This is a genomic window from Proteus sp. G2300 (assembly GCF_009915965.1).
GTDB lineage: Bacteria > Pseudomonadota > Gammaproteobacteria > Enterobacterales > Enterobacteriaceae > Proteus > Proteus vulgaris.
On record NZ_JAABNK010000020.1, the window covers coordinates 1 to 57,671 of the forward strand.

Annotated in this window: 48 protein-coding genes and 1 pseudogene (1 of these 49 running past the window's edge); 29 read left to right on the forward strand and 20 right to left on the reverse strand. The window is 37.5% G+C overall.

Features of this window, described 5'->3' with window-relative positions; all coding sequences use genetic code 11:
• The 7 genes and pseudogenes from GWI97_RS09605 to GWI97_RS09635 all read right to left on the reverse strand — a co-directional run.
• A partial coding sequence (locus GWI97_RS09605; protein WP_161751932.1) for a DUF6531 domain-containing protein occupies positions 1 to 3,464 on the reverse strand: 3,464 nt, incomplete at its 3' end.
• Positions 3,465 to 3,478: 14 nt separating this feature from the next.
• Complete coding sequence (locus GWI97_RS09610) at positions 3,479 to 4,483, reverse strand: DUF2169 family type VI secretion system accessory protein (protein WP_161751933.1); 1,005 nt, start codon at positions 4,481 to 4,483, stop codon at positions 3,479 to 3,481.
• Between the two features lie 9 nt (positions 4,484 to 4,492).
• Positions 4,493 to 6,613: a type VI secretion system Vgr family protein gene (locus GWI97_RS09615; protein WP_161751942.1), complete on the reverse strand. Its 2,121-nt coding sequence runs from the start codon at positions 6,611 to 6,613 to the stop codon at positions 4,493 to 4,495.
• Between the two features lie 101 nt (positions 6,614 to 6,714).
• Positions 6,715 to 7,233 (reverse strand): Hcp family type VI secretion system effector, encoded by a 519-nt coding sequence (locus tag GWI97_RS09620; RefSeq protein ID WP_036939804.1) that lies wholly within the window; start codon positions 7,231 to 7,233, stop codon positions 6,715 to 6,717.
• A gap of 609 nt (positions 7,234 to 7,842) precedes the next feature.
• Positions 7,843 to 8,974 (reverse strand): annotated as a pseudogene (locus GWI97_RS09625) (IS3 family transposase).
• 234 nt (positions 8,975 to 9,208) lie between these two features.
• On the reverse strand, positions 9,209 to 9,955 hold the full coding sequence (locus GWI97_RS09630; RefSeq protein ID WP_036939802.1) for an SAM-dependent methyltransferase: 747 nt from the start codon (positions 9,953 to 9,955) through the stop codon (positions 9,209 to 9,211).
• Positions 9,956 to 9,965: 10 nt separating this feature from the next.
• Positions 9,966 to 10,223 carry a YjhX family toxin gene (locus GWI97_RS09635; protein WP_087803828.1) on the reverse strand — a complete coding sequence of 86 codons (258 nt, stop codon included), beginning with the start codon at positions 10,221 to 10,223 and terminating at the stop codon, positions 9,966 to 9,968.
• A 1,127-nt stretch (positions 10,224 to 11,350) separates the two neighbouring features.
• Here GWI97_RS09635 and GWI97_RS09640 point away from each other — a divergent pair.
• Genes GWI97_RS09640 through GWI97_RS09675 form a run of 8 tightly spaced genes read left to right on the forward strand, consistent with a single transcriptional unit; the run spans position 11,351 to position 18,572 of the window.
• Entirely contained in the window at positions 11,351 to 11,905 is a 555-nt protein-coding gene (locus tag GWI97_RS09640; RefSeq protein ID WP_087803827.1) for a fimbrial protein, read from the forward strand.
• Between the two features lie 58 nt (positions 11,906 to 11,963).
• On the forward strand, positions 11,964 to 12,548 hold the full coding sequence (locus tag GWI97_RS09645; protein ID WP_052038572.1) for a fimbrial protein: 585 nt from the start codon (positions 11,964 to 11,966) through the stop codon (positions 12,546 to 12,548).
• A 38-nt stretch (positions 12,549 to 12,586) separates the two neighbouring features.
• On the forward strand, positions 12,587 to 15,091 hold the full coding sequence (locus tag GWI97_RS09650) for a fimbria/pilus outer membrane usher protein (protein WP_036939791.1): 2,505 nt from the start codon (positions 12,587 to 12,589) through the stop codon (positions 15,089 to 15,091).
• 21 nt (positions 15,092 to 15,112) lie between these two features.
• Positions 15,113 to 15,847 (forward strand): fimbrial biogenesis chaperone, encoded by a 735-nt coding sequence (locus tag GWI97_RS09655; RefSeq protein WP_052038571.1) that lies wholly within the window; start codon positions 15,113 to 15,115, stop codon positions 15,845 to 15,847.
• 15 nt (positions 15,848 to 15,862) lie between these two features.
• Entirely contained in the window at positions 15,863 to 16,351 is a 489-nt protein-coding gene (locus GWI97_RS09660; RefSeq protein ID WP_161751934.1) for a hypothetical protein, read from the forward strand.
• Positions 16,344 to 16,871, forward strand: coding sequence for a fimbrial protein (locus GWI97_RS09665; RefSeq protein ID WP_036939786.1), 528 nt, complete (start codon positions 16,344 to 16,346; stop codon positions 16,869 to 16,871). Before GWI97_RS09660 ends, GWI97_RS09665 begins: the two co-directional genes overlap by 8 nt.
• Positions 16,872 to 16,881: 10 nt before the next feature.
• Positions 16,882 to 17,397 carry a fimbrial protein gene (locus GWI97_RS09670; RefSeq protein WP_036939783.1) on the forward strand — a complete coding sequence of 172 codons (516 nt, stop codon included), beginning with the start codon at positions 16,882 to 16,884 and terminating at the stop codon, positions 17,395 to 17,397.
• Between the two features lie 8 nt (positions 17,398 to 17,405).
• Positions 17,406 to 18,572 carry a hypothetical protein gene (locus GWI97_RS09675; protein ID WP_036939780.1) on the forward strand — a complete coding sequence of 389 codons (1,167 nt, stop codon included), beginning with the start codon at positions 17,406 to 17,408 and terminating at the stop codon, positions 18,570 to 18,572.
• Between the two features lie 114 nt (positions 18,573 to 18,686).
• Here the strand turns inward: GWI97_RS09675 and GWI97_RS09680 are convergent, their stop codons facing one another.
• From GWI97_RS09680 to GWI97_RS09700, 5 genes are all read right to left on the reverse strand, one after another.
• Entirely contained in the window at positions 18,687 to 19,745 is a 1,059-nt protein-coding gene (locus GWI97_RS09680) for a fimbrial protein (protein WP_161751935.1), read from the reverse strand.
• A 9-nt stretch (positions 19,746 to 19,754) separates the two neighbouring features.
• On the reverse strand, positions 19,755 to 22,256 hold the full coding sequence (locus tag GWI97_RS09685) for a fimbria/pilus outer membrane usher protein (RefSeq protein WP_087803825.1): 2,502 nt from the start codon (positions 22,254 to 22,256) through the stop codon (positions 19,755 to 19,757).
• 19 nt (positions 22,257 to 22,275) lie between these two features.
• Entirely contained in the window at positions 22,276 to 22,956 is a 681-nt protein-coding gene (locus GWI97_RS09690) for a fimbrial biogenesis chaperone (RefSeq protein WP_036939774.1), read from the reverse strand.
• A 57-nt stretch (positions 22,957 to 23,013) separates the two neighbouring features.
• The gene (locus tag GWI97_RS09695; protein WP_036939772.1) at positions 23,014 to 23,592 is read right to left on the reverse strand and encodes a fimbrial protein; all 579 of its coding nucleotides are present in this window, start codon (positions 23,590 to 23,592) and stop codon (positions 23,014 to 23,016) included.
• Between the two features lie 631 nt (positions 23,593 to 24,223).
• The gene (locus GWI97_RS09700) at positions 24,224 to 26,026 is read right to left on the reverse strand and encodes a sigma-54 interaction domain-containing protein (protein ID WP_036939770.1); all 1,803 of its coding nucleotides are present in this window, start codon (positions 26,024 to 26,026) and stop codon (positions 24,224 to 24,226) included.
• A 366-nt stretch (positions 26,027 to 26,392) separates the two neighbouring features.
• On the opposite strand from GWI97_RS09700, the gene dpaL reads away from it, so the two are divergent.
• The 4 genes from dpaL to GWI97_RS09720 all read left to right on the forward strand — a co-directional run bounded on the left by dpaL (position 26,393) and on the right by GWI97_RS09720 (position 31,855).
• The gene (gene dpaL / locus GWI97_RS09705; protein WP_036939765.1) at positions 26,393 to 27,610 is read left to right on the forward strand and encodes a diaminopropionate ammonia-lyase; all 1,218 of its coding nucleotides are present in this window, start codon (positions 26,393 to 26,395) and stop codon (positions 27,608 to 27,610) included.
• A 31-nt stretch (positions 27,611 to 27,641) separates the two neighbouring features.
• Positions 27,642 to 28,826 (forward strand): YgeY family selenium metabolism-linked hydrolase, encoded by a 1,185-nt coding sequence (locus GWI97_RS09710; protein WP_036939762.1) that lies wholly within the window; start codon positions 27,642 to 27,644, stop codon positions 28,824 to 28,826.
• A gap of 72 nt (positions 28,827 to 28,898) precedes the next feature.
• Positions 28,899 to 30,485, forward strand: coding sequence for an N-acyl-D-amino-acid deacylase family protein (locus GWI97_RS09715; RefSeq protein WP_036939759.1), 1,587 nt, complete (start codon positions 28,899 to 28,901; stop codon positions 30,483 to 30,485).
• Between the two features lie 95 nt (positions 30,486 to 30,580).
• Positions 30,581 to 31,855, forward strand: coding sequence for an MFS transporter (locus GWI97_RS09720; protein ID WP_036939756.1), 1,275 nt, complete (start codon positions 30,581 to 30,583; stop codon positions 31,853 to 31,855).
• A 221-nt stretch (positions 31,856 to 32,076) separates the two neighbouring features.
• On the opposite strand, the gene prfH is transcribed toward GWI97_RS09720, so the two are convergent.
• From prfH to deoC, 4 genes are all read right to left on the reverse strand, one after another.
• On the reverse strand, positions 32,077 to 32,688 hold the full coding sequence (gene prfH / locus GWI97_RS09725) for a peptide chain release factor H (RefSeq protein WP_161751936.1): 612 nt from the start codon (positions 32,686 to 32,688) through the stop codon (positions 32,077 to 32,079).
• Complete coding sequence (locus tag GWI97_RS09730) at positions 32,688 to 33,824, reverse strand: RNA ligase RtcB family protein (RefSeq protein ID WP_036939751.1); 1,137 nt, start codon at positions 33,822 to 33,824, stop codon at positions 32,688 to 32,690. The genes prfH and GWI97_RS09730 overlap by 1 nt, the downstream gene beginning before the upstream one ends.
• Positions 33,825 to 34,138: 314 nt before the next feature.
• Positions 34,139 to 34,915 (reverse strand): DeoR family transcriptional regulator, encoded by a 777-nt coding sequence (locus GWI97_RS09735; protein WP_036939748.1) that lies wholly within the window; start codon positions 34,913 to 34,915, stop codon positions 34,139 to 34,141.
• 54 nt (positions 34,916 to 34,969) lie between these two features.
• On the reverse strand, positions 34,970 to 35,638 hold the full coding sequence (deoC, locus tag GWI97_RS09740; protein WP_161751937.1) for a deoxyribose-phosphate aldolase: 669 nt from the start codon (positions 35,636 to 35,638) through the stop codon (positions 34,970 to 34,972).
• A gap of 179 nt (positions 35,639 to 35,817) precedes the next feature.
• Here deoC and rbsK point away from each other — a divergent pair, with 179 nt between their 5' ends.
• The 9 genes from rbsK (at position 35,818) to GWI97_RS09785 (ending at position 45,062) form a co-directional block, all read left to right on the forward strand.
• The gene (gene rbsK, locus GWI97_RS09745) at positions 35,818 to 36,738 is read left to right on the forward strand and encodes a ribokinase (RefSeq protein ID WP_036939742.1); all 921 of its coding nucleotides are present in this window, start codon (positions 35,818 to 35,820) and stop codon (positions 36,736 to 36,738) included.
• A gap of 235 nt (positions 36,739 to 36,973) precedes the next feature.
• Entirely contained in the window at positions 36,974 to 37,885 is a 912-nt protein-coding gene (gene murQ, locus GWI97_RS09750) for an N-acetylmuramic acid 6-phosphate etherase (RefSeq protein ID WP_036939739.1), read from the forward strand.
• 42 nt (positions 37,886 to 37,927) lie between these two features.
• Positions 37,928 to 39,292 carry a PTS transporter subunit EIIC gene (locus tag GWI97_RS09755; RefSeq protein ID WP_087803823.1) on the forward strand — a complete coding sequence of 455 codons (1,365 nt, stop codon included), beginning with the start codon at positions 37,928 to 37,930 and terminating at the stop codon, positions 39,290 to 39,292.
• A gap of 24 nt (positions 39,293 to 39,316) precedes the next feature.
• The gene (locus GWI97_RS09760; protein WP_036939733.1) at positions 39,317 to 40,168 is read left to right on the forward strand and encodes a MurR/RpiR family transcriptional regulator; all 852 of its coding nucleotides are present in this window, start codon (positions 39,317 to 39,319) and stop codon (positions 40,166 to 40,168) included.
• Positions 40,168 to 40,956, forward strand: coding sequence for a sulfite exporter TauE/SafE family protein (locus GWI97_RS09765; protein ID WP_036939730.1), 789 nt, complete (start codon positions 40,168 to 40,170; stop codon positions 40,954 to 40,956). The genes GWI97_RS09760 and GWI97_RS09765 overlap by 1 nt, the downstream gene beginning before the upstream one ends.
• 298 nt (positions 40,957 to 41,254) lie before the next feature.
• Positions 41,255 to 41,356 (forward strand): leader peptide SpeFL, encoded by a 102-nt coding sequence (speFL, locus tag GWI97_RS18605; protein WP_109372621.1) that lies wholly within the window; start codon positions 41,255 to 41,257, stop codon positions 41,354 to 41,356.
• Positions 41,357 to 41,490: 134 nt separating this feature from the next.
• Positions 41,491 to 42,483 (forward strand): ornithine carbamoyltransferase, encoded by a 993-nt coding sequence (gene argF, locus GWI97_RS09775; RefSeq protein WP_036939729.1) that lies wholly within the window; start codon positions 41,491 to 41,493, stop codon positions 42,481 to 42,483.
• A 15-nt stretch (positions 42,484 to 42,498) separates the two neighbouring features.
• Positions 42,499 to 43,446: a carbamate kinase gene (gene arcC / locus GWI97_RS09780; RefSeq protein ID WP_036939726.1), complete on the forward strand. Its 948-nt coding sequence runs from the start codon at positions 42,499 to 42,501 to the stop codon at positions 43,444 to 43,446.
• Between the two features lie 104 nt (positions 43,447 to 43,550).
• Entirely contained in the window at positions 43,551 to 45,062 is a 1,512-nt protein-coding gene (locus GWI97_RS09785; protein ID WP_036939723.1) for a YfcC family protein, read from the forward strand.
• A 190-nt stretch (positions 45,063 to 45,252) separates the two neighbouring features.
• On the opposite strand, the gene GWI97_RS18610 is transcribed toward GWI97_RS09785, so the two are convergent.
• Positions 45,253 to 45,420: a hypothetical protein gene (locus tag GWI97_RS18610; protein WP_432652721.1), complete on the reverse strand. Its 168-nt coding sequence runs from the start codon at positions 45,418 to 45,420 to the stop codon at positions 45,253 to 45,255.
• A gap of 91 nt (positions 45,421 to 45,511) precedes the next feature.
• On the opposite strand from GWI97_RS18610, the gene ilvB reads away from it, so the two are divergent.
• Complete coding sequence (ilvB, locus tag GWI97_RS09795; protein WP_161751938.1) at positions 45,512 to 47,209, forward strand: acetolactate synthase large subunit; 1,698 nt, start codon at positions 45,512 to 45,514, stop codon at positions 47,207 to 47,209.
• 3 nt (positions 47,210 to 47,212) lie between these two features.
• Positions 47,213 to 47,497 (forward strand): acetolactate synthase small subunit, encoded by a 285-nt coding sequence (gene ilvN, locus GWI97_RS09800; RefSeq protein ID WP_006535577.1) that lies wholly within the window; start codon positions 47,213 to 47,215, stop codon positions 47,495 to 47,497.
• A 69-nt stretch (positions 47,498 to 47,566) separates the two neighbouring features.
• On the opposite strand, the gene GWI97_RS09805 is transcribed toward ilvN, so the two are convergent.
• Both GWI97_RS09805 and GWI97_RS09810 read right to left on the reverse strand, forming a co-directional pair.
• On the reverse strand, positions 47,567 to 48,463 hold the full coding sequence (locus GWI97_RS09805; protein ID WP_036939715.1) for a cation diffusion facilitator family transporter: 897 nt from the start codon (positions 48,461 to 48,463) through the stop codon (positions 47,567 to 47,569).
• Positions 48,464 to 48,666: 203 nt separating this feature from the next.
• Positions 48,667 to 49,245, reverse strand: a complete 579-nt coding sequence (locus GWI97_RS09810) for a helix-turn-helix domain-containing protein (RefSeq protein WP_036939712.1) — start codon at positions 49,243 to 49,245, stop codon at positions 48,667 to 48,669.
• Between the two features lie 184 nt (positions 49,246 to 49,429).
• On the opposite strand from GWI97_RS09810, the gene GWI97_RS09815 reads away from it, so the two are divergent.
• The 6 genes from GWI97_RS09815 (at position 49,430) to GWI97_RS09840 (ending at position 57,198) form a co-directional block, all read left to right on the forward strand.
• On the forward strand, positions 49,430 to 50,176 hold the full coding sequence (locus GWI97_RS09815; protein ID WP_087803819.1) for a sulfite exporter TauE/SafE family protein: 747 nt from the start codon (positions 49,430 to 49,432) through the stop codon (positions 50,174 to 50,176).
• Between the two features lie 199 nt (positions 50,177 to 50,375).
• Entirely contained in the window at positions 50,376 to 51,563 is a 1,188-nt protein-coding gene (locus GWI97_RS09820) for an MFS transporter (protein ID WP_036939707.1), read from the forward strand.
• Positions 51,564 to 52,303: 740 nt separating this feature from the next.
• Entirely contained in the window at positions 52,304 to 53,650 is a 1,347-nt protein-coding gene (locus tag GWI97_RS09825) for an NCS2 family permease (RefSeq protein WP_161751939.1), read from the forward strand.
• A gap of 127 nt (positions 53,651 to 53,777) precedes the next feature.
• Complete coding sequence (locus GWI97_RS09830; RefSeq protein WP_036939701.1) at positions 53,778 to 54,281, forward strand: GNAT family N-acetyltransferase; 504 nt, start codon at positions 53,778 to 53,780, stop codon at positions 54,279 to 54,281.
• Between the two features lie 392 nt (positions 54,282 to 54,673).
• Positions 54,674 to 56,323: a Na+/H+ antiporter gene (locus GWI97_RS09835; protein ID WP_036939699.1), complete on the forward strand. Its 1,650-nt coding sequence runs from the start codon at positions 54,674 to 54,676 to the stop codon at positions 56,321 to 56,323.
• Between the two features lie 2 nt (positions 56,324 to 56,325).
• Complete coding sequence (locus GWI97_RS09840) at positions 56,326 to 57,198, forward strand: carboxylate/amino acid/amine transporter (RefSeq protein ID WP_036939696.1); 873 nt, start codon at positions 56,326 to 56,328, stop codon at positions 57,196 to 57,198.
• Here GWI97_RS09840 and metR read toward each other — a convergent pair.
• Positions 57,113 to 57,671: the 3' portion of an HTH-type transcriptional regulator MetR gene (metR, locus tag GWI97_RS09845; RefSeq protein WP_036939693.1), read on the reverse strand. The gene runs 395 nt beyond the window's last position; 559 of the gene's 954 nt are visible here — the last part of the coding sequence; its start codon lies beyond the right edge, outside the window; the stop codon is at positions 57,113 to 57,115. The two genes, GWI97_RS09840 and metR, sit on opposite strands and share 86 nt — an antisense overlap.

A 57,671-nucleotide genomic window follows, 5' to 3' on the forward strand; every position in this document is an offset into this window, starting at 1 on the left:
TAGTCTTGATAACCTTTGGCGGTGATACGGCGAGTGACACGGCCTTTTTGTTGCTGCTGCGCCAGTTGTAAAAACGCACCATGCGCATCAGATGGAATAAACTGATGCTCTGTGATATTGAGATTGTTATCGTACTGAAACTTCTCGCTTTGGCGTTCAAACTGGTTGCTGTATTGGGTTTCAACAATTTGGTCGTTGGCGTTATAGCGATATTGTGTGCGGTTCCAGCGAGCATCATCGATATTGACCAGATTAAAGGCTTTATCGTATTGATAACCTCGATGAACATCGGTCGAAATAGGTGGTTGAAGTGGATTATCGTGTAATGACTGTAAAAAGGACTCCGTTCCCCGTCCTGCACGTTGATGGGCCAATAATCCGGTGGCGGTGTAATGGCTAGAATTAGCAAAACCCGCTTTGCTTTGGCGTAAAAACTCTTGTCCTAAGGCGTTGTAGCTAAATTGCAAAGGGGCATGTTGATTGACTTGCAGGGAAGTCAGTTCATGAAGTTGACCAAAGGCATAATTAAGCTCACGCTCACCAAAGCGGGTTTGAGTGAGAATATCGTGCTTCTCATCCCATTGATGCGTAATCTCTTGTCCATTAATACGCTCGCAACATAAATGTCCTTGGTCGTTATACTCAAATTCCACCACCGAATCAGGATTGGTGGCACGAATAAGTTGCAAACGTTCATTGTATTGATACGTGGTTGTAGAAAGGCATTTATGCTCAATATCATCAGCAAGCCAAATGCTTTGTTCGGTGACTAATCCTGTCTCATCATAATGATAACGTAGCTCATGATTATCCGGATAACGAGTCGCAATACGTCGCCCTAAGCGGTCGTAGCGATATTGAATTTCACGTCCAGCAAAATCCACTTCACGAATAATTTGACCGGCTTTATCGCGCTTATAAGAATAGACATCACCGGTGGCGTTGATGACGTTTTTGAGTCGTGTAAGTGAGTCATATTCAAAGCGAATTTCCGTCCCATCAGGGCGTATGGTGGCGAGTAATAAATCAAAGGGACCATAGCGATAGCGCGTAGTTTTGCCTTCGCCATCGGTGACAGCAACAACTCGGCGTTCGCTGTCATATTCAATATGTTGATGGATATCATCAGGCAATAAAATATCGCTGAGACTGCCGTTAACACCATCATGCTCTTTACTGTATTGATAGCGAGTGGTGTGGTTTAGTGCATTGGTGACTTGCAGTAATCGACCTAGCTCATCACTTTGGTATTCCGAGCTATGTTGATAAGGGTTGGTGCTTTTTATTAATTGATTCGCTTGGTTATATTCATAGTGCCACTGCGCACCATTCGGCTGAATAGCTTTAAGTAGTTCACCATGTTGACTGTATTCATAGGCTTGTTGGCGACCTTGTGGATCGGTAACTGTGGTTAAATTACCTTTATCGTCGTAGGTGAGTTGCCATTTATCACCAAAGGGGGAGACATATTCTATCAACTGACCTTGAGTATTATATTGATACTCAATGGATCGCTCATCAGGAAAGGTAATTTGCGCAATATTGCCATCATAATGATAGAGATAAGACGTCGTTTGCCCTAATGCATTGGTTTCACTTATTTTTTGATTATTATGCCACTGTGTTTTGGTTTCACGCCCTAATGCATCAATCGCATGTGTAACGAGACCGGCATCATTATAATAATAGTAAGCTTGCTCACCTTCATTGTTGAAATAGGTGGTCATCTTATGAATATCATCATAAATAAAACCACCACACCAATAGCCGGAGGGTGAGCTGTTTTTTATCGCTCTGCCGTATTTGTCATATTCGAGGTAATAATCCGTTTGATCTGTATCATGCCAACGAGACATAAAACCTTCGGCAGTATATTCATGCCATAAGTGATTTTGCTGGTAGGCATTACATTCACTTAAATAACCTTGTTTATCATACTGACAAGTCACTAAAGGCTGAGAGATAACCTTATTAGCTAAGGTGATATGGTTTAATTGATGAGAATGGTAATTCAAATAAAGCGCAGTAATACCATTACGCGATACAGAGATTAATTGGTGTTGTTCGTTGTAAATAAAATCAATGCGTTGATGATTATTATCTGTAATGGCAGAGAGACGTCGATAAGAACCATCGATATGGTTGAAATGATGCGTCAACTGGGTGCGATTATCGAATAAACCAATGTTAGCTTCTATCTCACCAGAGAGTAGAACATGGGGATAATAAACATTACGGATATTGAGGTGATTATCCGTATAAGGATAGGTGATTTGTGCCCCTTCCTCATTGTGATAAATAATATTCTCTGATTGAATTTCTAAGAATATCGACCAGTTATCTGTCCATTTGGGGCCAAATAATCCAGAGGAGGAGCCTGTGGAACGATAGGTTCGTTGTAATGAAATGGGTAAAAGCCCTGAAAGGGAGAGCACATCCCAAACTTGAATAAAATCACCTGTGGCAACGTTCACAGGATCGGATTCACAGACCGCTTTATTGTTGCAGGATTTATTGGGTTTTATATTGGCACTGTTTTCGCCTTGCGGTTTTGTTATTACCGTGACTTCTTTCGGCGGAGGTGGATCTTTTCTAATGAGTCGAGGTAATGCTTTAATGCCATTTTGTAGTAAGCCAGCTGCCGCTTTAGTGAGAAAAACGTATTCACCCACTTCTTCTATTAAGGCGCCTGATTCTTGTGCTTGGTTGTCGTACTTTAGCCGTTCAAATTGGGGTAAGTTTTCCTCTTTGCGCATTTCATGAGCAAGTGACGTCATTGTCTCTGCGTATTGTTGTTTTCCTTCTTCTGACATAAACCATGTTGCTGGACCATAGGCTTGCGATTCCATTTGATAGGAGGCACTGACGGCATTGGCTTTGGCAACGGTTTCAGCCAAACCAATTAAACCATTTAAAAAGCCTTTTCCTGCACCTATGGTGGTATCTGGTAAGTTTTCTCCGCCAATTAATTCCGCTTCATGGTATGTATCGTCCATCAAGCGCTTCAGTTCTTGATAGGTCATCTCCTCTGGACGTTTTTTTTTAGGCGGTGCTTCAGCAGAAATCTCGGTAGCTTCATTGGCTTTTTGTCGGGCTTTTTCTTCAGAATAGAGGCGACCTGGTACATTATTATTGTTCATCAAGACGTCAGAGCCATGAAAAGCCGCCGATTGTCCACAAAAACGCACGGTTGGTGAGCCACTAGTAATAACGCAGTTCCCACGCCCTAAACTGGTGCCCGAAATAATGCCAGAGCCCGTATTTCCTTGTGTTCCTTTAATCACACTTCCCACGGTTAATGTCGGTACACCATTCACGCGTACCGTGGAAACATAGGTTTTTTCTGCACTGAGTTGCTGAAAGCTGTCAAAAGGAACAACAACATTGCCGACTTGGCAAACATCAGGACCTGTGGCGATAACGCAGTAATCGGCATTTTTATTCCCGACGATTTTTTTTGTCATGAGTAATATCCTTATTACAACTTATAAGCTTGAAGTTGCAGCGTGCTTTCCATCGTCGAGATCAATTGGCGATAACGCCATGTGAGGTATAGCTTTTGTTCATCAAGCGACACACATATTGTGTCTAGCGCTAATAACTCATAGGGCGTTTTTGAATGAGAAAAATGAGGAATGGCGACAAAACCAATATTAGGCAAAGCAAGATCTACACGAGGCGTTTGTGCAAAGAAACCACTCAGTGAGAGGCGTTCATTGCCTACAAAAAAGCCTTGTTGATGTTGGTCAACGGGCGTACTCATAAAGAAATCAGACTTAAAATCATCAGGATAATAAGGTTTTATGTGATTGAGCCATTTGTCTTTATAGGTACCCGCAAATTGTGATCGTTGTTGCCACCAACGACTATATTGCCCATAGCCTGCAACCTCCCACGGTTTATTCAGCTGAAATACTTGCTCTGAAAAGGGATAGTGAATTTGAGGCGCTGGGTATTGAAGCGCTTTATCAAGATAGCGATTTTCATACCAACCTAAACCAACAGGGTTTTTCTCATAAGCTTTTTGATGGCTATTCTTGCCACCATAAGTATTTTCATAAATAAGCGGTAAGGCAGAAATGGGCTGTGGAGAGCTTAATTGCCAATCATGGTGATGCTCCCAATAACGAGGGCCACTGATAGTCAACTTCTTGTGTATTTGACCTATTGAGAACTCGGTTTCCCACTGAGCCAAAGGCGTTTCATCTAATGTTCGAGCAGTACCCACAAGATAAATTTCAGCATTGGGCTTATAAGACACAAGATCTGTTTCGTGCAATAAACTGCTATTTTCAGGCGTTGTTCGGTAAACATCCGCCATAATGAGCGACTTTTGCTCATCCGCAATGTCACACATGCCCGTGAGAGGATCAAAATCACAAGTAACTTTTACCGCAATAGTTTGCCAATGCTCATCTTTATACCCCAGTTTTTCAAAGGAAAAATGAGGAAAAGGAGTCTGGTTAATAATGTGAGCTAACATCCAAAACCCCTAGTTGATATCGACATCTTTGCCTGTGATCTGCACCGGACCTGAGGCTTCAAAACTAAATTCCGTCCCATTAATGGTGATATGGCCTGCACTATCCATTCTTAACACGCTGGCACCGCAACGCAGTTCAAGGGCATCGCCTGCATCGATGGCTAATGTATTACCCACACTGATTTTTTTATGTTGACCGACGGTTTCGGTGTTATTTTCCTTGATGGTCTCTGTGCGATTACCTTTTACCTGCATCTCTTGATTTTTATCTATGATCTCAGCGTGGCTATTAAGTACATGTGTGGTGCGATTGTTGAGCACCACCGTATTCATATCCTTCTGTGCATGAATAAAAATCTCTTGCTTGCCACCGGCATCTTCAAAGCGCAGTTCGTTAAAACCATCGCCTTTATGAGTTTTAGTTTTGATTGTTGTGCGAGTCATATTTTCAGGAAATTTCAGCGGGGGGGCGTTGCGACCGTTATAGGTGCACCCTGTGATAATCGGTCTATCAATATCGCCATTAAGATAAGAGACAATCACCTCTTGCCCGATACGGGGTACAGCAGAAAAACCATAGCCATTGCCACTCCAACCCATTGCCACACGCACCCAGCACGAGGCACTGTGATCGGGCTTGCCATAGCGATCCCAATGAAAATAGACTTTTACGGCACCCACTTCGTTGACGTAAATTTCTTCACCGGGAGGGCCTACCACCGTGGCAACTTCATCACCATCCGCCGTCGGTTTGTAATGATGTGGCGGTCGCCATTCTTGTGTGCCGGGAATAAATTCGACGCTATTAGAAAGCTGTGTACCTTCGCCACCGCTGTTATCCGCTAACGGCTGCACGCCATGATGCGAAACTTGAATAACTTGCCAGTTATCATTCATCATTAAACTAGGGTGATTGCTCAGCGAGAAAATCTTGCCCGGCATTAAGGCAAAACAGTTGGTGCTGGCACGTCCAACACGACTGCCGTTGCGCAGTTGTTCAAAACGAATGGCAGTTAAAGGGGCAGCTTGCGCATCTTCTTGAAAGCGTCCATAGCTTTCGAACACGCTATGTTGACCGCCTTTTTCTAGTTTGGCTTGATGCGCTAATGGGTAAGAAGGGCGAATAAAATTATTATCTTTTTGAATGGTTTCATCCACACAGAGATATTCACCGTATTGCCATGTGGTCGCTGTGCTATCTGTAATATCGCTTTCAGCTTGCGGGTTATAGGTCAGGTGAATCCCCGCCGTCATGCCCATATGTTCATCGCTGTAAAACAGTTGGTTCTCTTCAAACCAAAAATTAATTCCTTCTTCAAAGGCTAAACGACACCAAAATGTATAGGCAGATTCCCGTTTTTGCGTGGTATAGGGGCGTTTTTGGTGTAAATCATCACGGTAAAATTTGCTGTCTGCTTTGATATGGGCTTCTTCCAACAGCGTTTTTAAAATCTCAGGCACTTTTTTATGCTGGAAAATACGGCTGTCTTGATTAAGCGTCATCACCCACATTTCAGGGCGAATATCGAAGTGATACCACGTTTTTACGCCGTCGGTATTGCCTTGTACGGCACCGGCTAAGATCCCTCGTACAGTACGAACTTCTTTGCCATTACGCTTAACCGTTAACGATGAAGCCACACCCAATAGCGATTGAAAATCGATAAAAGGCAAAGTCGTGACTGCGCTAATTGACAGCGAAAACAAACGTGATAACCCTTCGTTTAAATTAAATTCTGTAACTTGAAAGGTGCTTTCCGGTAAGCCAGCAATTTGGCAGGTGAAAACCAAACCAGAAGGCGATACCGCGCCTAATAGCGAATCTAACAGTTGCGCATAGGCTTTATTTTTAGCCAATCCTTCAGAGAAGGTAAGCCCCGGTACATCGTCGTTATTTATTCCACCGGCAAAACCGCTGCCGGGAATAAGCGATGAGGCTTGAGAGGCCATTGATGAGGCTTGAGAAAGCCCTTGTTGTGCCGTTTGAGCTGTAGCGAGCGTTTGCTGAGTAGAGGCCGAAAGTGTCGATGTTGCTTTAGCAATAGCTAGATCCTGCGCTTTATTGAGTGCCTTCTTTTTTAATCCACCAAGCTGAGAGGTGAGATTATTTTTTTTATCTTTCGCAAACATCATTCGCTCCAATATCCACTGAGCAAGCTACCGCTTGTTTTATCCATTAAGAAAATACAAAGAAACACCCACACACCTTGGTGTGCAGGTGAAAAGAAGGATTAACCTTCGAGAGGGGCGCGCCAGTCGTCAGAGCCAGACGTGCCTGCAACCGTGTGTTCCCAGTCAATTTTGCGATAAGAAAGAGAGACTTCGATCAGTTGTGTGAAGTCTGATTTGGCTGGATCTTGGCAGTGTGGCATTTGGCAATCGATGTTGACGATAGTCGCATCGGTTAATGTGGTGGTGAAGAAATGCTCTTGTTTCCCTTCAACCGAAGTGCGATACCATTTTAAGGTCGTTTTTGGCAACATTTCGCCTGAGGCTAATGCGTTATACAGCAGAGGAACCGCTTTATTTAATGCCACCGTAAAACGGAAAGGTTTATGGGCACGTTGACCTGAAGGTTGACCCGATTGTGGATCAGTCGGCACGGTAACTACGTGAGAGAATGCTTGCACCAGCATTTCATCTTCGTGGCCTTGAACATAAATATTACCGACGGATTCTGCGGTAAATGCACCCGCAGTGATGTTACCTTGGGTTTTCCCTTCGATAGAGATATAGCATGGCGTTGGCATGGCAAGTCCTTAATTTACAGAGAGTAATCGTTTCTCAACAAAATCATTTTGTTGAAGTCCTTTCGATAAAAATCAGCCAGTGCGCACTGCGATTTGATAAGAGTAGCTTAAGTAATTTTGAAAGGAAGTAAAGAAAGGGGCAGAAGAGAAAGGGCGTTGTATCCTCGTAGGATAAGTGACTTAGCGTAAAATAATTGTTCACAGGATATTTACTGCTTTCGTTTCTTATAATAGATGTATTTATTTACACAATTCACTTTCGTAAATGTCCGAAATCTCGCTAAAGCCAGTCCGTTCTAATGTACATGGATTTTTAATATGTAACAAAATATGTATTTTGTTTCAAATTGTAACAGCGTTGATTTATAAGGAAAAATTAAGTCAAATTACCTATTTTTATTAGTTAACCGTATTTTTATAAAGGTACACGAAAAATGAGTATCTCCTATTGTTAGATTTACAGTGAATAATATCAATAATGATCTCTAATTTTTATTAGAGGGATATTCAATACCTTTTTGTTTCAAATTTAATCATGAGAGACTCATAAAAATGAATCTCTCATGTATGTAGAACGTTTTAATGGATGACATGTTCTGCACAAGTAAATCAGGACACTTTTCTTAAGGAATTTTGTTCATACTCAATGGGTGGCAGATCACCGTTGGCAGTATGAAGCCTTTCTTGGTTGTAATAGCGCATATACGCGGTAACATCTTCTTTCATCTGTTTCCGAGTCAGCTGTGGGATTTTTAGTACCCAATCGTGCTTTAAGCTACCCAAAAAACGTTCAACAACGGCGTTATTCCAACAGGCTCCGACATCGCCCATACTTGCTCGAATACCATAACTTGTCAGTAAGTGACGATAGCGCTTACTCGTATATTGTGATCCCCTATCACTATGAAAGACTAAGCCTTTTTCGGGCTGGCGTAAGTTATACGCTTTCATCAAGGCTTTACTGACTAAATCTGCCATCATTCGTTTATCGATGTGCCAACCCACAGTACGGCGAGAATATAAGTCCATCACGATGGCTAAATACATCCAGCCTTCCCCTGTTTTTGAATAAGTCACATCACCCGCCCAAACTTCGTTAGGCGCATGAGGATTAAAATTTTGATTTAGCAAATTATCGGCTACCGCATCACTGTGTTTGCGTTTTGTGGTGATTTTGTAGGCGATACGCTGAGTGACGACTAGACCACGCTAAGCCATGCACTCATACTAAAGCCCTCTTTGCATAACCGTTTACGTAACGTTCTATAACCTAAGCTATTGTGACTCTGTTCAAAGATAACTTTAGCTCTGCGGTACAGGCTAAGTTGTTTTGCGGTGATCAGTTTTGCAGGATGTTTGAGCCAAGCGTAATAGGCAGAACGGCTTGTTTTCATTAACTTGCAGAGCTTCAGCACGGGAAACTGTGAAGATAATTGCTTAATCGTTTTAAACGCTACTTGGTTTTCTTTAGCAGGAGGGCGCTGGCTTTTTTTAGGATCTCTTTCTCCATCCTAAGTTCTTTATTTTCCTTTCGTAGCCTTAATAGCTCATCTCTCTCATCTGAATTCAAGCTGCTACTGGATTGCTCAGCGTCGAATTTTGCTTTCCAGTTATAAAGTAATTTATCGGTGATCCTTAAAGACGCTGCCGCTTTTGACACGCTATAACCTTGCTCGGTGACTAATGCGACCGCCTCTTGCTTAAACTCCGTGGTATAAAATCTATTTGTTCGTTTTTTCATTTAACACCTCAACAATTGGATTATATTCCATTATTAAAGTGTCCTGTTTGATTAAAGCAGATCGGTGCAATTAAACGAGCTCTAATAATACAGCCTCATCCTGTTCTATGTAAAAATATCTTATAGTTATCTATCTCTATTCACTATTTAACTTAAGTCAAATATTATTCGTACAGAAGAAACTTTTATAAATAAAAAGCGATATAGTTATTTAACTATATCGCCTAGCTCAATTTATCTGGACATGAGTGCAAAAACTCCCCAGCCAATGTATTCTCGCGTATAAGTTACGTGGCGTTTAGGGGCAATAGTCAATTCCTGTCGAATTTCTAGTGCAAAGTCATCATCGGGGTTTTCCTCTAACCAATGGCGCATAGTCAGCCATTTCGCAGCTTCATACCTATCCCAACCTTCCTGATCTGCCAGTACCATTTCTACTATATCGTAGCCGAGTTCATCGAATGCGCTGATAAGTCTAGGAAGCGTAAGAAAATCAGCCAGCGAGCTGACACCACAGGACTGAGCTATCTCGTCTGATACGGGTAGCTGACGCCAATAGGGTTCGCCGATGAGTAAGAGCCCGCCTGGTTTAAGGCTCTGAGCCAGTAGTTCAATCGTCCCGGCAAATCCGCCTGCAATCCATGTCGCACCGATGCAAGCCGCTACATCACACTTTTCGCTCATGACGTAACCTGCTGCATCATTATGAATAAAATGAACTTGTTTATTAACGCCAAGTTCTTTGGCGCGTAGCTTTGCTTGTGTAGTAAAAAGCGGGCTCATATCGATGCCAGTACCCGTAATGCCGTAATCACGCGCCCAGGTACAGAGCATTTCTCCAGAGCCACTGCCGAGATCAAGAATATGTGAGTCTGGCTTCATGCGTAACACGCGACCTAGTGTGTCGTATTTTTCAGGTGTGAATGGGTTATGAATACGATGTTCACTTTCGCTAATAGTAAAAATACGTGGGATATCCATCATCCTTTCCTTAACGGTTATCTAATTGGGCGCGAACGTTTTTCAGTCCGATAGTATTAATGCGATAGGGTTGACCATTAATGGATTTGATCAACTTTTTAGCCTTGAGTTTTTTGAATACGGCGAGTGTACAGTTGCTAAGTAATAGACCTTCGTGGCTGTAGCATTCAACTGCGGTGATGTGGCCAGAGGTATTACGAACGTAAATAATATGTCCACCTTTGGCGAGAACGTGTAAGGTTCGCTGTTCTTGACGGGATAAATTCATACGGGAAAACCTGTTTAATCATCATGTACAAAACCTACAAACACACAGTGGTGTTTGCATTCGATTTCTGTGCATTGATAACCAGTCCGGCCTGAAAAGGTCGGGACGCTGATTATCAGATGATTACATTTTCCAGCATCAAAGCCTCAGATTGAGTTGAAAGGTATTAACAAAACAAATAATAACACCTGATTTTTCTAAGTGAATATCTAAGAATGAAAAATGTGATCTTGATGAATAAATTCAATCCACATTAAACAGACCTCATTTTACGATTTTTTGTGAAGGAGATGCGATAGAGTCCTAATATGCTTAGTCACTGACTGAAAGTAAAGCATTATTGTGTTCTTGTATTATTATTTTTATGACATATCAATTTAATTTAAATATTATTTTTTTATTACATTTATTTGACGTCGATTGAGTGATTATCTAAAAAAGAAACTATTAATAATTACGTAAAAGTGCTTGTTTTTATATGTGTGAAAATAAAATTATATTGATATTCTAATTTTGATAGATAAATAAAGACTTAATAGTGAATTTTATTTTTTGATTTTAGCGATTATCTCGTTTTTTCATATTGAACGTTATTTTTGATTTGCAATTATTCGTTATTTTGTTTGTTATTATTTTGTTTATAAAATTAAATAGGTGTTTATTTTACGTATTTTACGTGTAACTTTGCTGTTTATTATTGAATATCAAAGGACAAGAATAATCTTAATTTATGGTTTATAATTCTATTTTTAATCATAATGCGAGTATTGATAAAATAATATTCCAATCTAATGCGGATTGTCTTAATTCGGTTTTTGGTTTATTTCGCTTCTTATAGATCTTTTTTTGATAGTGTTAAATTTTTTAATCCTCTATTTTTTCTTAAATCATTACTATTTTTTATTTATCCCTAAGTTTTTTACAAATTGAAAAGAAATATTTCAAGTTATAGTATGTGCGTAACAAAATTTGGTGGGTAATTAAAAAATAAAAATTAATTACTCCATTAATAATAGCTAGGTTCTTGGGTTAAACGTTTTAAATATCTTAATTTAATTAGGATAAGCTCTACTATTTTAAAAAAAATGACGATAGTCAGATATTAACTTACTTTTGAGGTATACATAATGACATTTAAGAAATTAAGCATCGTTGGCGCTGCAGTGGCATTATCTTTAGCATCTTTCGGTTCTATTGCTGATAATAATGGCGTCGTTAACTTCGTTGGTTCTGTTGTTGATTCGCCATGTAATATTGCTGACGAAAGTTTAAATCAAACCGTTAAATTTGGTGAGATTTCTCGTGTGTTCTTAGAACAAGGTAATGAAAGAGAAAGAGCATTCACTATTAAATTAGAACAATGTAATTTCGACAAATTCAAAAAAGACGAAAATGGTGATTGGTTGCCTGTTAAAACAATGAAAATCCAATTTGATGGACGCTCATATGCAGATGCAACTAATACTCTGTTAGCAACTGACAGAACTAAAGCTAACAATGTTGGTATCGCGATCGACTCTTACAAATTTGGCGAAGCTACTGATATCTTGACTAAAATGCGTAATAAACAAGGTACTAACGTACTTGAGTTTACTGCTTTAGCTAAAGCAGTTGATGCATCTAAAGAAGTTAAAGAAGGCGAATTCTCTGCTATCGCTGACTTCCGTATTTCATACGAATAATGCATCAATATATGTATAGGGGATCTTCCCCTATACATATTTAAATAATGGTAATGAGATGATGAAATTTAATAAAAATAAGTATCTGACTATTTTAAATATGATGGGAGTACTATTTTTTGTATCATCAGTCTCTTTTGCTTTTGATGGCATAAAACCAAAAGTCTTCAAAGGTAATGCATCATTAGTTGGGTCAATTATAGCATCCCCTTGCTCTATTGAAATGGAAGATCGTTACCAATATATCCAATTTGGAGATATATCATTATCTTCCATTGATAATAAGATAAAGAGAGAAAATTTAAGAAAGAAGTTTTATATAAGATTATCGAGTTGTGTTAGCCAATATAGTGATATAGATAAGAAAGTATTAAATATTCAATTTAATGGATTAGAAGCAAATAATGATGCTCTATTTTCGATGTCTGGAAGTTCTAACGGATTAGGATTTTATATTTTAGATGAAGATGAAAATGTTATTTCTCCTAATAAGCCTTATTATATCGATCATCTTATATATCATGCTAAAGATGCAAAAAGAGAACCTATATTAAATTATCAAATTGAACTTGCTTTTACTAATAAAATAGTAGAAGTGGGAAAACACTCTGCATTTGTGTATTTTTCAATCGATTATAAATAGATAATAATTTATTTTTTTTGATCACATTATCACGGTGAATGAATATGCTAATTTCAAAAAATATGGCAAAAGTAGTTTTTTTACTGACAATGTCACCGTGTTTCTATGCTTATTCTGTCGAATTTAATACAGATATTCTTGATGCTTCTGATGCTGCAAATATTGATATTAGCCAATTTAACAGTGCTGGTTATATTATGCCTGGAGATTATCATCTTACTATTTTTAGTAATGGTGAAAGGATCGGTCCTAGTCAAAAAATTTCCGTTTACCCAGTTGAAAAAACAGCATCTTCAGAAAATATATTTAATACAGTCTGTGTGCCTAGTAATAACCTTGATAAATTGGGATTAACAGAAGAAGCTGAAAAGAAAGTTTTAACACACCATGATGGTCAGTGTTTAGATTTATCTCCTTTAACAGGGACAAATTTAACGTTTGATTTGCCTTCACTTGCGCTTAAATTAACGGTTCCACAAACGTGGTTGCAATATTCTGATCCTTCATGGGTACCTCCTTCACGTTGGGAAGAGGGGATTGTAGGTGCATTCATTGATTATACGTTATCACTTAGCGGAGCTAAATATAATTCAGGATCTAAATCTGTTTATACATCGATGAATGGCACTAGTGGCTTTAACATGGGGGTTTGGCGTTTTCGTAGTGACTACAGTATGAGTTACCAGAAAGAAAACGGCGGAAATAGCGGTGATAATCATGAATCACATAATTTTGATTTTAATCGTTTCTATGCATATCGTTCTATTAAAGCGCTGGCTGCAACATTAACTATTGGGGAAAATTATTTTTATTCCCAATTATTTGATGCTTGGCAATATACCGGTATTACATTAGAAAGTGATGATCGTATGCTTCCACCTAAATTGGTGGGTTATGCTCCGGAAATTGTCGGAGTGGCAAAAACCAATGCAACCATTATTGTTAAAAGCCAAGATCGTATTATTTTAGAAACAACTGTACCACCAGGGCCATTTAGAATTCAGACTTTGGATAGTTCTATTCAAGGGCAATTAGATGTCACTATTCGTGAAGATAATGGTGAAGAACGTAAGTTTACTATTTCTACCGCAACATTGCCTTATTTAACTCGCCCAGGACAAATTCGTTATAAATTAGTGGGGGGTAAAACACGTTATGCAGATCACCGATTAACGGGTGATAGCGCAATTGGCGGTGAAATTTCCTATGGGGTGAGTAATGCATGGAGCTTATATGGTGGTAGCCAATTATCTCAACACTACCAATCAGTTGCTATTGGTGTGGGGCGTGACCTTTCCATGTTTGGTGCTCTCTCTTTTGATATCAACCAATCATTTGCCAAATTATCAGAGCGTGATAAACAAGGTCGTTCATATCGTGTGAACTACTCGAAATCATTTGATGAAGTAAAAACCAATATTACCTTCGCAGGTTATCGTTTTACGGATGAAGACTATCGTACTTTAAGTCAAACCATGGAAGAACGAAGAACTGGGCAGGATGCTTATTCTCCAAAAGAAAGTTATCAGATTTATTTAAATAAATATTTTGATAATTTCTCATTATCACTTAATTATCAACACAATACTTTCTGGAATAGCCGTTCTCAGACTCAATATGGTATTTATGCCAATACGCGATTCTCTTTATCTAAAGTAAAAATTCGCGATATTAACTTAACATTGTCTGCTTTCCGATCTCAGCGTGAAGGAGTGAATGATGACACGTTGAGTTTATATATGTCAGTACCTTTTGATCAAGGTGGAAACCTTACTTTCTCTGAACAATATACAAAAACAGATGGGAAAGGTCGTTATAGCCACAATGTGGGCTACAGTGGATATGATGAAGGTTTGAGTTACAGCATGAATGCAGGCTTAACACACGGAAAAGACGTTGATTCAGAGTCTTCATTTAGTGGTTATGTCAGTAAAGATATGAGCCTGGCAAACCTAGCGGCAAGCGCAAGTTATGTGCCTAGTCAGTATAAGAGTTTAAGCGGGACAGTTTCAGGGGGGGTAACAGGAACATCTCATGGTTTGGTTCTTCATCAACCGGCTTATGGTGATACTCGCTTAATTATTGAAACACCAGGGATATCAGATGTGCCGATTGAAGGTGAATCAGTAAAAACAAATACATTTGGGTTAGCGGTTATACCAAGTGTGACCAGTTTCCGTAGTTCATCAGCTGCGATTGATGTAAGTGCATTACCTGATAATTATGATGCCATTGATACGATGACCGATGTCACCTTAACAAGAGGGGCAATTGGGTATCGTCAAATGAAAGTAATTAAAGGTTATAAATTATTTGCCACAGTCAATATGAGTGATGGTAAACACCCACCATTTGGAGCAAGTATTCGTAATAAAGATAATGTGGAGTTAGGTATTGTCGGAGATGAAGGTATCGCTTGGGTAGTTGGTGTCGCTGAAAATGAAGAATTGGGTGTCTTCTGGGGAAATGAAAAGCGTTGCGCCATTAATATACCTGAAACTATTGATCCTAAAACTCAAATGCTATTAATGCCATGTAAGTAATGCTAATAAGGTTAACCGTAAATGAAAAAAGAATTTAATAAAACTGTTATTTCCACTCTTTTCATCTCATTAATGGGGATCTCTAGTGTTGCTCAAAGCGCAGTAACACTAGATAGAACAAGAGTGATTTTTCCTGGGACAGAAAAGTCGATTAACATTACTATTCGTAATGATAATCCAACGCTTCCTTATTTAGCACAAACATGGATTGATGATGCTAATGAGAAAAAATTAACAACAGGACCATTAATTGCGACACCACCGATCCAGCGTCTAGATCCTAAATCATCAAGTATCGTACAAATTAGTACGACACCTTCTATCACATCATTACCAAAAGATAGAGAGACTGTTTTTTACTATAACTTACGCGAAGTTCCACCTAAATCTGAAGAAGCGAACGTTTTACAAATTGCATTACAAAGTAGAGTAAAACTGTTCTATCGTCCGGCAGAAATTCTGTCTCAAGCAGATAGCATGTGGTTTCATAGTGTGACATTAACGCCGTCAGCGAAAGGGTATACTGTAAATAACGTGACGCCTTTTTATTTAACAGTAATTGGGCTAGCTTCAACACAAAAAGCATCTGAAACAGGCGCTTTTAGTGTTGTGATGATCCCGCCTAAATCAGATCATGAATTCGCTGTGCCTAAAACAAATATTCCCTATATGACCATTATTAATGATTATGGCGGAAAACCAACACTGCAATTTAAGTGTGAACAAGCTAAATGCACTGTAGCAAAAGAAATGTAATATAAGGAATAGAATATGAATTCCCAGAAATTTTGTTATCTAAAAAATAGCTGTTTATCTATGATAATTTTATTATCTGGGAGTTATGCCTATGCCAAAGTGATTACTATTGAAACAAAGCCTTTATTAAATTCGGCTGAGACAATAGAAAGTGCATATAACAATAAAAGCAGTGGCTATATTTATGTCACCGCTAATCTTATCAGCTCACCCTGTAAATTAATTGATTACAAAATAAAAAGCCATCGTCCTAAAAATAAATTTTTAATTTATGATACTTTTCTAATTACAGCGAATTTCTCTGAATGTGGTATAGGTAATTCATTTTCTCCACAGACTGTTAAAAATATGTCGGCACCGACACCCATTAATTTATCTTTTATTGAGTATGATCGTGTTTTATCAAAGCAAAAATTTTCATTACAAAATGGTAGAAATGCATTGCAATTTGAAGCGCGAGAATTAGATGCTCATAGCTATCTGATGGAGATATATTATGAATAAGTTGATTTATCTATTATTGCCACTATGTAGCCTATCCATTTATAGCTATGCAGGTGGTTCATTAGATATTTCTTTTATGGGAAATCTAGTTTCTACAGGATGTAAGCTCCCTGAATCGCCTTATAACTTAGAAGTTCAGCTTAATAAGATTAGTAGCAAATATCTTTATGAATATGGTCGTTCTCAACCTATTAATTTTTCTATCCCTATCGTTGATTGTTATATAAGTGATTTAAATAAAACGATTTCAATAAAATTAAATAGCAATACTCTTGTGACAGATAAAGGTATTAGTTATTTAAAAACAGAAGGTAGCTCTAATGTTTTATTAGGCCTACTTGATAACAATGATGCAGTTATTAAGTTTAATGAAAAAATTGATATGGCGCGTGTTTTAGCGGCAGGTCAAAACGAACAAAACTTATTAAATTTTAAAGTATATGCGCGCCCACCTGTTACAGGGGATTTAAAAGAGGGGGCATTTTCATCTACCATTACATTTAATATTGATTATCAATAGGAGGCGGGTAATGAAGAAAATAATACTAGCGCTAACTATTGGCTTATTCTATGTACCTATTTCATTTGCTGAAATTCAGATTACAGTTAATGCGATGCTAGTGGATCCTGCATGTACCGTAACCGATGGTAAAGGGGCAAAAGAGCTATTTGTTAATTTTCAAAATGTAGATGTTAATGCAATAGTAAAAACACCACCAAAAACCTTTGATGTATTAATTAAAGATTGTAACTTAAATAAAATGATGAATTTATATCTTTCCCCTAAAGATAATGGTTACTTTTCTTATAATGGTACTGATGTATTAGCCACAACAACGGCGCAATTAGGGATTGAATTTTCTGATATTACCAGTGGCAAACGTAAAATTAATGTTCAGCGTTATGAACGTATTACGCCAATTCTTAGTAGTAGTAATTCAGGAAAAATATCACTAAGTACTCAATTGGTATCAAATCGTTCTGGCACACAGCTTAAAATGGGACCTTTTACAGCTAATGTTTCGTTATTAGTTGATTATAATTAGAGGCTAGTATGAAAAATTGTTTATCATTAATAAATAAAAAGATATTAATTTATTTAGGGGCTACGATTAGCATCAGTTTATTCTCTCCGTTAAATTATGCAGCTAATTATCCATCTGTTTATATTGATACAATTCAGAATCCCTCAGATGGATATACAATTAACCTTTCGGCTAGTAATGTTCAAATTTCTAAAACACCCACAATTGCATCAAATGGTGACTTTTTTTATCAAGTAGGGCCAACATTCAAAGTAAATAAAGGTGTCAAAGGGCAAGTACAGTCCAGCGGGATGGTTAACTGTATGGGGAGTTATGTAAAACAATTTCCAGAGGGAACTAGAATAAGAGGAGATAATCATCTTCATCGTATATTTGTTTATTCTCCTCAAATGCCTTATACACTAAATGGATTACCTGTTTTCCAGCTTAGTTATAATACGTTTGTTACAATTGTTCCACCTGATGATATTTTAAATAAATGGAACACAATAAGAAAAAATGCACGGTTTTGTAATCCAACATCAGCCATGCTTAGAGACTATTTTACAAAAGGGAAAAATAAAAATTACTCTATTGATAAGTTTTATTATCAATTTCCTTTCGAAATTTCAGTTTTTATAAGAAAAAGAAATATCGATGGGATAACTATTATTCCAAGTTCAGATTTTGCAGGATATGCGAGGGCATGGACGAATATAGCCGATACATCATTGGCATTTAGTTCATTACCTCAATCCATGCCAATTAGCAGTACAACAGCACCAATGAGGTTGATTGGGGCTACCTTGATATCACCTGCAGAATGTCGAACTGATGTGGGTTATAACTTGGTTATTAATCACGGTGTATTAAATGCTGAAAAGTATGAAAGCCGAGTTGTTAGACCGATTAATTTCTCTTGTGATCACGTTGTTCCAACCCCTGTTGAATTTGAGCTACTTTATACAAAAGATGGCGATCCACAACAGCGATTACCTTTGAAAGTGGATGGCACAAATAAAACTATTTATAGCAAAATTCAAATGATTGATGCGGAGACAGGTAATCGAGGGCAGAGATTCACTTCTCGGGTGGGGCAATATAAACAGATCCAAATAGAAAGTATATTAAAAGGAACAAATGCCAGTGGAGGTAATTATAGTGGTACTGCTGTGTTAATTGCCGCGTATCCTTAATAATTTTTATTAATCTAAATAAGAAAAATAAAAGCGTTATTTATTTTTTAATAACGCTTTTTTATTGAATATTACGACGTATTTATGACTAATAGTAACTAATTGTTATCTCTATTAATTAAATTCAAGTACAAAGTTGGCTGACGCATTTACTTTACCTGGTTTTACATCATCGCCATAACGAAAATACTCTGCTTTCAATGGTACGCTAGTGGAGCCATTGGCTAAATCTGCCAGTTTAACAAATTGATTATTCACTAAACGTGTATCATTACTTAATGGTGATGAGACAACAAAACCAATGCCTTCAGCATTATCACGACCACCTTCATTATCTGCTTTAATTACGGATCCTTGTCCTTCATAACTTGCAATATTATTTGCCATAAGTTTTATTTTGGCAGAAACGTTACCAGTGCAATTGATTTTTAGATGATCTTCAGCATAAGCCTGTTCAGTGGGAAAACCTATTTTAGGAAATGCAGAAGTTGATATTCTAGGAAGGTTCATAACAAGATTGGTATTTTCTGCACTGCATGAGGTTGGAGCGCTATTTATTTTAACAGATAAACGATAACTAAAGCCAACAGCTGTCGTCCCTCCACCAGAATTAAAACGGTTAACTAATATTGAACCGAGGTATTGGGTTCTAAAGTCAGCCTCTTTGGGATTCTCTTTAGTTGAGTAGACAATCACCGTTGCATCGATAGGATAAAGATGATCGTCATCGACAGGGATCTCTTGTCCTGGCTGGCTTCTAAATGGTAATCCCGTTTTATTGTCATATAAAACATAAACATAATCATCCCTTTTTACTGCAGGGCCATTAGGGACGATGTAATAAGCAGGTTTACCATCGATATCCATATAATAGGTCGCTTTAATACCACTACCTTCACTATAAGTGGCATAAGCATAAACTTCGGAATTTGGAGAGCAGTCTGCAACGGGTATATTTCCACCATCACGAACAAAAGTAAATCGACCTATTTCTTGATTAACCTTAATGACACCACTGAGGTTAATAATATTTCCTCGAGAATCCATTGTGCCATGTTTAATTCCCCCGTTATTTACACAGCCATCAGCATGGCTATAAAAAGAAACAGAAGATAAGCCAAGTATAAAAGTAAGAAATAATAAATTATTGGTTCTCTTTTTTGCATTAGTCATTTTATTTCCTTATTTACACTCAGCAGTTAAAATATATAACCCATTGTTTGAAATCTCATTATTTGTATTATACATGGCATGGCAATGATATATTTTGCCTTCAGATTTCCACGAAACTTGAATATCGCCTTGTGGTTTATCTGCGACAAAATAGAGTTGATTAAAGTTAGACACCCATTGTTTTTCAGTTTGTCCAATATCAGCTTGCGCTCCCATAGGAATAACGCTGTTATTGGGGGTTTCTAATGTGAGTAAGAACTTAAATCCCTTTTTAGCATCAAAATCAGCAAGAATTAATGCGCCTTTTGTTGGGATCATATTACTAATAATATTGTTGCTAATTTCAGTATCAGCAGGGATAGATTTCGTATCAATGCTAATATTATTTTTCTGATAAGGTGACATTCCTGAAATAATCGCTAAACCACGACTATTTGTTTTCACAGACTGGCCATTAATGACTTCAATATTAGCAGTATCTTTAGTGAGAATTAAAGCATTGGTCTGTTGTAATGATGGTGTAAGTACTGCGCCATATTGTGTTGCAACTAAAGCACCACTAAGACCGTAATTAAGATTTTGTCTATTTTTTGAGTATGAGTACCCCGCATTTACAATCGCTGATGAGGTTTTATAAGAACCGTTTAATCCGCCACTATAGTTGATATCTTTATTACCATAACCTTGATAAATATCCCAGCTAGCTTGGTTTTTCTCACCATAAGTTCCACTTAAACGTGCTGTATGTAAGGTTTGATCGTTATTATTAGTTGAGACAGCATAATTTGCCCACACATAGTTTTCATTCCACGTTAATGGAATACTGATATTCATACTTAAATCGTAAGTGTTTTTATCATTGTTATTGTATCTATAGCCATCGTAATAAGTATAATAAATGCTGTAATTAATCTTATTTATCGAGCTATTAAATCCAACGTTATAAGAGCTAATATTTTTTCCATCAGCATATTTATAAATGATCGAATTTAAATTTATTGAGGAGGTATTTGAAAATAGAGGTTGGCTAATTGACATCGTATATTCATTTTTTAATCCCTCATTTGTTTTATATTCTTGATCCTTGTATTCCATCGCATCATTGAAGTTAAGAAAGTTAGCATCAAAATGGCGATAACCTACTACAGAGACATTAGTATTAGTTAATTCAATATTTTTTGAATAATTAACTCTAAAAGCATTACCATTTAAAGAGTTATCATGATTAACTGTTGATTTTGCATAAAGCCAATCCGCTGTAATAGCGCCATAACTTCCAAAGTTAATCCCACTTCCTAAACCAAAAGATTGATATTTTTCAGCAACAAGTAAACCACTATAAAGGGTGACATAATCGGTTAAACCGTAATAAGCTTCGGCCTGAGTTAAATAGGTACCATCACCGCTATTATGGCTATCGTATTTCCCTGTTGAAAAACTATATCTCATTTCACCTTTTCGTTCTAAGCTAGCAATAGAAGAAAAAGGTACAATGAAATTTTTTTCTGAACCATCAGACTCTTTTACATTAATATATAGATTTCCTCCGCTACTCATTGGAGAATAATCAATAATATTAAAAGGTCCTGCTGGTACACTCTTTTTGTAGATAACTTGCCCATTTTGTGTAATGGTAATGATAGATTCAGAGTTGGCAATACCGACAACACTAGGGGCATAGGTTCTATTTTGGTAAGGTGTCATTAGGCGATCTGTCATTAACTTCAATCCGCGATATTTAACAGAGTCAAATAATTGGGATGAACTATAAAGATCACCTATTTGTAATTCACTTTTTAGGGAATAAATATCTCTAGAAAGGACGTTACTTAATGTATTCCATTTATTCTTACCATTTTCATTTCTCGTCCATGTTGAATAATTATAAAAACGCCATGCATCAAAGTTAATTTGACTTTGGATATTACCATAATAACTATCGTTGGTTTCACCATTACTGCGATGATTGAATGATGAAAATGAATAGTTAACTAAAGTCGCAGGAATACCGGGGTCCCAGTTATTAACTTCGTTTAGTTGACGTCTATTTTCGTTAATATATTTTTGCGGTAAAGTTAGTACATACTGGTTTCTATTTAAATCTAGCGTGCTAACAGTGTGTTCAATAAGGCTAATATTAATAAATTTTTCATCTTTTTTAATTAATTCACTAGGAATATCAACACCAGCTTGATACCACTCATCAGCTGTTAGTAAAGGTACTAGGTTTTTTTTATTTTCTGCGTTATCCATTAACGAAAATTCAACTTCACGATTAAAAATACGATTTTTATTAATAAAAAAATCAATATGGTAATAACCTGGTGCAATAGAAGATTCTCTAAATACACTAAGGTCTTCATTTGTTACCTGTTGTGAATGACCTTCAATATTCAATAGATTAGGTGGGTAATAATCATCTGCTGAAGTATTAAATGAGAAAAATAAACCTCCAAATATTAATAAATGGAGTGGAGATTTATTTAAATAATGATCCTTTTCTATTTTCATGTTGAAATAAATCTCTTAGTTATAATTTAAAATCAACTGGAACACCCTTACCAAAGTCATCAATATAAATAAGCTGAATTTTATTTTGATTACTTTGTATTTTATTGACTTTTATAATTGTTTCGGACTTTGGAGATAAATAACCTGGATTATCTTCAACTTCACTATGATTAAGAAATATCTTTCCAATATTGATGAAAAAAGGCGTATTGTTAGTAATCACTATATTGCCATTCTTTAATGACCATTTAAGTGTTTTTACTTCGTTTTCAATATTAATATGACTAAGTGATTGCGGACGATAAATTAATTTTATTTTATTTGTCATGGAATAACGTAGAACATTTTCTAAGTTCTCATTGCTGGGGGCCACAAACTTAACATTAATCCAATACATTGATTCGACATCATTAGGAAGCGTAATATTTTTAGTGACTTGTAATGTATTTTTTTGCTGTGCAACAAGTTTTAATAAAGGAGGGGTAATAACAAAATTTTGGGTCACTTTACCGTTAAGATCTTCAATCCAAGATTGTAATAAATAATTTGTGTCTTTATCGGTATTAAATGCGACAAAGCCTTCGTTATTGCTTTGTTCATTATAAATGACTCGTGTCGTTTCTAGGCCAAAACCAGCAAAGCTTGGTGCTATGGTACCTAATAGTAGTCCTAACCCTAAAAATACATTTTTGAAAGACATAACGATAACAACCTTAATGTAAGCGCGCAGACTAAAGTATTAACCTGCGCTTAATTATTATTGATAAGTAATGGTATAGTTTAGTGTCGCGTCTGCTTGACCAGGGCTAACGGTGTCTGCCGTGCTGATATATTTAGCGACAAACTCTGCATTCCAAGTTGTATCAGCACCTTCAACGTCAATGGATTCCGTTTTGCTTCCATTAATAACCAATGCCTTACTCATATCTTTGGTGTTATAAATACGAATACCTACGTTTTTAGCGGTCTCTGAACTGGTTGGGTTATCTAATGCTAAAATTTGATCGGAGCTACTATCGGCTTTGCCATCGAGTTTTAGTGTTACTTTTCCTACTGGTGGGCATTGTTCTAAAGTAATTTCAATTTTGCCATTCCCATTTTCACCACCCACTTCAGAATCTTTTCCATCAAATGCACTAGTCGGATAACGGCCCATTAATACGTTTGCATTCGGCGAATTAGTGTCGTTAATATCGATAATGCAAGAAGAAGAATAAATTAAGCCTTTAAAACTTAAAGTTCCTGTTTGTGTTTCAACTGCTAATACACTAGCGCTTGCCATCATTGTTGAAATAAGCAAAGTGATTGGAAAAAGTTTTTTTGTTGAAATAGTCATTTTATGACCTCTATAGATTTATATAAATAGTAGTTGTTTTCTCAATGAAAACAGATTAAATGCTATTTAATTTAGAGATTAACTTACTATTACCAATTATAAATCTAGTAAAAGCATCTGAATATAAAAGTGCTTTAAACAGATAAATAAAATAACAAGATATAATCTTTTATAAAATAGCTTGTTAGTATTAATTAATTATATAAATTTCATATTTAGGGGAATTTATCATTTTTAATTAATGCTGAGTTCTTTATGACATTCAAGTTGGTTTTGAGTGAAAGGAGTTTAGTGATTTAACTGAAGTATGTCTTATTGACAATGTTAAAAAATTTTCTTATGAAAAATAAAAATATCGTTAATATTATAATAAATAAAAATAAAAAATTGAATATTTTCAATTTGTTATTTTAAGCTTTGATAAGCATATGACGATAAAGTAGTTTAAGTTTACTTTATTGACATTATATTTAGTTACAAATTTTGAGTGATTTAACGTAGTAAAATAAAATAATTAATATATATAAATTTAATTGTCATACATATATAAGCAGAAAATTATAAAAATAGATAGTCTAAAAATGATGGCTTGATATTGGCAAATTAAAATAAAGATAGGTAATTATAACTATTATGCTTTATTTATTCTGCGGTATAGCGTAGCAATACTTATTCCTAACATTTTGGCTGCTTTTTTCTTTCCATCTAGAGTATATCCTGTTTTATCTAATACCTGTATGATTGTTTGGTATTCTAAACGGTGTCTTTTTATTTTTAAATTATCTTTTTCTTTATTTAATTGAGATTGTTTATCGTTATTTTTTATATTCTCTACCATGGGTTCCAATAAATATTCATTTTTGTTATTTATCGTTTCTGCGGTTTCTAATAGATAAGGTGGCAGATGGCTGAGGTTTAAATCAAGGGTATCACCTTGCATAACATACATATATTCAATCACATTGCGTAACTCTCTGATATTACCCGGCCAATCATAGGAATATAAATAGTTAATGATGGAATTAGGGATCTTCGTTGCAGGTCGCTGATAGGTTAAGGCTAAATCATCCGCAAAAAATTGTGCAAGTTCAGCAATATCTTCTCGATGATCACGTAATGCAGGAACATGGATTGGAACAACATTAAGGCGATAAAACAGATCTTCACGAAATTGCCCTTTATTTACCATATCACGCAGATCTTTGTTTGTGGCGGCAATAATTCGTACATCAATATTGATCGTATTATTAGAGCCAACACGAGTAATGCTTTTTTCTTGAAGTACTCGTAAAAGCTTAGCTTGTAAATGCAAAGGCATATCCCCAATTTCATCAAGAAATAGGCTACCGCCATGTGCTAATTCAAATTTACCAATGCGTCCCTTAGGATCAGCACCGCTAAATGCACCACGGACATAACCAAAAAGCTCACTTTCTAGTAGTTGTTCTGGGATAGCGGCACAGTTAATAGTAATAAAAGGTTGTTTTGTACGTAGGCTTTGTTGATGGATAGTGTAAGCAACTACTTCCTTACCTGATCCACTTTCTCCGGTGATAAGGACACTGGCATGGCTAACGGCTACTTTGCTTAACATGTTTTTTAATTGGAACATCTTTTGTGAGTTACCAATTAAAGGTGAGTGGGGATTTTCATCAACGGAAAGGGTATTTACTTGCGTCATATAATCACGGGCATCATGAAAGATAACCATGGTAAGCTGATCATTATCAACGGATGAAAAGGTGATTTTTTTGCACAGTACATGATAGCGTTGTTGGTTTAATATTAGCCATGCTTCTTCATCACCATAAAGGATATCGCCAGTCATATCGATATCAAGGGATTGGCCAATTAATTCGCAATCAAAAAAACGTAAAGCAGAAAGGTTGGCGTGCCAAATTTTACCTTGGCTATCAATCGCAATAACACCTCTATCCATTACATCAATCAAATTTCGAAAAGTACCGAATCGCTCTTGCTCTCTAAGCCTTTCAAGGCATTCAAAAATACGGCTTGAAATCATCCCTGAAAATTGTTCGATGAAGGTGATAAAAGCTTGTTTTTGTTTCATCAAAAACATTTTTTGTTCTCGGTTAGAACAGATAATTCCAATTACACCAATAACTTGGTTATTCAGAAAAATAGGGGCATTAAGATCAAGCTCTTCAGTACAAGTTAAGCGGTTTTGGCACAATTGACAGAGGCTATTTTCTTTAGGATCTTCAATTAATATGGTTTTCTGTACCTGTAATACATGGCGATAAATATGCCCATTGTTAGAGACATCTTGATTGAGCATATAACGGTAGCGGCCCGTACCCGCAATACGAATTAAGTTGTTGTCAATAATTTCAACATCGGTGCCTGTGATGCCAGCAATAGCATCGGTATATTTACTCATTTCATCTTGTAGGGTACTAAGTAACGAGTGCATCACATTTTCACCTCACCTTAAAATTATCAATATTGATAATAAATTATCATTTTCTATTTTTAATTCTTAATTTAATTATTATTTATCAATGTATTAAGCTATTTTTGTATAAAGCTCACATGGTTTCTTATTATTGATAATTTATCACTTAAATAAAACCGCCTAGATCACAGCTTTTCTGTATCGTTAATTTCATTTTTTTATCACAAAAAAATAAATTATTTTAAAATCAATGGATTATATTTAATTGCATGCTTTTGGAAGGAGTTGGCATATATATTGCGATATAAGGGATAACCCTATGTATTTCGATTAATCGCGATATGGGTTATCGCGAATTTTAAAGTGTGATTAAGAGGTAATTCCATGCAGGAGCAATTGCAGTACCTGATTAACCAAAGTTCATTTACGCGAAAACCAACCGCTGAGCTTGCCCCTTTTCGTTATGAAGAGTTAGTGAAAGCGTTAGATTTTCACAGAACGATCCCAGGATATGCACCTACACCATTATTTCATTTACCCCAGTTAGCCAAAACCTTAGGGGTTGGTGAGCTATATCTCAAAGATGAGTCTTTTCGTTTTGGTTTAAAGGCCTTTAAAGCCTTGGGCGGCGCTTATGCAATGGCGCGCCATATTGCTGATTTCCTCGAGATGGATATAAGTGAATTACCTTATGAGGTAATGATCAGTGATGAGATCAGGAAAAAGTTAAATGGTGTGACTTTTGCGACAACCACTGATGGGAATCATGGACGTGGTGTTGCTTGGATGGCAAGACAGTTAAAGCAAAAAGCAGTGGTCTATATGCCAAAAGGATCATCACAAGAGCGTTTGGATGCCATTTTACGTGAAGGTGCCATCGCTGAAATCGTTGATATGAACTATGACGATGCGGTGAGAATGACGGCTGAAATGGCTGATAAATATGGTTGGATAGTTGTTCAAGATACGGCATGGGATGGCTATGAAGAGATCCCTCTTTGGATCATGCAAGGTTATGGCACTTTAATGCTGGAATCTCTCGCGCAGTTACATGAAGTACCCCCGACGCATATTTTTGTGCAAGCCGGTGTAGGCTCTTTTGCCGGTATGGTACAAGGCATGGTAACTGCGGCTTATGGCGAGCAAGCACCGAAAGTGATTGTGGCTGAAGCGCGTATTGCAGACTGTTTATATCAATCTGCTGTATCAGGAAAAGCGGATGCTATACCTGTTGGGGGTGACTTACAAACCGTTATGGCGGGGCTTGCTTGTGGTGAAGCGAATAGTATTGGTTGGAATTTATTACGTGATTATTCAGCGGCATTTTTCTCTTGCCCTGATGCTGTCGCGACGAGGGGAATGCGGATTTTAGGGAACCCTTTACCTGGTGATCCGCACATCATTTCTGGCGAATCTGGCGCAGTCACAACAGGCTTACTCTCTATTTTAATGCAATCGTCTGTTTATCAGAATGCAAAAGAAGCGCTGGGATTAGATGAAAATGCAAGAGTGCTTGTGATAAGCACTGAAGGTGACACCGATCCTGAACGTTATCGCGATATCGTGTGGGATGGTGAGTTGCCTAGCTTCAAACAATTTTAAAAAACAAATAAGTCTTTTGGAGTGAAAAAGTATGTTATCAGCAAACCGATTTGATGAAGTTATTAAGAATTGCCAATTATTAATCCAACAAAAAAGCTATTCAGGTGAAGAAGGTAACGTTGTTAAAGTCATAGAGGAAATGATGAAAAGCTATGATTTTGACGATATTCATATAGATAAGTACGGCAACATTATTGGTGGAATTATAGGTCAGCATCCAGGGAAGACCCTTATTTTTGATGGTCATATCGATACTGTGCCGGTGAGTGAGCGTGACTGGAAAGAAAAGCCTTATGGCGCAGAAATAAAAGACGGCAAGATTTATGGTCGTGGCACCAGTGATATGAAAGGTGCTGTCGCTGCTATGATTTCGGCGATAGGCTTTTACGGTCAAGATAATCAGCGTAACTTTGCTGGCCGCATTTATGTCTCTTGTATTGTGCATGAAGAGTGTTTTGAAGGCGTAGCCGCAAGATTGGTTTCAGAGCGCTATAAACCCGATTATGTGGTGATTGGTGAAGCCTCTGAATTAAATTTAAAAATAGGGCAACGAGGTCGTGCTGAAATCGTCGTTGAAACCTTTGGTAAGCCAGCCCACTCTGCTAATCCAGATGCAGGGATCAACTCCGTTTATAAAATGGCAAAACTGATCGAGAAGATCAGAACCTTAACGCCATCCGTCCATCCGGTATTAGGAAAAGGGATCTTAGAGCTAACGGACATTAAATCCTCACCTTATCCGGGCGCTTCGGTTGTACCTGAGTATTGTCGTGCTACTTACGATCGTCGTTTGTTAGTGGGTGAAACTAAAGAGCAAGTGCTTGCACCATTACAAAAAGCGATTGATGAACTTTCTTCTCAAGATGCTGATTTTAAAGCTAAAGTCTCTTATGCCTACGGTACTGAAAAATGTTACACCGGAGCCACTATTGAAGGTGAACGTTTCTTCCCTGGTTGGGTATTAGAAGAGAGCGATCCTTATGTACAAAGCGTTTTAAAAGGGCTGCATGAATCGGGCTTTAACCCTACAGTCACACAATACTCTTTCTGTACTAACGGTAGTCACTATGCAGGTGAAGCGGGTATTAAAACCATTGGTTTTGGTCCATCCCGAGAAAACTTGGCGCACACCATTGATGAATATATCGAAATTGAACAACTAACAGGTGCTGCGAGCGGTTACTACAGCATTATGAATAGCCTTTATCACCTTTAATTCTTACGAAATAAATCCTTACTAGAAGAGTATCTGACAAAACAGTCAGATACTCTTTGGAGAAATAACAGAATGAAAACAATATTTAAAAACGCCACTGTTATTGATGGAACAGGGGCAAGTGCATTTCAAGCTGATGTCGTGATTAATGAAGGAAAAATAATAAAAATCGGTCAGATTGAAGTCAAATCAAATGATCAGGTTATTGATGCTACAGGAAAAATAGTCTGCCCTGGTTTTATTGATACGCATACTCACTCTGATCTTTCTGCTCTGCTTAATCCTGCTTTATCTGCCAAAATCCGCCAAGGGATCACTACTGAATTGTTAGGGCAAGATGGTGTCGCGTTAGCGCCATTACCAGAACAATATATTTCAGCATGGCGCAAGAATATTGCGGGTTTAGATGGTGATTCTGACAGTATTGATTGGCATTTTAAGAATACCGAAGGTTACTTAGGGATGTTGGAAGCAAGAGGCTCTGCAACCAACCTTGCTTACCTTGTGCCTCATGGCAATATCCGAATGGAAGCGATGGGATTAGAAGGTAATCCTTCTACTCGCGAAGATGTCGCCAAGATGTGTGAGATCTTAGAGCGTGAATTAAAAGCAGGGGCGTTTGGTTTATCAACAGGATTGATTTATATGCCTTGTGCCTTTGGTGATACTGCTGAAATGATCGAACTTTGTAAGGTTACTGCGAAGCACAATGGTATTTTTGTGGTTCATCAACGCAGTGAAGCTGACGATATTATCGAATCAACTCAAGAGCTTATTGATATCGCTAAAGCATCTGGTGTTTGGTTGCATATTTCTCATATGAAAGTGTGTGGTAAGAAAAACTGGGGGTTAATCGACGAAATGCTCGGTATGTTAGAGCAAGCCCAAAAAGAGGGCATCCGTATCTCTTTTGACCAATATCCTTATGTGGCAGGCAGTACCATGCTTGGAGTGATTTTACCACCTTGGGTTCACGCAGGGGGAACAGAGAAATTATTAGAACGCTTAGCTTCTCCTGAACTGCGTAAAAAGATGATTGAAGATATCGAAAAAGGTATTCCGGGTTGGGATAACTTTATTGATTTCGCAGGGTTAGAAAATATTTATGTCACTAGTTCTAAAACAGAAAAAAACCAAGATGCCGTTGGCCTTAGCCTTGTAGAGCTAGGCAAATTGAGAGGTAAAGATCCGTATAACGCAACTTTCGATCTGCTATATGAAGAAGAAAATGCGGTAGGAATGGTGGATTTTTACGGTACAGAAGAGCACGTGATCAAATTCTTATGCCGTCCTGAACAAAACGTCTGTACTGATGGGCTAATGGGTGCAGGTAAGCCTCATCCCCGTGTATTCGGTGCATTCCCTCGTGTTTTAGGGAAATACGTCAGAGAAGAAAAATGCCTCACTTGGGAACAAGCTATCCGCAAAATGACAGGTAAACCTGCCGAAGTCCTTCGATTAATCGATAGAGGCTTAATTAAAGAGGGATATGCCGCAGATATTGTGATGTTTGATCCTGAAACCATTATTGATAAAGGCACATTTGTTGAACCAAACCAATACCCAGAAGGGATTGACTTGGTGATGGTCAATGGACGTATCGCTTTAATTAATGGTGTCGAAAGTTACGCCTGTAGTGGTCATGTTTTAAGAGCATAACAATACAATAGCACTCTTAAACGTTAAACCTTATCTCTGTTTATCACGGTTGTTCTTCAACCGTGATGGTTTCCCCCTACCTGAGGAACAGGAAAATGAGTTCAAATATTATTCCAGACCTTCAACCGAAGAAAACATGGAAAGCTCGTTATACCGTTTTATCCTTAATTTGGTTAGCATGGTTACTTTCATTCTTAGATAGAATGGTAATGAGTGTTTCATTACCCTTTATTGGACGTGATCTTAATCTTGATACCACCCAACAAGGCTTAATAATCAGTGCGTTCTTTGTCGGTTATGCGGCATTCCAAATACCCGGTGGTTTCTTAGCTGACCGCTTTGGTGCGCGTAAAATCATGGCGATCGGTATTGCATGGTGGTCAGTATTTACCAGCTTAACGGGTATGGTGTTTACATTACCGTTAATGCTTGCCGTGCGATTCTTATTTGGTATTGGTGAAGGCTGTTTTCCCTCTGCCTCTTGGAAAATGATCTCAACGTATTTCCCTTCTAAAGAGCGTGGTCGTGCAACGGCCATTCAATCAACAGTAAATACCTTAGGGCCAGCATTAGCCGTTATTGTTGCGGCGAGTATTATTGGTGCTTTTGGCTGGCATATGGTGTTTATTGTTTTAGGTATTCCGGGTTTATTAATTGCTGCAGGTATTTACTTCTTCACTCGTGATAATCCAAAAGATCACCCAAGTATTACTCAGCAAGATCTCGATGAATTAGCGGCAGATGGTACATTAACGGATAAACCGGTTGAAGCCGTACCTTTTAAAGACGTTTTAAAAATGCCAGTGTTGTGGCAAATGGCAGCGATTTGGTTTTTGTTTGATATTACCTTCTGGGGATTCTCAACATGGCTACCAAGTTATTTAATTACTGTTCGTGAATTCTCTTTGGCTAAAACCGGGGTAATGGCGGCTATTCCATTCTTATTTGGTGCTGGTGGTACATTATTAGGTGGTTATGTTTCTGATAAATGTAAATCACAGCGTAAATGGTTATATATGGTTACCGCAGTAATTGCAGCAGGCTTCTTATATATGACATATACCGTTGAAAGTGCGGATATGGCTGTTGTATATCAGTGTATTTCAGCATTATTTATGTTCTTCGCCATGGCAATGTTCTGGGGTATTTTAATGGATACTATCCCGAATAAAATCATGGGCCGAGCTTCAGGAATTGTTAACTTCGGTGGTCAAATGGCGGGAGTTGTTTCAGCACCGGTTATGGGCTTCTTAATTAAAGCGAGTGGTGGCAGTTATGACAGTGCATTTATATTTATGATAGTTGCATTAGTCGCCTCTGCTGTAGTGACATTCACTGTTAAAATGAGAAATACACCAGCACCCGTTTAATTAATCAGTATTAATAACGTTTATATTTAAATAAGTGTGATGTTATTAAAAGAAATAAGATTAATTAAATAAAATAAATGTATTAACTGTAAGATTTATTTATTAAAACTCACTATACGCTTTATTGATTTTTTAATTTAAAAAATCTTATTGCAGGATACTTTTGTCTTAAAAAAGCCACGATTAAAAATCGTGGCTTTGCTTTTGTTAGATTAATGACATTATTTGTTTATTAGAACAAAGTCATTACCACTAAAACAGAGTGTGGCATCGCCACGAATAACTCGGTGATGGGCAATATGGCGTTGGCTATTTAATGAGGCGTGTTGCTTCATCATATAAGCCTCTAAATGCCATGCAATAAGTTGTTTAGCAAGCTTTTTATTGGCGTGCTGACTACGCTCTGATTGCACTTTTACACTAATGCCTGTGGCAATATGTGTTGCTCTGATCGCAGATTCTGTTTTGTTAACATGCTGACCACCGGGGCCATTGGAACGCATGGTTTCAAAGACAATTTCTTTGTCGTTAATTTCATCAGGTTGTTCAAAACAGGCAACACCAATAAACCAGTTTTTACGCTTATGCCGTGGTCGTAACGTGCTTGTGCATTGCCATTGTACTGAACCTGTCCACTGTTGGGCGATAGTTTGTGCATCAGCACCTTCAAGAGACACTAACGCAGATTTTAAGCCATAACGTGAAGGCTCTTTTTCAAGGATTATTACGTTAACTTTTTGTTTTAACGTTGATTTCAAAAAGTAATTTAAGGCTTTTTCAACCGCTAAACAGCACTCTTCAGGGCCTTGTGCAGAGGTGAATTGTAATAACATTACGCCATCTCTCCACTGGTTTTGTAGGTGATCACCGGTTTTAAACGTGCAATGACTTCGATTAATCCAATACTCACCATACTTTCAATCACTGTCTCAATTGATTTATAAGATTGTGGTGCTTCTTCATAAATCAGTTGTTTATTGGCACAAATAATACGGCTACCTAATGCAGTTCGTGAAAGTTGTAAGGGTGTAAAACGGTGTGATAAACGGCCTTTACACTCTGTTCGCATCCATTTTCTGCCAGCACCATGCGGTAATGAATGAAGGCTTAATTCAGACACAATAGGCTTAACAATATAACTGTAATCACCGCGTGAACCCGGAATAACGACCATATCGTGATGTGCCGGTGTTGCACCTTTTCGATGTAACCAGCCTTGTTGACCATGTAATTCGCAAGGCTCTACAAGATTATGATTTACATCAGAAATAACCTCACCTTGAGTACGGATTTGGCGCATCATTCTTTCACCAATAAGGCGACGATTAATCTTTGCATAATCAAGTGCATTATTGTGAGCTTGCAAATATTCATTTGCATCTTCGGTGTTAGCAACCAGTCCTTTATGACCAAACTGTTCTGTATGAGCACGTAAGATAGATTGTCCTAAACCTCTCGATCCGCTGTGAACGAGTAGCAATAACTGTTTTTTATTGATACCACTTTCAGCGAAAAGGGTTTCATTGATCACTTGGTCAATTTGTTGGAATTCAGCAAAGTGATTACCACCACCAATAGAGCCTAAAGATCCAGCAAAAGGGTGGTTTTGCATTTCAGTCGGTAGATGTGCTTCTAACCATTCTGACGGTGCGATATCACTCATTTCACTCAACTGTTTTTCTGCTTTATCTAAGTTAAGTTTGCTGTTTTTAAATTCAGTTTGAAAGAGTGTCATACCACAGCCAATATCATTTCCGACTAAGGCAGGGTAAAAACGATTAACAGAAAAAAAGGCTGCGCCAATAGGATAACCGCGACCAGGATGTAGGTCTGGCATACCTGTCACATAAGTCATATCAGGAAGTTGAGCCGTTGTTTCTAGTTGTTGGATTGCTTTGCTTTCAATCCAAGTATTATCCGATGCGATATAACAAACGCTATCAGATAAATAATGAACACACTTGTCCATATACCAATCCATATAATGTAAAGGATAAAAAAATAAATTGATTGGCGGACAGCAAAAAGAAGGAAAAAAGGATTACTTCTGAGATTGTCCGCAAAGAGTATTCATATTTGTAGTTGTCATGGGATACCTCCTTGCGTTAATTAAAATAAGTGAAAAATAATAAATCGCTGGCATAGTAACCACTTTTTCTCGCTTTAGCAATTAAAAAAATGGTGTGAATTTTCTTTATTTTTATAAAAGAAGATAAATATAATTTATTTAATTTAAGACTAACTTTTCTTTATTATCTATTTTAGTTAGCACTCTATTTTTAATTAATAAATCACTTTTACTGAGCTTTTTCGGCAATAATCTTCGTAATCATCCGTTAATTTTCTATCTGTGATAATAACATCAAACTGAGCTAAATCGCCCATATTGCCTGTGGCGGCTTCATCAAAATAGTGGTATTTAGTGAGTAAGACCTTACGAATAGATTTATCCATCGCTTTTTTCTTCATATAAAGATCGTCGATGTTATAACAGGTAACGCCAAAATCGAGATGAACACCTTCAGCTGAAATAAAGGCTTTTTTAGGATTAATACTATCAAGATAAGAAGGTTGGGTAGGGTTGTAGAAGGAGTCACTTTTAGGACGATATTCGCCTCCGCAGAGTAATACAGTGGCATTTTTTTTCTGGCTTAATGCCAAAAATACTCGATGAGAATAGCAGATCCCTGTGAAATGCAGGTTATCGGGAATAAGCTCAATCAGTGTAGGAATAAATTGCCCATTATCGAAAAAAAGAACATCTCCGTCAGAAACCATACCTGCGGCAAGATTTGGAATATGAAGTTCTTCAGTTTGATCCGGTGTAATAATATCAGAGGATGTTGAAATTAACCCTGAATGAGGCTGGGCTAATGCAACAACATAACCACCTAATAATGACATCGGAAAAGGGTTTTCGGCGTCAGAACTGAGATCGCGTCTAATTGTCATTTCAGAAACTTCAAGGATCCTCGCGGCATCTTTAAGATGTATGCGACCTGAGCGTTTTATACATTCACTGAGGCGGCGCAAACGTTCGTGCTGTTTGGTCTCTATCACCGAGGGATCCTTGTGTTATCGAATAGCGTACTCCAAAAAATATACGCTAAATAATTAGTAGTTTGATTCAGGCGCATCTGAATCTGTTGCGATAGCGACACTTGCGCTAGCACCGATACGAGTTGCACCTGCTTTGATCATGTTTAATGCTGTTTGGCGATCGCGAACACCACCAGACGCTTTTACGCCCACTTCGTCACCCACCGTTTTACGCATTAATGCAACATGATATTCTGTGGCACCCATTGTACTGTATCCTGTTGATGTTTTCACAAAATCAACGCGGATCTCACGACACATTTCACAAACTAAACGTACTTCGTCGTCAGATAATAAGCAAGTTTCTAAAATAACTTTCAGAGTTGTATTACCACAAGCTGCTTTTACTGCTTCAATATCTTGTTTTACGAAGTCTAAACGACCGCTTTTTAACATACCGATATTGATAACCATATCGACTTCTTGTGCACCTTGGCGAATAGCTTCAGCTGCTTCAAATGCTTTTGTTGCTGTTAAACCCGCACCGAATGGAAAGTCGATAACACAACATACTTTTACATCACTTCCTGCAAGGCAAGTTCTTGCTAAAGGGATGTAAGAAGTGTTAATACAAACAGAGAAGAAACCATGTTCTACTGCTTCAGCACACAATTTCTTGATTTGTGCTTCAGTTGTATCTGCAGCAAGAAGGGTATGATCGATATAATTAGCTAATGGACGCATTGTATATTCCTTAATAAGAAGATTGTTATTTATCACTAATGTTAATTTGCCAACATATTAGTGCTGTTTTAACGGGATAACAATCACAAATGATAATAAAATAACATTATATTGTTATATATCTATCAAAACGTCACTATTTTCACATTTATAAATTTCACATAGGAGTAAGAGGCGCTATGGATATCGCAGTGATTGGTTCAAATATGGTGGATTTGATCACCTATATAGATAGGATGCCAAAAGAGGGGGAAACCCTTGAGGCGCCGGCATTTAAGATTGGTTGTGGCGGTAAAGGGGCTAATCAAGCGGTTGCTGCCGCTAAATTAAATTCAAAAGTGATGATGTTAACAAAGGTCGGCGATGATATTTTCGCGGATAATACCATCATGAATTTAGGATCTTATGGCATTAATACACGCTATGTTGAAAAAGTACCAGGTACAACAAGTGGTGTTGCACCTATTTTTGTGACTTCCCAATCATCAAATAGTATTTTAATTGTTAAGGGTGCCAATCAACATTTGTCACCAGAAGATATTGATAGAGCGGCAGATAGCCTGAAAAAATGCAAAATAATTGTACTGCAATTAGAAATCCCGCTTGAAACGGTCTATCACGCCATTGAGTTTGGTAACAAACACCATATTCCTGTGTTATTTAACCCAGCACCCGCTTCAAAAGCGCTCGATCTTGATATTGCAGCCCGTTGTGACTTTTTTGTTCCGAATGAAACCGAGCTTGAAATATTGACAGGTATGCCAATCACCACAATGGATGAAATTCGCGAAGCTGCTTGCTCTTTACTACAAAAAGGTTTTAAGAATGTCATCGTCACATTAGGTGAAAAGGGCGCATTATGGATGAATGGTGAAATTGAAAAATATATTCCTGCCATTAAAGTGGATGCAATAGACACCAGTGGAGCAGGCGATGCCTTTATTGGTTGTTTTTCCCATTATTATGTTCACACTAATAATATTGAAGAAGCTTTAAATAAAGCCGTGATGTTTTCAGGCTTGAGTGTTACTGGAAAAGGCACACAATCTTCTTATCCGAGTATTGAAGAGTTTGGGCAGTTTTTGTCGCAAGCAAAGTAATATCCTTTTTCATAATCATTTCTTTCTATTCTCTCAGTTATCTCACCCATAAGATAATTGAGAGGACCACTTTAAAATCAACCAATTAAATTAGATTAATAATTTTGTTAGGTTTTCTCTGCGAAAAAACATCTAGCAGTATGTGATTTATTTCACATCATTATGATAAACAGAATTGAAATGTAATTTCATATGATGTAGCTTTATTTGAAATTTGATTTCAAAGGTTGTTGTGATGAAAGAAGATGCATTGAGCCAATGTCTTAAAAATGAAAGTAACCAAGAAACAACCCAATTTTCAGAGTTAAGTGCGTTGGAATTGGTCACATTAATCAATAGTGCAGATATGACTGTTGCACAAGCAGTTAAAAAAGAATTACCTATAATTGCCAAGGTCGTAGAAAAAATTACTGAGTGCTTACAAAGAGGAGGGCGTATTTTTTATGTTGGCGCGGGAACAAGTGGTCGATTAGCTGTATTAGATAGTGCGGAATGCCCGCCGACTTTTGGGGTATCTCCTACATTAGTGCAGGCGATTATTGCAGGAGGGCATGATGCAATGCTAAAAGCGGTTGAAAATATTGAAGACAGCCGAGAAGCCGCAATTGAAGAACTTCAGCGTCGTAATCTCTGTGATAAAGATGTGGTTATTGGTATTGCGGCAAGTGGTCGAACTCCTTTTACTGTCGCAGCTTTACAATATGGTAAAAAAATCAAAGCATTGACGGTATCTATTACTACGCGTGGTAAAAGTATGATGAGTGAAATTGCAGATTTATCCATTGCGCCAGACGTAGGCGCTGAGGTTTTAACAGGCTCCACTAGAATGAAAAGTGGTACAGCTCAAAAAATGATTTTAGGGATGTTAAGCACAAGCGTCATGACTAAGCTTGGAAAAGTGCATAAAAATTTAATGGTAGACGTGATTGCAAGTAATGAGAAATTGCAACGTCGTGCTGAAGGTATTGTCAGTGAAGTGTGTGGCATTTCTAATGAAAGAGCTAGAACATTGCTAAAAATGGTGAATTATCATCCTAGAAAAGCCATTTTGATGTATGAGCTTCATCTGAGCGTGGAGAAAGTTGATCAAATCACACAGCAATATCCTTATCGCTCACTACAACAGCAACTCGCCCTATTTAATTAATAACAATATGAGTCAATACTCAACATTTTAGCAGGCACCTATATGGCTAATAAAATAGAACATCTCGATACGTTAGCAATAGAAATAGAAAAACAGGCGGGTGGGTTTCAAAATGTGGTAACCCTAACACATTGCATGACCCGCATTCGATTGATTTTAAAAGATAGCTCGCTATTTAATGCCGATGCTTTAAAACAAGTCGAAGGTGTTAAAGGTGTTGTATTTAATGGCGAACAGCATCAAGTGATTGTCGGAATGGGAACGGCGGCAAAAGTGTATTCCATTATGAATAAACGGATGCAAAAAAACTCAACAAGTAATGAGGAAGTGTCTGAATCAACACCGGTGAAAAAAGGCTTCTCAATTCGTCGTATGCTAAATACATTAGCGGCTATTTTTGTTCCTACCATTCCTGCATTAATTGGCTGTGGTTTGATCATGGGGCTAATTAATATTATTCGTTTAGTAGCTCCTGGTTTGGTCGAGCAATTCCCCGAGCTATTTAAATTATTCAAATTGATCGGTAGTACGGTATTTGCCTATCTCTCTATTATGATCGGGATAAATACAGCTAAAGAGTTAGGGGCATCGACTTCGATTGGTGCGGTAATGGCTGGATTATTAGCCATGCCAGGGCTTGCTGATATCACTTTATTTGGTGAGAAATTACAGCCAAACAGTGGCGGGATTTTTGCGGTATTAATGGTGGTTGTATTCTCTTCAAAATTAGAACTATGGTTTCGTCGTATTGTTAAAGAGAGCCTTGATCTTATCTTAACACCGTTTGTGACTATTTTAGTTTCTTCGCTTGTCGCAATTATGATATTCCAACCTATTGGTCATTATCTTAATCAGTTATTAGCTCAAGGCGTCTCATTATCGTTATTAAGCCAAGGTGGTGGTGCTGTTGTAACTGGAGCCACGTTAGGGGGAAGTTTCTTATTTTTACTCTTAACAGGATTACATCAAGGGTTAATTCCTATTCATACCGAAATCTTAAATACCTTTGGTTTAAATTATCTATTCCCTATTTTAGCAATGGGGGGAATGGGGCAAGTAGGATCGTGCTTTTGGGTTTACTTGCGTACTAAAAACCAACGTTTAAAGAAAACATTAATGGGTGCATTGCCTGTGGGTATTTTTGGTGTTGGTGAGCCGTTATTATTTGGTGTTTCTCTTCCATTAGGTAAACCTTTTGTGGCGGGATGTATTGGTGGTGCGGCCGGTGGGGCATTAATGGCATATTTCCAAGTTGGGATCATTATTCCATTTGGTACTGCTGGGTTATCATTAATTCCATTAGTGGGAGATGGGCAAATTATTAAGTTCCTGATAGCGGTATTAGGTGCATGGATTGTCGGCTTTATTGCCAGTATGCTAATGGGATTTACGGATCCAGAGAAATAAGTTAGAAATAAAAAGGATAATAGAATGTCGACACTGACCAAAAAGCTTGAAAGTTTGCGAATACAAGGCAAAGGCACAGAACAACGTATTGCTCATTATCTATTAGAGAATAGTGAAAATATCGCCAGTATGAATGCGGCTGAGCTGGCACTTAAAGCGGGTGTAAGTAGTGCTTCTGTTATCCGTTTCTCTCGCCAAATGGGATATCGAGGTTATCCTGAATTTAAAATTGATTACCTTTCAGAAGAAAAGCAGCAGAAAAGCAGTGGCGATATTCTTTATGGTAATTTAGCGAAAACAGACTCGACTGAATTGATTATTTCCAAAACAGGGCATCTGTTTACCAGCGCTATTTTAGATTCATTGGCGTTGTTAGATCCAAAGCGTATTGATCTACTGGCTGAAAAAATGGTCTCAGCTAAACGCATTGTTCTGTTTGGTATTGGTGCCTCTGCGGTTGTCGCGAGTGATATTTTTCATAAGCTTATTCGCGTGAATAAAAACGTCTTATTTAGTTCAGATCTTCATGCTCAACTGGCTTATTCTGCCAATTTATCAGCGGATGATTTTGCGATAGCAGTTACTGCACGAGGTAATACTGCGGATATTAATCGGATGCTAAAATCAGCAAAAAATGAAGGCTGTTTAACTGTGGCATTGACTCGTTTTGGGCAAGATGAAGCAACTCGTTTATCTGACTACACATTGCCTTATTTTTATGACGAGCAACATTCTCAATTGGGGGTGATTACCCCTCAAGTTTTACAGATGGTAGTTTTTGATGTGTTGTTTTTTAAATATATGACATTGGCGAGTGAGTCAGCAGAAAAAGCCTTATTAAAAGGGCGAGAAGCTGTTATGCAAGGAAATCAGTAATGTTACTTATCACTACATTAGCGGTAGGTGCTGTTATTGGTTTAATTATTAGCACAACAGGTGTGGGTGGCGGTGTTATAGTTTTACCTGTATTGACGTATTTTTTTGGTATGAATGCATTAATGGCAGTAGCGACAGCCAATTTATTATCGATGTTGATGAAAGTTACTTCATCTTATATGCATTTTCGTCTTGGTAATATTCCCTTTAAAAGAGCCATGCTGGTATTAGGAATAATGCTACCAAGTACCTTTTTAGCCAGTGTTTTTGTTAATTATTTAGGTTCATTAGAGCAGTATCAGCAACAAGTAGAATGGGGAATTAATGCGCTTGTAGTGGGTGCGATTATTTTTTCTCTCATACTCTTTGTACAGAGAATGTTTTTCTCATTACCTCCCGTTGTGCTTGAGAATACAAAGCTAGCCCCTTTAAATATTAAAGCACTCTTAATGCCTGCGATTGTGGCTGGGATTATTTTAGGCGCAACAGGGGTTGGTGGTGGTGTGGTGGTTTTACCGCTCTTGCTACGCTATGCCAACCTTTCTATTAAGCAAGCGATTGGTACTTCTATCTTTACTACGACATTGTTATCGGGATCGTCAGCACTGGCTTATATGCAGGATGGACATACTGATATTCACTTGGCGCTTATATTATTTTTAGGATCGTTGATCTCTATTCCTCTATCTAAATGGCTATTGATAAGAATGCCTGATAAAGTATTTCAGTATGCAACACTAATTTTAATTATTTGTAGTGCTGTGATGATGTTGGCAAAATTATTCTAGTGTTGAAATGTATAATTAATGTTAATTATAAAAAAAGAATAAAATAATAGATAGATAGAATTGATTTTTTTATTAGGTGTTTTTTTTATCTTATTCATTTAATTGAAGTCGTCGATAATATAAATATAATTTCTCTCTTTTATTTTTGTGTTAATGAAATGTACTATTAACGCTTTATTTTCCCAGAAAATGATTTTAGTCATAAATAGATAATTGAGATAACAATCACATTAATATTAATTACGATGTGTTTCACTGGGATCCTCATTTAATACCTATAAGTGAAGGTACTAGTATTATGGAAAATAATAATAGGAAAACACCTCATATTAGACGTATTGCCCATATTATGATGTATAAACAACGTCAGTGCTTCCATTTCTCCGTTTTTAACGGGTAAGTCCTCTTTCTACACGATAAAAATATAAAATATCTTTCCTAATAACATACGTTATTGGGTGATTGTTCTATTTTTTAAATAACACACTATTTTTTACTCTATTATTATCAAAATAATTAGGAGATAGGATTATTATGTCTATTAATATTAAAGGTAGAAGTTTTTTAAAATTACTCGATTTTTCATCTGCTGAAATTCAATATTTATTAAAGCTTTCTAAATATTTTAAATCATTAAAAATGGCAGGTATTCCTCACCGCTCTTTAGAAGGTAAAAATATCGTTTTATTATTTGAAAAAACCTCAACACGTACACGTTGTGCCTTTGAAGTTGCGGGTTATGATTTAGGAATGGGGGTTACTTATCTTGATCCAGGCTCATCACAAATGGGGAAAAAAGAGTCTATTGAAGATACTGCGCGTGTATTAGGGCGTTTTTATGATGGTATTGAATACCGTGGTTTTGATCAGTCATTAGTGGAAGAACTAGCTGCAAAATCAGGTGTACCAGTATGGAATGGTCTTACCGATAAATTCCATCCAACTCAAATGTTGGCGGATATGCTGACAGTTGAAGAAAACTTTGGTCATTTAAAAGGACTTAAGCTGACCTTCTTTGGTGATGCCCGTAATAATGTGGCTAATTCGCTGATGGTTGTATGTGCCAAATTAGGGTTACATTTTACCGCATGTGGCCCAGCATCTTTAATGCCAGAAGAGCAACTTGTGAAGGAATGTCGTGCAATTGCAGCTGAAAACGAAGGCTCTATTACATTGACAGAAGATATCGAGAAAGGGGCAAAAGACGCGGATGTTCTCTATACCGATATTTGGGTTTCAATGGGTGAGCCAGATAGTGTTTGGGGGGAGCGAATTCGCTTACTAAAAGCTTATCAAGTTAATGAATCTATGATGACAATGGCTAATCCTCATGCGATTTTCTTACACTGTTTACCTTCATTCCATGATCGTTTAACGACTATTGGTGAAGATATTTACCAGAAATTTGGCTTGAGTGAAATGGAAGTGGCAGACGGTGTTTTTGAGTCTCGCCAATCAAAAGTTTTCGACCAAGCTGAAAACCGTATGCATACCATTAAAGCAGTTATGTTTGCGACGTTAAGCTAAAGCAAGGAGTTAACGATGCCTAAGAAGGTATTTATTGCTTTAGGGGGAAATGCACTAGGTAGTACGCCACTAGAGCAAAAACAGATAGTGCGAAAAACCGCAAAGCCGATTGTAGATTTGGTTGAGAAAGGTTACCAAGTCATTATTGGTCACGGAAATGGTCCGCAAGTTGGGATGATCAATTTAGCTATGGATTATGCATCACAACAGAATATTGGCACACCTTATATGCCATTTGCTGAATGTGGTGCCATGAGCCAAGGCTATATTGGTTATCATTTACAACAGGCTATTAATGACGAATTATGTGTACGACATCTGAATAAAAAGCATGGTTGTGCAACTATTGTGACCCAAGTGATTGTTGATAAAAATGATCCTGCTTTTTTATCACCGACAAAGCCAATTGGTGCGTTTTATACTCAACAGCAAGCTGAGGCTATCCAAAAAGAGCACGGTTTTTATTTTATGGAAGATGCGGGGCGTGGATATCGTCGAGTTATTCCATCACCCAAACCGTTAGAAATTGTAGAATCACCCATTATTAAACAGCTAGTTGAACGCAATATTGTGGTGATCACGGTTGGCGGAGGTGGTATTCCCGTTATTCGAAAAGGAGAGTTATTAGAAGGTATTGATGCTGTTATTGATAAAGATAACTCTAGCGCTAAATTAGCTGTCGAATTAAAAGCAGATATTTTATTAATATTAACGGCTGTTGATAAAGTCGCTATTAATTTTAATAAACCAGAGCAAATGAATTTAGATAAATTAACCCTTTCTCAGGCTCAAGAATATATTTCTCAAGGGCAATTTGCTAAAGGAAGTATGTTACCTAAAGTCGAGGCTTGTCTTAATTTTCTAAAGGAGAGTGATAAAGGTGTACAAGCGATTATTACTTCTTTAGATAATGCATTATCTGCTTTAGAAGGAAAAACAGGTACAACACTTATTTCTGATTAATATCATAATTATCATCATTCTAAATTTAATTCTAAAAATAAACACTGCCAGTTAGATATTATTTCTACTGGCAGAGTTACCTCTTATTTAAGTCGAGGGCGCTTATGAAACTTAAAAAGTTTGCGTTTCCGACCGCATTTACTATTTTATTTGCAATTACAGTAATTGTGGTTGGCTTAACGTGGATTATTCCGGCTGGCGAATATCAACGCTTAAGTTATAACTCAACAGAGCCATCATTAGTGGTTGCGAAAATAGATGGTTCTCATGAAGTGTTACCTGCAACTCAAGCCACATTAAATGATTTAAATGTCTCTATTGAGATTGAGAAATTCACGGATGGGACAATTAAAAAACCGATAGCGATACCCGGAACCTATGAACGTGTAGCACAGCAACCCAAAGGGATAATGGATATTACTGAAAGTATGGTGAAAGGGACGATAGAGGGGGCTGATGTTATTGTTTTTATTCTTGTATTGGGGGGGCTTATTGGTGTTGTTAATAAAACAGGGGCATTTAATGCGGGTTTAACAGCACTGGCAAATCGAACTAAAGGGAAAGAGTTTTTAGTGGTGTTTGGTGTCACCATTATATTATCCATTGGTGGGACAAGTTGTGGTATTGAAGAAGAAGCTGTGGCTTTCTATCCTATATTAGTCCCCATATTCTTAATACTGGGTTATGACGCTATTGTGTGTGTTGGGGCTATTTTCCTTGCTTCTTCAATGGGAGCTGGATTTTCAACGGTAAATCCATTTTCAGTGGTGATTGCCTCAAATGCATCAGGTATAAGTTTTATTGAAGGGATCGGCTTTCGTACTATTGGGTTAGTCATTGGTACGATTGGTGTTTTGGTTTATTTATATTGGTATTGCAAGAAGATCAAAAAAGATCCGGCTTTCTCTTATAACTATGAAAATGCCGAGAGCTTTAAACAGCGCTTTTTAAGTAATTACGATCCTAATGAGATATTAGAATTTTCGTGGCGTCGTAAAGTGATCCTCTGCTTATTTGTTGCTGCTTTTCCTATTATGGTTTGGGGCGTTATGGATATGGGCTGGTGGTTCCCACAAATGGCGGCTCTTTTCCTTGCTATCGCTATCATCATAATTTTCCTTTCTGGATTAAAAGAGAAAACAGCCATTGATGGATTTATTCATGGGGCATCTGAACTCGTTGGTGTTTCATTAATTATTGGTTTAGCGCGCGGTGTTAACCTTGTAATGGAACAAGGTAAAATTGCCGATACTATCCTTGAGTTTATGTCTCATATGGTTGCAGGAATGCCACCAAGCTTATTTTTATTAGCACAACTCGTCGTCTTTATTTGTTTAGGTTTTATTGTTCCTTCTTCTTCAGGTCTTGCGGTTTTAGCGATGCCAATCATGGCGCCATTAGCTGATGCTGTAGGTGTTCCTCGTTATATGGTGGTATCTGCATATAATTGGGGACAATATATTATGTTGTTTTTAGCACCGACAGGTTTAGTACTAGCGACATTACAAATGTTAGATATTTCCTATAACAAATGGTTAAAATTTATTATGCCGATGGTGATATTTATGTTTGTTCTTTCGGCCATATTATTACTTATTCAAGTCGCCCTTTTATAATATTAAATAGGTGTGTTTATATTGATAAATGGATTTTCAGTTATTCTGTAGTGTGATATTAATCTAGTTTTTTATGCTGTTATCAGTGATATTTTTTGGTTTTCATTAGAAGTGATCTAGCTCTCGTTTTTAATGGCAATAAAAAATAAACTGAAAAAAAAGGTTGTTAATTTGTAGAAGTTATGTTTTTTTAAATACAGATAACACGTAAACACATCATTAAATTAATTGATAGGTAACCCATGATCATTACTACTCTACTACAAAGCCTACGACTAACAGCGCACATCGCGGCTGTGGTTGGCGTGCGTGTGGTGGTGGTCGTCGGCAAAGCGCCGTAACGGGTCCGAATCAACATAGTTTCGCAACCCCGCCGGCGCATTAACCGGGCGGGGTTTTTCATTTCTACCTGCCCATAAAGTCCGGCTTAGAACAAAGGACATAGAAAAATGGGTGCTCAACAAGAAAACGCCACAATAAGTAAAACGTTTACTGGCGCACAATTAATTGTTTATTTACTGGAACGGCAAGGTATCACGACAGTTGCAGGGATCCCCGGTGGTGCGGCGCTTCCTTTGTATGATGCATTGAGCCAAAGTAAATCTATTCGACATATTTTAACTCGCCATGAACAAGGTGCGGGTTTTATTGCACAAGGTATTGCACGTGCCAATGGCAAACCTGCTGTGTGTATCGCTTCAAGCGGGCCGGGTGCGACAAATTTAGTGACTGCAATCGCAGATGCGAAGCTTGATTCCATTCCTTTAGTTTGTATTACAGGCCAGGTATCTTCAGCAATGATTGGAACAGATGCATTCCAAGAAGTTGATACCTATGGCATGTCTATTCCGATTACGAAGCATAACTATTTAGTTCGTGATATTGCTGAGTTACCTGAAATTATTTGTGATGCGTTTCGTTTAGCGATGTCAGGAAGACCTGGTCCTGTTTGGGTTGACGTACCAAAAGATATCCAACAAGCCACTATTACGTTAGAAACATTACCGCCTATTCCACAAAAAGATCCTGTACCCATATTTAATACTGATTTAGTAATACAAGCGGCACAAATGATTAATCAGGCTAAAAAACCTGTTTTATATTTAGGCGGTGGGATAATTAGTTCTGAAGCCTGTAAAGAGGCGATTGAATTAGCAGAAAAAAATAATCTGCCTACGACGATGACTTTAATGGGATTAGGATTAATGCCACCTTCACACCCACTGTATTTGGGGATGTTGGGTATGCATGCGACTCGTAGCACCAATTTTATTTTAGAAGAAGCGGATTTGTTGATTGTATTAGGGGCGAGATTTGACGATCGTGCAATTGGCAAAGCAGAGAAATTTTGCCCTAATGCTAAAATTATTCATGTTGATATTGATCGCGCTGAAATTAGTAAGATCAAACGCCCTGATATTGCGATCCACGCTGATGCGAAATCAGTGTTATCACTGTTATTACCATTGATTAATATAAATAAACGTAATGAATGGATAGAGAGTGTTACGACACTGAAACAAGAATATCCTTTAGAGATGAAAAATGCTGAAAATATCCTGAGTGGTTATGGCATTGTATTAGCCGCGGCAAGCTGTGTTGATGATGATGCGATTATTACAACAGACGTTGGGCAACATCAGATGTGGGTAGCGCAAGCTTATCCGTTAAATCGACCTCGACAATGGTTAACGTCAGGTGGATTAGGCACGATGGGTTTTGGTTTACCTGCTGCAATTGGTGCCGCGTTAGCTGAGCCGAATAAGAAAATCCTCTGCTTTTCGGGGGATGGCAGTATTATGATGAATATTCAAGAGCTTGCCACCGCGGCTGAACACCAATTAGATATCAAAATTATTTTGATTAATAATCAGGCGCTGGGTTTAGTGCATCAGCAACAAACACTCTTTTTTGAAGAGCGCATTTATGCTGCCGCTTACCCTTATCAAACAGATTTTATCCGTATTGCACAAGGTTTTGGTTTAGATACCTGTGACTTAAATCAGGAAGCTGATCCCGCCAGTGCATTGCAAGCCGCTATTGAAAAGCCAGGCCCTTGCTTAATTCACGTTATGATTGATATCCATGAAAAAGTATTTCCGATGGTTCCACCTGGGGCTGCAAATATTGAGATGATAGGAGCTTAACTTATGTCAAACCAATCACAACCTATCGCGCTGGAATTGATTGTTCGCAACCATCCCGGTGTTATGACCCATATTTGTGGTCTATTTGCTCGTCGCGCATTTAACGTCGATGGTATTTTGTGTTTACCAATGAAAAATAGTGATAAAAGTCGTATTTGGCTATTAGTGCAAAAAGATGATCGTCTAATGCAGATGGTCAGCCAGGTAGAAAAGCTTGAAGATGTAAAAGAAGTTAGATTTAGCGATGATTTACGTGTTTTTGAACAAATGGAAAGTTATTTAAATTAATTTATTCTGGCTCTTTCTTAACAAATAAGAGAGAGCCAGAATTTAATGAAAGTATAAACTTATTTTGTTTCAGTGATGATTTTCTTCAAGATGTTGTCTATCTTCACATTCCATCTGTAACGTAATATGGTTAATACGAAATTGTTCACGAAGTTGTTGTTCGAGTCGAATTCTTAATTCTTCATGGTCAGCATTTGGCTGATAAACAATATGCCCACTTAAAATCAGTTTACTTTGTGTGAGTGCCCATAAATGCAAATCATGAGAACTTACGACATCTGGAGTATTATTAATTGTTTCAGTAACCTGAATAAGATCAACACCGCGAGGTACGCCCTCAAGTAAAATATTCAGACATTCTTTAAGTAATATCCACGTTCGTGGAAAAACCATAAAACCGATTAGCACCGCAATAATAGAGTCAACGAATTCCCAACCCGTCAACCAAATAATGACTGCACCAATAATTACTCCTATTGAGCCCAACATATCCGCCCATACTTCTAAATAAGCCCCTTTTACATTAAGGCTTTCATCCTTTGTGCTGGTGAGTAACTTCATTGAAATCAGGTTAACAACAAAGCCTATTAACGCAATAATAAGCATACCAATAGATTGAATATCAGGAGGTGAAGATAAGCGTTTATAGGCTTCATATAAAATATAGAAAGCAACCGCCATTAAAATAAGTGCGTTCATAGTTGCTGCTAATATTTCAAAGCGTGCATAACCATAAGTTCTAAAAACATCAGCGGCTTTTCTGCCGGCATGAATAGCAATCAGAGCAAGTAAAAGTGCGAAAGCATCGGTCATCATATGCATGGCATCGGAAATTAATGCCAAACTACCCGTTAAATAACCGCCAATAAATTCGACTAGCATAAATAATGACGTTAAGCCGAATGCAATTAATAACCGTGACTCAGGTAGTGCTTTTACATCGGCATGTTCATGATTTCCACTCATTGAAGCTCCTCATTATCTGAATTGCATTATTAAAAACATAGCTGAAAATAAATAAAAATAAATTAAATAAAGAGAGGATTTATGGATAACTTGAAGTGGATATTGCGACTGTAAATAAAGGAATTTTGATAACTGAACTCACACGATAATGAAAACCCGCATAAATAGTGAAGAATTATCGTGTGGTAGTGGTAGTCAATCACTTAAGGGCGGTGATGGTAATGTTGTTGATTTGGGCTAGACATAATCACCGATGCGCGTAAATGTCCTTCAACACAAATATAAGAGTGAGGCGCATTACCATGAAAAGCGTAAAAATCCCCTGTCTCTAATAAGACAGTCTCATCATTATCAAAACGCATCATTAGCTTGCCAGAATAGACCATGATATGTTCTTGAGTGCCGTCAGCATGAGCTGGGCTATTAATAATTGCACCGTGCTTCATCTCGATATGCCAAATTTCGGTAATATTACCGATGCCAATACGAAATTTAAACTCTTGGGCATAATCGCCAACAATCGGTTTATGTCGTTCTAAGCGAGGGTATTCTTCGCGCGTAAAACTAAATAAATCACCTAAAGGGAAGCCAAGCGCGATCGCGATAGCCTCCAAGGTATCGATTCTAGGATTAGAATCACCCGATTCTAATTTTGACAATGCTGCCTTAGATATTCCCGATTTTCTTGATAACTCATTAAGTGACAAGTTTCGAGATTGCCTTAATTGTTTGACTTTATTACCAAGGTATTCATTTGTTTTTTTAGGAGGTTGTGAGTTCATTGCCAATTCAAAATATCGTTAGTTTAAAAGTGCCATTTTGATTAGATAATAACACTAATTAACCGTATTCGGAAAAATGAGACTCTGTTTCTGCTGTATTTTATACATAGTTTTACGATTACTGTTCGATTTGTAATAATTACGCTAAAATCATTTTGTAAATGATTATTGTTCAAGGTTTATTATGATGGACTTGCTCAGTTGGTCTGATCTTTTTATTTGCCTACTTACCTTATTCTTTGCTTATGTTATTTTTGGTATGGCAGGGTTTGGTTCTGCGTTAATTGCAGGCCCTGTATTAGCACTTTATTTACCGCTTTCAATGATCGTGCCTTTATTGGCATTAATTGATTTAAGTGCTGCTGTGGTCAATGTTTTAAGAGATGGGAAACAGGCTGATTTTAAAGAGATACGCTATCTTATTCCGCTTATTATTATTGGTAGTCTTGTAGGGGCAACTATCCTATTAACCACACGGCCTGATTTACTTTCTCTTCTTTTAGGTATTTTTGCCACTTGTTATGCCATTTATGCACTGTTTTGGAAAAAACAAGAAAGCCAATTTTCTCAACGCTTGGTTTATCCTTTTGGGCTAATAGGGGGCGTATTTAGTGCATTGTTTGGCAGTGGGGGATTTTTATATGCGATCTATTTATCAGGCAGAATGACTGATAAAAACAAGTTTCGCATTACACAGACGACATTGATTGGCTTTAGTACACTAACGCGAGTGGTGATTTTCTTGTTTGCGGGCATTTATTGGCAATTGGATATCCTCAAGTTAGCGATTATTTTCTTACCGGCTATGTTTGCTGGTGTATGGTTAGGACGAAATTTAACATTACGTCTGTCAAAAGCACGATTTATGAGTGTCATTTATACTATTGTATTGGTATCGGGTACTGTGTTGATCTACCGTTATTTTTCTTGAACTCTGTCCGCGAATGACGGTGAAGTGAGAATATTGTGGAAGGCAAAGATCTTCATGAGTTAAACGGAGATCTTTCTCTGATTAACGTTACTTTTTAAGCATGTTTATCTATTTCTTATCCCTTATAATATAACAATATTTTATTTAACGACCTTCTTTTCATTACAGAGATTTCTGCTGTTTGCAGAAACAAAAGAACATGTCACATCAAAACTATCGTCAATCTGATGTTTTTGCGATAACAACTATTACGGTAAGTATTGGCGTTATCGGGATTGTTATTGGATTAACTATTCCCATGGTTGCACTACGCCTCAATTTAGCAGGTATTAGTGAGTCTATTATCGGACTTATTTCTGCCGCACCCGCTATTGGGATGTTAATTATTTCACCTTTTGCTCGGCGTATTGTGCAGTGGATTGGTAAACGTTTTGCCATGCTATTAGCCACCATTGTTTCTGCAATCAGTTTATTACCTTTAATGGGGAGCTTACCTCTAGAGTTATTATTTCCTTTACGATTAACGACCGGTATTGCCAGTGGTGTGATGATTTGTTTAGGCGAAACGTGGATCAATGAACTTTCGCCTGATAATAAACGAGGGAGAATTTTAGCGGTTTACACCACGGTGTTTACAATCAGTCAACTGATTGGGCCTTCAATTATTGCATTGTATGGTGTTTCTGATAAAACGCCTATTTTAATTAGCATCTTTATTCATATTATTTCTATCGTGCTGTTTTTAATGATGGATCAAAAAACGGGCGATAAATTACCTAAAGAGACACAAGATCCTAACTTTTCCATTATTCGTTTTGTTAAAGTTGCACCTGCGATTTGTGGTGGTATTGTTTTCTTCGCTTTTTTTGATGGTACAGTGCTGTCGATGTTTCCTATTTATGGTCTAAGTGTGGGTCATACAGAAGCTATTGCCGCCATGATGATAAGCGCTATTCTTGCTGGCGATGCTATTATGCAAATGCCTTTTGGCTGGCTTGCTGATCATATGAATAGAACACGGTTATACCGAATTTGTGGTGTGGTGACGTTGCTTACAAGTTTGTTATTGCCTATCACGATGTCTCATACATTTTTGATTTGGCCTTTATTACTGGTGCTGGGCGCAACAGCGGGTGCAATATACACTATTGCGTTGGTACAAATAGGGCAATATTTTTCAGGCAATGATCTGATGGTTGCCAATGCTTCTGCGGCGATGTTATGGGGAATAGGCAATTTGGCTGGGCCTTTATTAGCGGGAGCGATGTCAGAAATTTCTTCATCTTCATTACCATTCTTATTGGTTGCTATGACTGTTTTATTCTTAATATCCACCATGGAACGTTGGAACGTGGGGGTGGAAGCATTCAATAATAGCTCATCTTAATATCATTCTTCCTCTATTGTATTTCATTTAGGGTGATAAGAATGCGATAGAGGGATCTATCCTCTCCTTGTTTCTAAATGTTCAAAAGTATCTTATTGTTTTATTTTAATAATTATAATTACATTTCGTGATTTTACTTATTTTAAAATTTATTAAGAATAATCCAGAAATACTTATCTTGAATGAAAAATTGTTTGCTAAAATGGTGTTTATTCATCTAACGTTAAAAGTAGAAGATGACACTATCTTCAGATAAAAATAACGAATACTGCAAACTATTCATCGCCACACATTGGGAACGGGGGGTATTATTTACCTAAACAACTTATTAAAATTACTAATAATAGATAAATGTACCTAATTATCATGTTGTTTAATATAAATTAAATAAAAACAATTAATTAAGTGAATTTTCTACTGTGAGATAAGAATGATATTGGATGATTGTACAAAAGTAGAATGATGAGGAAAGTAGGCAACTGCTTTCCTCTTTTTCTTTTTTATGACTTTAAATTGTCTTTTTATGACATTTTTATTAAAAATGTATTTTTTCACTTGATTCTTACCCTAAAAGCACCAGATAATCGTTTGCGTCAAATTCTCTCACTCAACCCACACAAAAAAACAAACGTTTGCTTTTGACTCCCTCTTAAGATTTTTATCTATAAGAGGTTATTTTAATTGATACGTAATCGTTTTCGTTTTGGGGGAGTGAATCGTTTTTATGTCAGAGGAATGTAATGTCTGCTAATCAATCAGCAACCACAGGTAAATTAGACAGCTATTTTAAACTTACAGCACGTGGCACCACGGTTCGTAAAGAGATGATCGCCGGCTTGACGACATTTCTTGCTATGGTGTATTCCGTGATTGTTGTTCCTAGCATGTTGGGGCAAGCGGGTTTTCCACATACTGCGGTCTTTATCGCAACCTGTTTAGTTGCGGGCTTAGGTTCCCTTCTTATGGGATTGTGGGCAAACCTTCCTATGGCAATTGGTTGTGCCATCTCATTAACCGCGTTTACGGCTTTTAGCTTGGTCTTGGGGCAAAATATCTCTGTGCCTGTTGCATTAGGTGCTGTATTTTTAATGGGGTGTTTATTTACCGCATTCTCATTAACTGGCATTCGTACTTGGATCTTAAAAAACATTCCCATAGGTATTGCGCATGGTGCGGGAATAGGGATAGGACTGTTTTTACTTTTAATCGCAGCAAACAGTGTTGGATTAGTTGTGAAAAACCCATTTGATGGTTTACCTGTTGCAATGGGAAAATTTACATCATTTTCTGTTCTTATGTCACTTGCAGGATTAGCCGCTATTTTCGGATTAGAAAAACGTAAAGTACCCGGTGGCGTACTATTAGTGATTGTAGCTATTTCTATTATCGGGCTGATTTTTGATCCTAATGTAAAATACCAAGGCATTTTTAAAATGCCTCAATTAGGTGAAGAGGGACTCTCTTTATTGTTTGCTATGGATATTAAAGGGGCATTACAACCTTTGGTTTTACCGAGTGTTCTTGCGTTAGTGATGACTGCAATTTTTGATGCAACTGGGACTATCCGTGCCGTTGCTGGCCAAGCAAATTTATTAGACAAACGCGGACAAATTATCAATGGCGGAAAAGCACTTACCTCGGATTCTGTTAGTAGTATTTTTGCCGGTGTGATAGGTGCTGCACCTGCTGCGGTTTATGTTGAGTCTGCAGCAGGAACTGCCGCAGGGGGTAAAACAGGATTAACTGCGACTGTCGTGGGTATTTTATTCTTACTGATCCTTTTCTTATCACCTCTTTCTTATTTAGTGCCCGCTTATGCGACCGCACCGGCATTAATGTATGTGGGTTTATTGATGCTAGGTAATGTCACTAAGTTAGATTTTGGCGATTTTGTTGATGCCATGTCAGGTATGGTGTGCGCCGTCTTTATTGTTTTAACTTGTAACATTGTTACTGGCATTATGCTCGGTTTTGGCTGTTTAGTGATTGGTCGAGTATTTGCAGGCGAGTGGCGTAAACTTAATGTTGGTACCGTATTAATTACTATTGCTCTAGTGGCATTTTATGCGGGAGAGTGGGCAATTTAATTCGAATCATCGGCTTTAAAGACAAAAGGCGGAATATATTTGTATTCCGCCTTTTTGCTATTTATTTATCTAATTTTATTCGCTATTGTCGAAATTAAGCCTATTTGTTAAATAGTTGGTAGAATATATGCAAGAAATAAAAATACGCCATAGCGAACCAGATGACGCAATCGCAATTCAACAGTTATATACTCATCCTGATTTATATATTTGTACTTGCCAATTTCCTTACCCTTCAGTGACAATGTGGAAAAAAAGATTACTTGAATTTGCAGAACAAAATATCCCTAATTTTGTCGCAACTGTTGATGAGCAAATTGCAGGGCATTTAGCGCTGATTATCGATACTCATCCTCGTCGTCGCCATATTGTTAGTTTTGGTATTGGTGTCGGAGCAGAGTACTCAGGTAAAGGTGTAGGGAAGTTACTTATTAATACAGCGATTGATTATGCGTTCAATTGGTTAGCAGCAACTCGGTTAGAATTAGAAGTGTATTCAGATAATGAAAGAGGCTTACATTTATATAAAAAATTAGGCTTTGAAGTTGAAGGTGTACGTCGTAAAGCGGCATTTAGAGATGGAAAATATTGTGATGTTGTTATGATGTCAATGCTAAGAGCTATTGAATAATCATCAGCACTATGTGGTGACGCTTAAAATTAATCGTTATCATCATTTACTTGCCACTTTTTATTTAATTGCTTAGCGCTTTACGTTTTTATACGGGCAATTACATTGCTTAGACTGAAAAAGAGAAATAAAAACGTATGCTTTTGACGTTTAATGCCGTTAATAAATAAAGAGTAATGAAAAGAACGCAATTTGTCGTGTTAGATACGATTAATCTTAATTTTCAATAATCACACATGAGTCAGCGTGGGATCTGTTTAAAATAAGAAAAGGTAAAGAAAGACATGGCGCATAAATTTTTGCAGGGTGTGTTTTTTTATCATTCAGTAGGGTTTTCTTTTTTAAGGAAAAGATAACAGATTTTGGGATAAAAATAGGCATGTAAGGGTAACATGGAAATATTCTTTACTATTTTGATTTTAATACTGGTGGTTTCAGTTTCAGGGGTTATTACTAAACTAATTCCCTTTCGTGTTCCGTTACCATTAATACAGATTGTGATAGGGGCTTTATTGGCATGGCCTCAATTTGGTTTACATGTCACTTTTGATCCTGAACTCTTCCTCGTTTTACTAATCCCTCCTTTGCTGTTTGTTGATGGTTGGAAAACACCTACACGAGAATTTATCCAAAATGGGCGTGAGATTTTTATTCTTGTGCTTGTTTTAGTGATGGTGACTGTTGTTGGTATCGGTTACTTGATTTATTGGATGATGCCGAGTATTCCACTGATTTCTGCGTTTGCATTAGCGGCTGTACTTTCACCAACCGATGCCGTCGCACTTTCTTCTATTGTCGGTAAAGGGCGAATACCTAAACGCATTATGGGTATTTTAGAAGGTGAAGCATTAATGAATGATGCTTCAGGCCTGGTTGCTTTGAAGTTTGCTGTTGCTGTAGCAATGGGAACAATGGTGTTTACCGTTGGAGGCGCGACGCTAGAATTCTTTAAAGTCGCTGTAGGGGGGTTACTGGCAGGTATCGGTGTCACTTTGCTTTACAGTAAATCTTTACGATTAATGAGTCGCTGGAGTGGAGACGATCCTGCAACACAAATTGTCTTTATGTTACTGCTACCTTTTGCCTCTTATCTTATCGCAGAACATATTGGTTTTTCAGGTATTTTAGCTGCAGTTGCTGCGGGTATGACTATTAGTAAATCAGGCGTTATCCGTAATGCGCCACTTGCAATGCGTTTGCGTGCTGACAGCGTGTGGTCAATGCTTGAATTTGTCTTTAACGGCCTTGTCTTTATCATGCTGGGTTTACAACTTCCGATTATTTGGACAAGCTCTGTTATTCAAGCTGATCTTGATCCGGAAGTTGAAGTGTGGATGTTGTTTGCTGCCGTATTTGTTATCTATTTTGCACTGCTTATCTTACGCTTTACATGGTTATGGCTGATGAAAAAAATGAGCCGTATTTTTATGAAAAAGCACCCACTTGATTTCGCCAATTATACGACACGTGAACTGTGGCTTTCGTCATTTGCGGGTGTGCGTGGGGCTATTACACTTGCTGGTGCGCTTTCTATTCCACTCTTTTTAACGGATGGCAGCACTTTCCCTGGGCGTTATCAAATTATCTTTATTGCTGCTGGTGTTATTTTACTGTCGATTTTAGTGGGTATTATCTCACTTCCTTTCCTATTGAAAGGTGTGAAAACAACCGACAAAGAAGCTGATAAAAATGAAGTTCGCTATGCAAGAAAAGTGATGGCAGAAGTGGCGATTGTTAGTCTTAACAAAATGGAAGAGCGTTTAGCAGCAAGTACAGAAGAACAGTTAGATGCTGAAGAAATTAATGAAGTTGCTTCGCGTGTAACGGGTTATCTAAGACGTAGAACCGCGGATCAAGATGAAATGGTTCATAACATGTTAGAAGAAGATCTCGAAAGACGTTTTCGCCTAACCGCATTACGTGCTGAACGCGGTGAGCTTTATCATTTAAGAGCAACGCGAAAAATTAGTAATGAAACACTTCAATTATTGCTACATGAGTTGGATTTAATGGAAGCGCTATTAGTGGAGAAAGATAGTTAATTATGTGGTTGCTCATTATTACAACACTATTATGGGCAGCCTCTTTTAGCTTGATCGGCGAGTACCTAGCGGGTCAGGTTGATAGTTGGCTTTCTGTTTTGATCCGTGTTTCTTTAGCAGCTTTGGTTTTTTTACCTTTCTTACGTTGGAAGGGAATTCGCTTTAAGGTAATTTTACTCTATATGAGTGTGGGGGCTTGCCAACTTGGTATTATGTATCTGTTTGTCTTCCATGCTTATAACTATTTAACCGTTGCAGAATTTTTATTGTTTACAGTATTAACTCCGCTTTATGTCACGTTAATTTATGATTTATTAGAACGTCAAAGATTACGTTGGGGCTATGTCTTTAGCTCATTATTAGCAGTGCTAGGAGCCGCTATTATTCGTTATGACCATTTAAGTGATGATTTTTGGTATGGTCTGTTATTAGTGCAACTTGCTAATATTTTCTTTGCTATTGGTCAGGTGGGTTATAAGCGATTAATGGAAGTTCATCCTATCCCACAACATTATGCCTTTTCTTGGTTTTATCTTGGTGCAGTAGTGGTTTCACTGATTGGTGCGTTGTGTTTTGCTGATTGGCAGAAAATGCCGACAACATCACTACAGTGGGGGGTTTTACTCTGGTTAGGGATCGGCGCTTCTGGAATAGGCTATTTCATGTGGAACTATGGTGCTACACAAGTCGATGCTGGAACCTTAGCTATTATGAATAACATGATGGTTCCAGCTGGGTTATTAGTCAATTTCTCTATTTGGCAACAACATCCAAATTGGCCAAGTTTCATCATAGGCGCGAGCCTGATTGTTGCATCACTGTGGATCCATCGACGTTGGATACGCCGACCTGTTTTACAAAAGGAAGATTGTTAACGGCGTGCTGACCTGACAAACGAATAAATTCACGAATTGCCGGTTGATGTTGCTCTCCACTGCGGTTAGCGGCATATAACCGGCTCCATAATCCCTCACCTAATGTTTTTGTTACTACTAATCCTTGTTTTTCAAAATTTTCAACCGCCCAATGAGGTAGCGCTGCGATCCCCATACCAGCTGCAACCATTTGAATTAACAACAATGTATTATCGACATGTTTAAATTGTGGTGTTATTCCTGCGGGTTGTAAAAAATGACGCCATACATCAAAACGCTCTCTTTGCACGGGATAAATAAATAAGGTTTCTGCAATTAAATCTTGTGGCTGAATATGTAATCGATTCGCGAGAGGGTGATCAGGCGACAAAACCAGTTTAACTTCATAGTCAAACAGCGGAGTATAGTGTAAACGAGAGTCATCTAAGATATCGGATGTTAGCACGACATCTAATTCTCGCTGTAATAATGCA

Excerpts from the sequence above, each read along its gene's own strand:
- GWI97_RS09715 (WP_036939759.1), top strand. The coding sequence starts at position 28,899 with ATGAAAACAATATTTAAAAACGCCACTGTTATTGATGGAACAGGGGCA.
- GWI97_RS09685 (WP_087803825.1), bottom strand. The coding sequence starts at position 22,256 with ATGAAAATAGAAAAGGATCATTATTTAAATAAATCTCCACTCCATTTA.
- GWI97_RS09670 (WP_036939783.1), top strand. The coding sequence starts at position 16,882 with ATGAAGAAAATAATACTAGCGCTAACTATTGGCTTATTCTATGTACCT.
- GWI97_RS09655 (WP_052038571.1), top strand. The coding sequence starts at position 15,113 with ATGAAAAAAGAATTTAATAAAACTGTTATTTCCACTCTTTTCATCTCA.
- GWI97_RS09755 (WP_087803823.1), top strand. The coding sequence starts at position 37,928 with ATGGCTAATAAAATAGAACATCTCGATACGTTAGCAATAGAAATAGAA.
- GWI97_RS09840 (WP_036939696.1), top strand. The coding sequence starts at position 56,326 with ATGTGGTTGCTCATTATTACAACACTATTATGGGCAGCCTCTTTTAGC.
- GWI97_RS09675 (WP_036939780.1), top strand. The coding sequence starts at position 17,406 with ATGAAAAATTGTTTATCATTAATAAATAAAAAGATATTAATTTATTTA.
- dpaL (WP_036939765.1), top strand. The coding sequence starts at position 26,393 with ATGCAGGAGCAATTGCAGTACCTGATTAACCAAAGTTCATTTACGCGA.
- GWI97_RS09645 (WP_052038572.1), top strand. The coding sequence starts at position 11,964 with ATGATGAAATTTAATAAAAATAAGTATCTGACTATTTTAAATATGATG.
- murQ (WP_036939739.1), top strand. The coding sequence starts at position 36,974 with ATGAAAGAAGATGCATTGAGCCAATGTCTTAAAAATGAAAGTAACCAA.
- GWI97_RS09650 (WP_036939791.1), top strand. The coding sequence starts at position 12,587 with ATGAATATGCTAATTTCAAAAAATATGGCAAAAGTAGTTTTTTTACTG.
- GWI97_RS09690 (WP_036939774.1), bottom strand. The coding sequence starts at position 22,956 with ATGTCTTTCAAAAATGTATTTTTAGGGTTAGGACTACTATTAGGTACC.
- GWI97_RS09680 (WP_161751935.1), bottom strand. The coding sequence starts at position 19,745 with ATGACTAATGCAAAAAAGAGAACCAATAATTTATTATTTCTTACTTTT.
- GWI97_RS09710 (WP_036939762.1), top strand. The coding sequence starts at position 27,642 with ATGTTATCAGCAAACCGATTTGATGAAGTTATTAAGAATTGCCAATTA.
- GWI97_RS09820 (WP_036939707.1), top strand. The coding sequence starts at position 50,376 with ATGTCACATCAAAACTATCGTCAATCTGATGTTTTTGCGATAACAACT.
- GWI97_RS09730 (WP_036939751.1), bottom strand. The coding sequence starts at position 33,824 with ATGGACAAGTGTGTTCATTATTTATCTGATAGCGTTTGTTATATCGCA.
- GWI97_RS09815 (WP_087803819.1), top strand. The coding sequence starts at position 49,430 with ATGATGGACTTGCTCAGTTGGTCTGATCTTTTTATTTGCCTACTTACC.
- GWI97_RS09785 (WP_036939723.1), top strand. The coding sequence starts at position 43,551 with ATGAAACTTAAAAAGTTTGCGTTTCCGACCGCATTTACTATTTTATTT.
- GWI97_RS09830 (WP_036939701.1), top strand. The coding sequence starts at position 53,778 with ATGCAAGAAATAAAAATACGCCATAGCGAACCAGATGACGCAATCGCA.
- GWI97_RS09825 (WP_161751939.1), top strand. The coding sequence starts at position 52,304 with ATGTCTGCTAATCAATCAGCAACCACAGGTAAATTAGACAGCTATTTT.
- GWI97_RS09635 (WP_087803828.1), bottom strand. The coding sequence starts at position 10,223 with ATGAATTTATCCCGTCAAGAACAGCGAACCTTACACGTTCTCGCCAAA.
- GWI97_RS09660 (WP_161751934.1), top strand. The coding sequence starts at position 15,863 with ATGAATTCCCAGAAATTTTGTTATCTAAAAAATAGCTGTTTATCTATG.
- GWI97_RS09760 (WP_036939733.1), top strand. The coding sequence starts at position 39,317 with ATGTCGACACTGACCAAAAAGCTTGAAAGTTTGCGAATACAAGGCAAA.
- GWI97_RS09615 (WP_161751942.1), bottom strand. The coding sequence starts at position 6,613 with ATGTTTGCGAAAGATAAAAAAAATAATCTCACCTCTCAGCTTGGTGGA.
- GWI97_RS09665 (WP_036939786.1), top strand. The coding sequence starts at position 16,344 with ATGAATAAGTTGATTTATCTATTATTGCCACTATGTAGCCTATCCATT.
- prfH (WP_161751936.1), bottom strand. The coding sequence starts at position 32,688 with ATGTTATTACAATTCACCTCTGCACAAGGCCCTGAAGAGTGCTGTTTA.
- GWI97_RS18610 (WP_432652721.1), bottom strand. The coding sequence starts at position 45,420 with ATGTTGATTCGGACCCGTTACGGCGCTTTGCCGACGACCACCACCACA.
- arcC (WP_036939726.1), top strand. The coding sequence starts at position 42,499 with ATGCCTAAGAAGGTATTTATTGCTTTAGGGGGAAATGCACTAGGTAGT.
- GWI97_RS09835 (WP_036939699.1), top strand. The coding sequence starts at position 54,674 with ATGGAAATATTCTTTACTATTTTGATTTTAATACTGGTGGTTTCAGTT.
- GWI97_RS09810 (WP_036939712.1), bottom strand. The coding sequence starts at position 49,245 with ATGAACTCACAACCTCCTAAAAAAACAAATGAATACCTTGGTAATAAA.
- ilvN (WP_006535577.1), top strand. The coding sequence starts at position 47,213 with ATGTCAAACCAATCACAACCTATCGCGCTGGAATTGATTGTTCGCAAC.
- GWI97_RS09640 (WP_087803827.1), top strand. The coding sequence starts at position 11,351 with ATGACATTTAAGAAATTAAGCATCGTTGGCGCTGCAGTGGCATTATCT.
- rbsK (WP_036939742.1), top strand. The coding sequence starts at position 35,818 with ATGGATATCGCAGTGATTGGTTCAAATATGGTGGATTTGATCACCTAT.
- ilvB (WP_161751938.1), top strand. The coding sequence starts at position 45,512 with ATGGGTGCTCAACAAGAAAACGCCACAATAAGTAAAACGTTTACTGGC.
- GWI97_RS09620 (WP_036939804.1), bottom strand. The coding sequence starts at position 7,233 with ATGCCAACGCCATGCTATATCTCTATCGAAGGGAAAACCCAAGGTAAC.
- GWI97_RS09610 (WP_161751933.1), bottom strand. The coding sequence starts at position 4,483 with ATGTTAGCTCACATTATTAACCAGACTCCTTTTCCTCATTTTTCCTTT.
- GWI97_RS09720 (WP_036939756.1), top strand. The coding sequence starts at position 30,581 with ATGAGTTCAAATATTATTCCAGACCTTCAACCGAAGAAAACATGGAAA.
- argF (WP_036939729.1), top strand. The coding sequence starts at position 41,491 with ATGTCTATTAATATTAAAGGTAGAAGTTTTTTAAAATTACTCGATTTT.
- GWI97_RS09805 (WP_036939715.1), bottom strand. The coding sequence starts at position 48,463 with ATGAGTGGAAATCATGAACATGCCGATGTAAAAGCACTACCTGAGTCA.
- GWI97_RS09700 (WP_036939770.1), bottom strand. The coding sequence starts at position 26,026 with ATGCACTCGTTACTTAGTACCCTACAAGATGAAATGAGTAAATATACC.
- deoC (WP_161751937.1), bottom strand. The coding sequence starts at position 35,638 with ATGCGTCCATTAGCTAATTATATCGATCATACCCTTCTTGCTGCAGAT.
- GWI97_RS09765 (WP_036939730.1), top strand. The coding sequence starts at position 40,168 with ATGTTACTTATCACTACATTAGCGGTAGGTGCTGTTATTGGTTTAATT.
- GWI97_RS09630 (WP_036939802.1), bottom strand. The coding sequence starts at position 9,955 with ATGGATATCCCACGTATTTTTACTATTAGCGAAAGTGAACATCGTATT.
- GWI97_RS09695 (WP_036939772.1), bottom strand. The coding sequence starts at position 23,592 with ATGACTATTTCAACAAAAAAACTTTTTCCAATCACTTTGCTTATTTCA.
- speFL (WP_109372621.1), top strand. The coding sequence starts at position 41,255 with ATGGAAAATAATAATAGGAAAACACCTCATATTAGACGTATTGCCCAT.